This window comes from Bradyrhizobium dasycarpum (assembly GCF_042019905.1).
In the GTDB taxonomy this organism is placed as follows: Bacteria; Pseudomonadota; Alphaproteobacteria; order Rhizobiales; family Xanthobacteraceae; genus Bradyrhizobium; species Bradyrhizobium japonicum_B.
This window is the reverse complement of sequence record NZ_CP169574.1, coordinates 5,840,093-5,896,575: the sequence shown is the minus strand read 5'-3', so window position 1 is coordinate 5,896,575 and position 56,483 is coordinate 5,840,093. Positions and strand designations below refer to the sequence as shown.

Genomic DNA, 56,483 nt, shown 5'->3' with positions numbered 1-56,483 from the left:
GGGCATCTCATCCTGATCACCAGCGCCAATCTGGTCGCGATGCAGATCGTGGTGAGCCTCGCCGGATTCGCCGCAATGACCGCGGTGGCCTATTACGTCGCTTGGTCGAAGTGGCAGGATCTGCCCGAGGCGTTGCGGCAGGGGGCCTAGAGCCTGATCCGGAAAGTGAGCAGCAGCTTTCCGAAAAGATCATGCTTCAGCAACAACCCTAAAGCGCGATGATGGTTCATCCTGATCGCATCGCGCTTTGGCGCGATTTCCCTAGGCCGGCCGCCGCGGCTGCGCTATCCCGGAGCAAGAGCGGGTGTGCGAGGAGACCGGGCGTGGTGACGGCGAATGGCGGGGGTGACGGGGCCGACAGCGCCCCCGGCGCGGCCGGCCGCGGTCGATCGAGACCAGCAACGCCATTCTCGAAAGCGCCTATGCGCTGATGGCGTCCACCGGCCTTGCGGCCACCACCATCGACGCCGTCGCCCGCCACTCCGGCGTCTCCAAGATGACGATCTACAAATGGTGGCCGTCGCGCGAGGCGCTGCTGATCGACGCCTTTCTGCGACATGCGGCGCAGATGCTGCCGCTGCCCCCGGCGAGCTCCGGCAGCCCCGCCGCCCGCGCGCGCCGTCATGCCGCGGCCTATGCCGAGGCACTCCAGGGCGAGTTCGGCAAGGTGCAGCTCGCCGTCATCTCCGAATGCATTTCCAAGACCGGCTCCGCCGAACTTTTCTACGCCCGCTATCTGCAATTCCGTCGCGACGCGCTGGTGAAGATGATCGCGGCGGGCCAGCACGACGGCAGCATCCTGGCCGAAGGCCCGGCCGAGGATCTCTACGACGCGATCTACGGCAGCCTGTTCTACCGCTACGTCTTCGGCATCGCGCCGATCACGCCCAGCTACGCGCGCAATCTGGTCGATCTGATCTTGCGGCCGAAAGCTTAGCCGCGCGCAGGCCGCACTGGAGCCGAGATCTTGTCCGTGCGGTCGCGTTCGGTCATGTCGACCACCGTCTCCATCGGCGCGGTCAGCTCATAGACGTAGGAGACGTCGGTGAAATAGCGCTTGGCGGTGCCGCCGAGCGCCTCGGGGGCGACACGGTCGAGCAGGATCAGGCCGAAATCGGAATCGGGGCGGCGGGTCGCTTCGCTGGTGTTGAACTCCTCCCAGCGAAAATTGAAGATCTCCTCGCTCCCCTCGCCCGTCACCGTCCAATTCGCGGTGATGTGCGGGTGCTTTCCAACCAGCGACAGGCCTTCGTCGGAATGCGAGGCGAGCTCGAAGAACAGCAGCGACAGGCTCTGCGCCGCGCGCGCGCTGACCGCGATATCGGGACCGGTGACGGCGATGCGATCGGCATGCGGGATGGCACGCGCCTCGAACAAGCCTTTCAGCTTCACGCCCTGCCACTGGCTCTCGCTGAGCAGCGAGACCACGTTGGACATGGCGTGGATGCGCCCGATCAGGAGCTCGCGGGCGACGTCGATGTCCGCGCCATGGCGCAAGGTGCGCGTCACGATCGACTGGATCACCGCCAGGATGTTCTTGACCCGGTGGTTGAGCTCGTCGATCACCGCGGTCAGCCGGCGCTCGAAGCCGATTCTGACCTGGATTTCCCGACTGAGCCGCAGATTGTTGTAGGCAACATAGCCGAACAGACCACACACCATGGCAGTGATCGCAAAGCCGATGGCCGCCACGATGATCGCGGTCTGCTCGGCACGGCGCACCGAGTTGGTCTTGGCGTAATAGCCGAGCTGCCAATCGCGGCCACCGAAGCTCACCGTGCGCATCGCCGACGGTGCCGGTCCGTCCGCCACGCTGCGCGTCGAGACCACGCCTTGGTCGTTGGCGATCAGCTCGCCGCCTTCCTTGCGCGGATCCCTGAGCGCCACCGAGAACAACGACATGTCGTCGTTGGTCAACATCAGCGTGGCCAGCTCGTAGGAGAACGTGATGAAGCCGGCCGGCTCGGTCGCCCCTTCGGGAATGACGGGCGCAGCCACGATGACCCCCACGGGTCCGTTTGCGTACAACAGCGGAACCGGGTCCGAAGCCACCGACTTCCTCTCGGTCCTGGCGCGCGTCAGCATGGCGCTGCGAACCGGGTCCTGGTCGTAACTGCGGCCAGGCAGGGCCTTGGTCTCGTCACTGCGCGGCTCGAGATCCAGCAGCACGTCGATCGGCGCGGTGATATCGGCCGGATTGATCGGTTTGTCGTCAAAGCTGCGGATTTTCGGATTCGGGAAGCCGGCGCCCTTGATGGCATCCTGCGCCGCGGTCAGCTCGTCCGGCTTCAGCCGGGCGATCCAGCCGGCCACGACGAAATCCGTCTTGAAGGCGTAGATGGCCGAGCGCAGCGGCTCCAGCATGTTCGGATTGATCACGGACGGCCTGCGGAACAGGCCCGAGGCAACGCGCGCGAGCAGCTCGCGCTCGGTGAGCCGGTCCTGGACCAGGCTGGCATGAACGTCGATTGCGCGCGCGAGCGCGATCCGGTCCAGCGCCAATTCCTGGTCGTGGACGCGATAGGCTGCAAGCCCGGAGAGCAGGGCTCCAAGCAGTGCGATGAAACCGATGATAAAACCCAGCCGGACCACGCGACTACTCAGGCCAATGCAGGAGGTCGGCAATAAACAGGGAGCATATGAACGCCGCTCGAACGGCCGTGTGCCGAAACAGGATGGACTCCAGTGGCGCAGATAATGAAGGAGGAGACATCGGTACGCAACGTAGGTCGCCTGAAAAGCTTAATCCGTCCGGCCGATGGTCCGGCCATGACGAACTGCCCGGGCGCCGGAGGTAGTCAATCGCCGTGTCCGAAATTTGTTCCGTCGTTGCGGCTCGACGGCGAGGTTAACGGCGAAATAAGCGTGCGCCAAGTGGTCGCGCCGTCAGCCAGCCCGTTTCAAGCCGCCTTTGGCCTCGATGAAGCCGACGATGCGCCTCGAGCCCCTGGCTCTTCTTCAGGTTGGTCATGACGAAAGGACGCTCGCCGCGCATGCGCCTGGCGTCCGTGTCCATCTTCTCCAGGGAGGCGCCGACATGGGGGGCGAGGTCGATCTTGTTGATGACCAGAAGATCGGACCGGGTGATGCCGGGGCCGCCCTTGGAGGGGATCTTGTCCCCGGCGGCGACGTCGATCACGTAGATGGTGAGGTCGGCGAGCTCCGGGGAAAAGGTGGCAGCGAGATTGTCGCCGCCGGACTCGATCAGAACGAGATCGAGTCCGGGAAATTTGGCGCGCATGTCCGCGACAGCAGCCAGATTCATCGAGGCATCCTCGCGGATCGCGGTGTGCGGACAGCCGCCGGTCTCGACGCCGGCGATGCGGTCCGGCGTCAGCGAGCCCGAGCGCACCAGGAATTCCGCATCCCATTTGGTGTAGATGTCATTGGTGATGGCGGCGATGTCGTAGCGCTCGCGCATGGCCTTGCAGAGCAGGTCCATCAGCTGGGTCTTGCCCGATCCGACTGGACCGCCGACGCCGACACGCAAGGGGCCGTGAGATTTCGACATGCAACTCGCTCTCTCTCGAAGGGTTAAAGGCGCGGCGCGCTCACGACCGGAACAGCCGCGTATATTGTGTCTCGTGCCGCAAGCTGGCGAGATCCGCGCGGAAGGTCGCGCTGCCGAGGTCGTCCAAGGTCGCGTTCAGCGCGCGATTCGCAGTCGCGGCCACGGCGGCTTCCAGCCTCACCAGCACGCGCTGGCTGTCGGTCTGGCCGAGCGGAACGAGCCGGCTGGCCGCAGAAATCCAGTTCGAGACCAACGCATGCAGGAACGCATGCAGCGTCGGCGCCAGCGGCACGCCGTGCTGAGCTGCGACGACGCCGACGGCGACAGGATAGACCATCGGCGTGCGGCATGCCGCAACCATGGCATCCAGCCCGTCGGCATCCCACGCGGCGCGGGCGATGTCGATGAAGGCACGGCCTTGCGAGCTCGTCTCCAGCTGCCGCTCACGCGAGGGCACGAAGGCTGCGGCCAGCTCGGCGATGTCGTTCAAAGCGGCCTTCTCATCCGCCTCCGCGGCGCGATAGGCGTGGACCAGAAACGTCGCGTCGCAAAAGCCGGAGCCGTCACCGAGCATCGCATCGAGCCAGTCGGCCAACGTTGCCGTGTCGACGATGTCGCCCGCCTCCACCGCCCATTCGATGCCGCTGGAATAGGAGAAGCCGCCGACCGGGAATGCCGGCGACAGCCAGGTCATCAGCCGATACAGCGCCGCCGCCTCGCTCTCGTCGAGGCCACCGGCGCTGATCGGCTCATTTGTGGTCATGAGCATGCTTGTGGCCGTGGTGTTCAGGGTGGTCGCAATGCTCGTCGTGGTGATGGTGGTGGTCGTGACCGTGGTCATGTGAGGCATGACCATGGTGGTCGTGGTGATCATGGCCGTGGTGATCATGGTGATCGTGGCCATGATCATGATGATGGCCGTGATCGTGATGCGCGTGGTCGTCGCGACCATGGGCGTGACCGGCATCTGCGTAGGCGCCGCCTTCGGGGTCGAACGGCGCTTCGATCTCGATCACGCGCGCGCCGAGGCCCTTCACCATGGCCTCGATGACGTGATCCCGGCGAATGCGCAAGGCTTTCGCCATGATCTGGGTCGGCAGATGGCGGTTGCCCAGATGCCAGCCGACACGAATGAGGTGATGCGGATCGCGGCCGCGGATTTCCAGCAGCGGTTCCGGCGCCGCGACCACCTCGACCAGGCGGCCGTCCTCGAGCACCAGCGCATCGCCGCCGCGGAGCGCTGTGGCGTGCTCGAGGTCGAGCAGGAATTCGAGCCCCCGCGTGCCCGTCATCGCCATGCGGCGGCGGTGCCGATCGTCGAAATCGAGCACGACCGTGTCCGCCGGCGCTTCCGTGAAGCGGTGCTGTCCCCTAACCTGCGTCGCCCGGATCATGCTCTACCTCGTTACCGTGTCTCGACCTTCTCGGGCGTGATCACCTCGATCTTCGGCGGCGCCGTGAAGCACTTCACCGCGACGCGGCCGAACGTCTTCATATGCTCCATGCCACGATGCGGCACCAGCGCCTCGGCGTTCTCCCACTGCTCGACGAACACCATCTTGGCAGGATCGGTGACGCTCTCGTGCAGATCGTAGGCGATATTGCCGGGCTCCTTCCGCGTCTCCTTGATGCAGGCGGTGGCCGCTGCAATGAATTCGGCGCGCGTTTCGGGCTTGATGGTCAGGGTGGCGACGACGTAGATCACGAGAAATCCTCCCGGCTTTTCTTCTAGGGTTCAATACCGGGCGGACATTAGACCAGGCGGGACCGAACGCAAAACCGCAAAAAGCCCTCCCCGGACACCCGCCGGGGACATGCGTCGAGGCGCTATTTCAGTACATGAAATAACGCTGCGCCATGGGCAGCACCTCGGCGGGTGCACAGGTGAGCAGCTCGCCATCGGCGCGCACCTCGTAGGTCTCCGGATCGACCTCGATGTCGGGCGTGGCGTCGTTGTGGATCATGCTCTTTTTCGAGATCCTGCCGCGGGTGTTCTGGACGGCATAGAGCTTCTTCTCGATGCCGAGCTTTCGCGCCAGACCAACGGTGATCGCGGCTTTCGAGGTGAATACCACCGACGATGCCGTGCGCGCCTTGCCGAAGGCGCCGAACATCGGCTGGTAGTGCACCGGCTGCGGCGTCGGGATCGAGGCATTGGGATCACCCATGGGCGCCGCGACGATCGTGCCGCCCTTGACGATACAGTCCGGCTTGACGCCGAAGAAGGCCGGCGACCACAGCACGAGGTCGGCGAGCTTGCCCTTCTCCACCGAGCCGATCAGTTTCGACACGCCATGGGCGATCGCCGGATTGATCGTGTATTTGGCGATGTAGCGCTTGACGCGGAAATTGTCGTTGTCCTTGCCCTTGTCCTGCGGCAGAGAGCCACGCTGCTTCTTCATCTTGTCGGCGGTCTGCCAGGTCCGGATGATGACCTCGCCGAGGCGGCCCATCGCCTGCGAGTCCGAGGACATCATCGAGAGCGCGCCGAGATCGTGCAGGATGTCCTCCGCGGCGATGGTCTCTTTCCGGATGCGGCTTTCAGCGAAGGCCAGATCTTCCGCGATCGAAGGGTCGAGGTGGTGGCACACCATCAGCATGTCCAGATGCTCGTCGATGGTGTTGCGGGTGAAGGGCCGCGTCGGGTTGGTCGAGGACGGCAGCACATTCTTGAGGCCGGCGACCTTGATGATATCAGGCGCGTGACCGCCGCCGGCGCCTTCGGTGTGGAAGGCGTGGATGGTGCGGCCCTTGAAGGCCTTGATGGTGTCCTCGACGAAGCCGGACTCGTTCAGCGTGTCGGTGTGGATCATCACCTGGATGTCGTGCGCGTCGGCAACCGACAGGCAATTGTCGATCGCAGCCGGCGTCGTGCCCCAATCCTCGTGCAGCTTGAGCGCGCAGGCGCCGGCCTTGATCATCTCGACCAGGGCTGCGGGCCGCGAGGCGTTGCCCTTGCCGGAGATGCCGAGATTGACCGGGAAGGCGTCGAACGACTGGATCATCCGTGCGATATGCCACGGTCCCGGCGTGCAGGTGGTGGCGAAGGTGCCGTGCGAGGGACCGGTGCCGCCGCCCAGCATCGAGGTGACGCCACTCATCAGCGCGTGTTCGATCTGCTGCGGACAGATGAAATGGATGTGGCTGTCGAAGCCGCCGGCGGTGAGGATCTTTCCTTCGCCCGCGATCACGTCGGTGCCGGGACCGATGATGATGGTGACGCCGGGCTGGATGTCGGGATTGCCGGCCTTGCCGATGCCTGCGATCAGGCCGTCCTTGATGGCGACGTCGGCTTTGACGATGCCCCAATGGTCGACGATCAGCGCATTGGTGATGACGGTATCGGCCGCGCCCTGCTTGTTGGTGACCTGCGACTGCCCCATGCCGTCGCGGATCACCTTGCCGCCGCCGAATTTCACCTCCTCGCCATAGGTGGTGAAATCCTTCTCGACCTCGATGATGAGGTCGGTGTCGGCGAGCCGCACCCTGTCGCCGGTGGTCGGGCCGAACATGTCGGCATAGACGGAACGCTTCATCTTGACGGACATCACGAGCCCCGCTTGCGTTGGAATGTTTGGGTGGTCACAGCAACGCTCTTGCTGCTTTGACGGCATCATCGAATCTTTCGTCGAGCCACGCATTGCCCCCGCGGCAACCCGCCGCGACTTGCGTGGCCCATTCGATGTAGTCGGCGAGATCGTCGCGCTCCGCGGCACTCGGATCGGAATGGATCCGCGCGCCAATATTGCTGATCTTATCGGCAATCTTGATCAACTTGGCGCCGGGCGATTTCTTCGGTGCCTCGAGCACCTGAAGCCGCCGCCGCTCGGCCTTGGGCAGGTTCATGTCATCGGTGCATTCGGCGACGAGCGATGCGACACGCTCGGAGAATCGCTGCGCAAGCTCCTTGCGCGTGGTGTCGGTGTCTTCGATCGTATCATGCAGCCAGCCGGCCGCGACCAGCTCGGCATCGGCGCCGTCGGTCGCGGTCGCCAACAGGTTCGCGACCTCCGCGAGATGATTGATGTAAGGCTCGTTGCCGCGGCCCTTGCGCGCCATGCCGTTGTGGCGCTGCGCGGCCAGCTCGGCGGCTTCGGAGACGAGGCGGATCGGGGATAGCATGCTCATGCCACCGTCGAGTCATCGGAGGCACCGCTCTCTCCGTTCCCTCCCCCCTTGCGGGGGAGGGTCAGGGAGGGGGTGCTCCGGGCTCCGCTGCCTGAAGGATGGCAAGAGCCACGCCCTCCAGGTTCTTCATGACGTCGTCATTGGTGAAGCGAAGCACGCGATAGCCGCGGGATCCGAACCATTGGTCGCGCCGCTCGTCATGCTGGATACGTTCTTCGAAGTCGTGGCTTTCACCGTCGATTTCAACGATGAGTCTGCAGGAATGTGCGACGAAATCGGCGAGGTAGTTGCCCATGGGAGCTTGCCGGCGAAAGCCGAGGCGAGCCAAACGATGGGCTTTGAGATGGCGCCACAGCAGCGTCTCTGCACGCGTCATCGCGCGCCGCAATTCGCAAGCGCGGGTTCTTTGCAATTGAGAGACCTCGTCGTGTGGCATACCCCCCTCCCCGGCCCTCCCCCGCAAGGGGGAGGGAGCGAGACAGCTGTGCTCACCTCACTGCAGATCACGGCACTCATCTCAGCTTACGATCACAGCTTTTCCATGACGTCCCCGCGGAAGCCGTAGATCGTCTTCTTGCCCGCCAAGGCGACGAGTTGCACGTCGCGGGTCTGGCCGGGCTCGAAGCGGACGGCGGTGCCGGCGGCGATGTCGAGGCGCATGCCGCGGGCTTTCTTCCGGTCGAACTTCAACGCGGGATTGGTTTCGAAGAAATGGTAGTGCGAGCCGACCTGGATCGGGCGGTCGCCGGTGTTGGCCACCGTCAGCGTCACGGTCTTGCGGCCGGCATTGAGCTCGATCTCGCCGTCCTGGATGAAGAGTTCGCCGGGGATCATGTCTGTCTTCCTCTGTCATTCCGGGGCTCGCGCAGCGAGAACCCGGAATCTCGATCAACAATCTCGGGATTCCGGGCTCGCCCTGCCGGCGCCCCGGAATGACGAATTCAGATTACCGGATCGGCTCGTGCACGGTGACGAGCTTGGTGCCGTCAGGAAACGTCGCCTCGACCTGGATGTCGTGGATCATCTCGGGAATTCCCGGCATCACCTGGTCGCGGGTCAAGACCTGCGCGCCGGATTGCATCAGTTCGGCGACGGTGCGGCCGTCGCGCGCCCCTTCCAGGATGAAGTCGGAGATGATGGCGATCGCCTCGGGATGGTTGAGCTTGACGCCGCGATCCAGCCGCCGGCGGGCCACGATCGCCGCCATCGAGATCAGAAGCTTGTCCTTTTCGCGGGGAGACAGGTTCATGCAGAATCTCTTCCGTTCAACTCGTCAGTTCAGCATTCAATTCAGCCAGAGCCGCGGCAGGGCCGCGCCGGTGCGCCCCAGCACTGCCATCATGTCGGCGCGCAAGGCCACCGCATCTTGGGCACAGAACCGCGCCATTGCAAAGCCATTCCAGGCCGAGATTCCGACCTCGCCGGCGAAGGATTCCGACGCTTCGCGGATGCGCTCGACCAGGGCCTCGTCGCCGGGCACGATCAGGGCGGTGCCGATCGCGGCGCCGCCTTTGGCAATGGCCGATCGCGCGAGCTTTGCGCCGATGTTGCCGTCGAGCCGGACGGTCTCGGCGAATACCAGCCTGCCGCCATGCCTCAGCCGCCAGCGGTCGACGAACTCGCCCTGCTCCATCCGCTCGCCCATGGCGGTGCGGCCGAACACGACGATCTCGCAGAGCAGGAGCGAGGCAGCCTCGTCGAGCGCGATGTCGAAACGGCGCTGCACCCGGGCGCGGTCGAACAGGATGGTTTCCTGCGGCAGCCAGGACAGATGCGCCCCCGCGCCGATCTGCAAAGCGATATTGAGCTGCGCTGCCGGCCCCGGTGCGCGATAGACCTTTTCGGCGGCCGCCGTCGTCAGCGTCAGGCGCGAGCCTCGGCCCGCCGTGACGTCGATATCGAAACTGTCGCCGCCTGCAACGCCGCCGGCCGTGTTGACGAACACGCCGGACAGGCCCTGATCTTCCGGCGAGGGAAAGCGGACGCGGAGCGAGCCGGATTCATGCAAGGCGCCGCGCCGCGTCACGCCCTCGCGGCCGTGCACGTCGAAGCGCACGGCGCCGCGGGCGCGGTTGGCCTCGAACACAGAAGATGTCGTCAAAGTGTCGCTGCGCATCCGTCTCCCCAGCCGGTCGCGGCAGATAGTCTACAGCGCCATCTGGCGGCTGATCTCGCTCGCGTCGAGGTTGGCGCGGTCGCAGGTGAACTTCACCGCGCCGCGATCCATCACCGCGAAACTGTCGCCGAGTTCGCAGGCAAAGTCGAGATATTGTTCGACCAGCACGATGGCGATGTTGCCGAGGTTGCGCAGGTACGAGATGGCGCGGCCGATGTCCTTGATGATCGAGGGCTGGATGCCCTCGGTGGGCTCGTCCAGCAGCAGCAGCTTCGGCCGCATCACCAGCGCGCGGCCGATCGCGAGCTGCTGCTGCTGGCCGCCGGAGAGGTCGCCGCCGCGCCGGCCCAGCATGGATTGCAGCACCGGAAACAGCGAGAACACGTCGTCCGGAATGTGCTTGTCCTCGCGCTTGAGCGGGCCGAAGCCGGTCTTGAGGTTCTCCTCGACCGTCAGCAGCGGGAAGATCTCGCGGCCCTGCGGCACGAAGCCGATGCCCTTGCGGGCGCGCTCATAGGGCTTCAGGCCGGTGATGTCACTGCCGTCGAGCATGATGGCGCCCGAGGCGATCGGATATTGGCCGACCATCGCCCGCAGCAGCGAGGTCTTGCCGACGCCGTTGCGGCCGAGCACGCAGGTGACCTTGCCCGGCTCGGCCGAGATCGAGACGCCGCGCAACGCCTGGGCGGCGCCGTAGAACAGGTTGATGTTCTTGACCTCAAGCATCGCTCAGCGCCCCAGATAAACTTCGATGACCCGCTCGTTGGACGAGACCTGGTCGATGGTTCCTTCCGCCAGCACCGTGCCCTCGTGCAGGCAGGTGACCTTGACGCCAAGCTCGCGCACGAAGGTCATGTCGTGCTCGACCACCATCACGGTGTGGGTCTTGTTGATCTCCTTCAGCAGCTCGGCGGTGAGATGCGTCTCGACGTCGGTCATCCCCGCGACGGGCTCGTCGACGAGCAGCAGCTTGGGATCCTGCGCCAGCAGCATGCCGATCTCCAGCCATTGCTTCTGGCCGTGGCTGAGGCTGCCGGCAAGGCGGTTGCGGGCGTCGGTGAGGCGGATCGTCTCCAGAACCTTGTCGATGCGCTCGGACTCGGCCCTGCTGCCGCGCCAGAACAGCGTGCCCTTGACGCTGTGGTCGACGTTCAGCGCGAGCAGGAGGTTGTCCTGCACGGTCTGGCTCTCGAACACGGTCGGTTTCTGGAATTTGCGGCCGATGCCGAGCTCGGCGATGCGGGTCTCGTCGAGCCGCGTCAGATCGGTGACGCCGTCGAACAGAACCGTCCCCTCGTCAGGCTTGGTCTTGCCGGTGATGATGTCCATCATCGTGGTCTTGCCGGCGCCGTTCGGACCGATGATGGCGCGCATCTCGCCGGGCTCGAGCGTCAGCGACAGATTGTTGATGGCGTGGAAGCCGTCGAACGAGACGTGCACGCCGTCGAGATAGAGCATTGCGGACGTGGTGCGGCTGTCCATGACGTTCATGTGCGCCTACTCCGCCATCTTGGGTTCGGTGACACCGTCCTCGGCCGCGGCGCTCGCCACGGTCGCGGCGTTGCGCTTTTCCTTGGAATGATCCCACCAGGCGTTGAACGTGCCGACGATGCCCTTGGGCAGCAGCAGCGTCACCAGGATGAACAACGCGCCCAGCATGAACAGCCAATACGGCGCGAGCACGCCCGAGGTGAAGAACGTCTTGGCATAGTTGACGACGACGGCGCCGAGCGCGGCGCCGACCAGCGTGCCGCGGCCGCCGACCGCGACCCAGATCACCGCCTCGATCGAATTGCCCGGCGCGAACTCGGATGGATTGATGATACCGACCTGCGGCACGTAGAGCGCGCCGGCGACGCCGGCCATGCAGGCCGACACCGTGAACACGAACAGCTTGTAGGATTCGACCCGGTAGCCGAGGAATCGCGTGCGCGATTCCGCGTCGCGCACCGCGATCAGCACCTTGCCGAGCTTCGACGAGACGATGGCGCGGCAGATCAGGAAGCCGGCGATCAATGCCAGGCAGCTCAACGCAAACAAGGCAGCGCGCGTCCCTTCGGCCTGAACGTTGAAGCCGAGGATGTCCTTGAAGTCGGTCAGGCCGTTGTTGCCGCCGAAGCCGAAATCGTTGCGGAAGAAGGCGAGCAGCAGCGCATAGGTCATCGCCTGCGTGATGATCGACAGGTATACGCCGGTGACGCGGGAGCGGAAGGCGAGCCAGCCGAAGCAGAAGGCGAGCAGCCCCGGCACGACCAGCACCATCAGCGCCGCGAACCAGAACATGTCGAAGCCGTACCAGTACCAGGGCAGCTTCGAATAGTTCAGGAACACCATGAAATCCGGCAGGATCGGATTGCCGTAGACGCCACGGGTGCCGATCTGCCGCATCAGGTACATGCCCATCGCATAGCCGCCGAGCGCAAAGAAAGCGCCGTGGCCGAGCGATAGGATGCCGCAATAGCCCCAGATCAGGTCGATCGACAGCGCCAGGATCGCGTAGCAGACATACTTGCCCCAGAGCGCGACCAGATAGGTCGGCACCTGCAGGAACGAGCCCGCGGGCAGCAGCAGGTTGGAGAGCGGGATGAGGATGCCGCAGGCCGCGACGACGGCAAGGAAGATCGTCGCGCTGCGATCCAGCGATCGTGTCAGCATGTGAGGGGTCATGCTTCCACCGCACGGCCCTTGAGCGCGAACAGGCCGCGCGGGCGCTTTTGAATGAACAGGATGATCAGGACCAGGATGGCGATCTTGCCGAGCACGGCGCCGGCGACCGGCTCCAGGAACTTGTTGGCGATGCCGAGCGTGAAGGCGCCGACCAGCGTGCCCCAGAGATTGCCGACCCCGCCGAACACCACGACCATGAAGCTGTCGATGATGTAGCTCTGGCCGAGATTGGGGCTGACATTGTCGATCTGCGACAGCGCCACCCCGGCGATACCGGCAATGCCCGAACCGAGACCGAAGGTCAGAGCGTCGACGCGCGAGGTCGCGATGCCCATCGAGGCCGCCATGCGGCGGTTCTGCGTCACCGCGCGCATCTCGAGGCCCAGCGCGGTGTAGCGCAGCATCGCGAGCAGGATCGCGAACACGGCAAGCGTAAAGAGCAGGATCCAGAGCCGGTTATAGGTGATGGTGATCTGGCCGAGCTCGAACGCACCGCTCATCCAGGAGGGATTGCCGACCTCGCGGTTGGTCGGGCCGAACATGGTGCGCACCGCCTGCTGCAGCACCAGCGAGAGGCCCCAGGTCGCAAGCAGCGTCTCCAGCGGACGACCGTAGAGGAAGCGGATGATGCTGCGCTCGATCAAGACGCCGATCGCGCCGGCGACGAGGAAGGCGAGCGGCACGGCGATCAGCAGCGAATAGTCGAACAGGCCGGGATAGCGGGTGCGGATCACCTCCTGCACCACGAAGGTGGTGTAGGCCCCGAGCATCACCATCTCGCCATGCGCCATGTTGATCACGCCCATCACGCCGAAGGTGATCGCGAGCCCGATCGCGGCGAGCAGCAACACCGAGCCGAGCGAGAGGCCGTACCAGGCGTTCTGCACCATGGACCAGACCGCGAGCGAACTCTGGATCGAGCCGATCGCGCTCGCGGCCGCCTTGGTCACCGAGGCCGGCTGGTCGCCCATGCCGGTGAGCAGCGCCATCGCGTCCTGGTCGCCGCGCGCCTTGAGCGTGGCCACGGCCTCGAGCTTCTCGACCTCGGTCGCATCGGACTTGAACAGCAGGATGGCGGCGCGAGCCTCGCCGAGGGCCGTCTTGACCGCTCTGTTGCCTTCCTTGGCGAGCGCGGCATCGACCGCATCGAGCGCCGTCTCCTCATGCGACTTGAAGACCGATTGCGCGGCCTGCAGGCGCGTTCCGACATCCGGCGATTGCAGCGTCAGGCCGCCGAGCGCGGCATCGACGCTGCGGCGCAGACGATTGTTGAGGCGCACCGCGCTCGCGCTATCGGGAACGCTGGCCACCGCCTCGCCGGTCGCGGCGTCGATCGACTTGCCGTCGGTGCCGGTGACGTAAACCTTCTTGCTGTCCGGATCGGCCATCAACCGGCCGTCCTGGAGCGCGCTGATGATGGGGAAGGCCAGCTTGTTGCCGCTGCTCGCAACTGCGCCGATCGCCTCTTCCGTGTCGGAGAAATCGTCATTGGCGAATTTGGCGACTCCGTCCTCGAACGGACCGGCGAAGGCCGGCAGCGCAAACGCGATCAGCAACAACGAGAGCGCAAGCGAGCAGAGGCGCGCGGACAAATAGGCTGGCACTGTGAATGACCCCGGCGGAAATGGGTGGAGAAGGCGGCGGGATCGCCGCCTTCTCCGGTCGTGCAATGCAATGTCAGATCCGGATCAGGAGCCGGAACCGAGGCACTTGTTGGTCTTGGTGTTGAAGTTGCCGCACTTCTTGCCGACCCAGTCGCCGACCAGGTCCTTGGAGCCGTCGAGCTCCTTCGACCAGGCATCGCCCGCGACGAGGCCGGGAGTCTTCCAGACCACGTCGAACTGGCCGTTGCCCTTGATCTCGCCGATGAACACCGGCTTGGTGATGTGGTGGTTCGGCAGCATCTTCGACACGCCGCCGGTCAGGTTCGGCGCTTCGATGCCGGGAAGCGCGTCGATCACCTTGTCCGGATCGGTCGACTTCACCTTCTCGACCGCCTTCACCCACATGGCGAAGCCGATCACATGCGCTTCCATCGGATCGTTGGTCACGCGCTTCGGATTCTTGGTGTAGGCCTGCCAGTCCTTGATGAACTTCTCGTTCGATCCGTCCTTGGTCTTGATCGACTGGAAGTAGTTCCAGGCGGCGAGATGGCCGACCAGCGGCTTGGTGTCGATGCCGGCGAGCTCTTCCTCACCGACCGAGAACGCCACCACCGGGATGTCCTTCGCCTTGATGCCCTGGTTGCCGAGCTCCTTGTAGAAGGGAACGTTGGCATCGCCGTTGATGGTCGAGACCACCGCGGTCTTCTTGCCGGCCGAGCCGAACTTCTTGATGTCGGCCACGATCGTCTGCCAGTCGGAGTGACCGAACGGCGTGTAGTTGATCATGATGTCGTCCTGGGCGACACCCTTGGACTTGAGATAGGCTTCCAGGATCTTGTTGGTGGTGCGCGGATAGACGTAGTCGGTGCCCGCGAGCACCCAGCGCTTCACCTTCTCTTCCTTCATCAGATAGTCGACGGCGGGGATCGCCTGCTGGTTCGGCGCCGCACCCGTGTAGAACACGTTGCGCTCGCTCTCCTCACCCTCGTACTGCACGGGGTAGAACAGGATGTTGTTCAGCTCCTTGAAGACCGGGAGCACCGACTTGCGCGAGACCGAGGTCCAGCAGCCGAACACGACCGCGACCTTGTCCTTGGTGATCAACTCGCGCGCCTTCTCGGCGAACAGCGGCCAGTTCGACGCGGGGTCGACGACGACGGCTTCGAGCTTCTTGCCGAGAACGCCGCCCTTCTTGTTCTGCTCGTCGATCAGGAAGAGGATGGTGTCCTTCAGCGTGGTTTCGCTGATCGCCATGGTGCCGGACAGAGAGTGCAGCACGCCGACCTTGATGGTGTCGTCCGCGGCCTTCGCGCCAGTCAATGAAGCCAGACCGAGCATCAGTCCGGCGGTCGCGGCGAGCACGCCGCGGCGGCTAAATGATGCCGCTATATCGTGAGTAGATTTGCTAAGCATGAGTGTCTCATCTCCCTGACGCAGACGTGAAAAACGCTGCGAAACGGCCCCACGGCCGCCTGCGATTAATGGATTCGCAAGAACCATGCCATGGGCTGAACACCGACCAATTAATTGATTTTGCTATGAAAAATTCGAGAAAACGGAGTCTGACGACGAGCGAACCGCTTAAATCTTGGGCAACTGAAATGTATGCCAAAGCGGCAGGCTGGTCATTTTTTAAGCAAATTCCCCCGCCTGGCTAAATTTCCGGCATAACTATTTCTGCACTGCAATCGCCATTTCGCGCCAGCCTGCCTTGAAAGCGCCCCTTGGATGTTCCATATGAGCAGCCGAGACCTCTTGCGAATCAAGAGGTCGTTGCGAGCCGCGTGTTCTTAAGCCCCTCCGGGCGTCTGGCTTGCCCCATATCTCCCAAGCCATCCGACACCCTAAACACGCAGGTGTCTTCTCGACACCCTTTTGCGCGCGCCGCGCCGAATGCGCCGGGCGCCCGCTTTTGACATGGAAAGAACCCACCTTTTGACTTCGTTTCAGGATTTCGGCCTCGCCGAACCGATCGCGCGTGCTCTCGCCGAAGAGAACTACGTCACTCCCACCCCCATCCAGGCCCAGACCATCCCGATCGCGCTGACCGGGCGCGACGTCGTCGGCATCGCCCAGACCGGCACCGGCAAGACCGCCTCGTTCGCGCTGCCGATCCTGCACCGCCTGCTCGAGCATCGCATCAAGCCGCAGCCCAAGACCTGCCGGGTGCTGGTGCTGTCGCCCACCCGCGAACTGTCCGGCCAGATCCTCGACAGCTTCAACGCCTATGGCCGCCACCTGCGCCTCGCCTCGACGCTGGCCATCGGCGGCGTGCCGATGGGCCGCCAGGTCCGCGCCCTGATGCAGGGCGTCGATGTGCTGGTCGCCACCCCCGGGCGCCTGCTCGACCTCGTGCAGAGCAACGGATTGAAGCTTTCGAACGTCGAGTTCCTCGTGCTGGACGAGGCCGACCGCATGCTCGACATGGGCTTCATCAACGATATCCGCAAAATCGTCGCCAAGCTGCCGATCAAGCGGCAGACGCTGTTCTTCTCGGCCACCATGCCGAAGGACATCGCCGAGCTCGCCGACGCCATGCTGCGCGACCCCGCACGCGTCGCGGTGACCCCGGTGTCCTCGACCGCCGAGCGGATCAACCAGCGCATCGTCCAGGTCGACTTCTCCGCCAAACCGGCGTTCCTGACCAAGCTTCTGAAGGATGAGCCGGTCAACCGCGCACTGGTCTTCACCCGCACCAAGCACGGCGCCGACAAGGTGGTGAAGTCGCCTCGAGAAGGCCGGCATCCCTGCCAGCGCCATCCACGGCAACAAGTCGCAGAACCATCGCGAGCGCACGCTGGCCCAGTTCCGCTCGGGCGAGATCCGCACCCTGGTCGCCACCGACATCGCCGCCCGCGGCATCGACGTCGACGGCATCAGCCACGTCATCAATTTCGACCTGCCCAACGTGCCGGAAACCTATGTCCACCGCATCGGCCGCACCGCGCGCGCCGGCGCCGAGGGCACCGCGATCTCGCTGGTGGCCGGCGGCGAGGAGCTCAGCTATCTCCGCGACATCGAGCGGCTGATCCGCGTGGCGTTGCCGCGCGAAGACCACCGCACCGATGCCGGTCGCCGCGACGCCGGTCCTCCCCCGCCGCAGCAACGGCAGGGCCGACCGGGTGGCCGCCCGGGCCAGCGTCAGCAGGGCGCCCGGCACGGCGACGGACGGCGTGGCGACGAACGGCATGCTGACGGACGTCATCACAGCGCCGGCAGGCCGGCCGACGCACGGTCCGGCGAAGGACGTCATGGCGAGGGCAGACCTGTTGATGGCAGGCCGGGAGAAGGCCACAAGGCCTCCAAGGGGTCTCGCCGCGGCCGTGGTCCTGGTGGTAGGATGAACTCCTCACCCGCCGATCGGTCGGAACAGCGTCCAGCGCATAGCGCCGGCAAGCCTGATGGAATACAAGGCGTTGCCTTTTTGCGTCGCGAGAGCCGCCCCAACGGCCGACCGAACCGCAATCCTCATTCGAACTAACAGTCTACGACTGGAGACACCCACATGGCTAAGGAAGAGCTGATCCAGTTCGAAGGACTGGTCACCGAAATCCTCCCCGACGCCCGCTACCGCGTGCAGCTCGACGCCGGACACGAGATCGTTGCCTATACCGCCGGCAAGATGAAGAAGAACCGCATTAAGACCCTGGCGGGCGACCGCGTGACGGTGGAGATGTCGCCTTATGACCTCGAGAAGGGCCGGCTGATTTTCCGCCACAAGGATGAGCGTCCCAGCACGGCCGGCGGACCGCCCCGTCCCGGACAGCGCGGCGGCCAGTTCCGTCGTCGCTAGTCGAGCGGCGGCGCCCGACCACGGCACTAAAATTCCCCAGCTTCCATTGGTCCGCCGTGAACACCACGGCGGATCAAAAAATCGTGCGCGGCTGGATTGTTTTGACGCTGCAATTCCGATAAAAGGAATTTATCGATTTTCGGCCGGACGACATTAGCATCCACCGGTACAGCCGGTTCAGACACGCTGACGACCCTTCCAAAAATTCGATCTAACTGGCCTGCGCGAGCAGGCTGTCACATTGTGTTATCTGAGAAGGGACTACCCCCGTGAGCATGGGAACCGTGAAGTGGTTTAACGCGACCAAAGGCTTCGGCTTCATTCAGCCCGACGACGGCGGCCAGGACGTGTTCGTCCACATCAGCGCTGTGGAACGTGCGGGCCTCGGCACGCTGCGCGAAGGTCAGAAGATCTCCTACGAGATCGTGGCCGACCGCCGTTCCGGCAAGTCGGCAGCGGACAACCTCCGCGCCGCAGGCTGAACCCGCCGGGCCTCGCCCGATCGGCTCGCAAGAAGCAAGAAAGGCCGTGCGCAACGCACGGCCTTTTTCATTTTCAGGCCCCCTCGGGAGCGTCAGCACGAGGACGGCACGTTGTTGTATTGAACGCAAGTGGCCTGGCGCGGCCGCGTGTAGGACAGATCTTTCAGCGGTATGTTCGACTTCAACACGTAGCCCACCGACGGCGTGTAAGTGTAGCTCGCCTCGCTGAGGATGAGATAGGTCGACGGAATCAGCAGCGTCGGCGGAATCTCGTTGGTCACCTTGTCGCCGGCCTTCCGGCCCGAGGTCGCCAGCGTCGCTTGCGTCGCGCCGCTCGCGATGGTGCCGGCCTTGCTCCACTGCACCGTGGCAATCTTGTCGGCATCGATATAGATCTGGGAGATCGAGCCTTTCACGAGCGTGGCGTCGTACGGCATCACGATCGAAATGCTCGCCGTGAACGTGTTCTGCATGTCGGCGTCGGCAAGCGTCGTCGACTGCGACGTCAGATCGGACAGCGTCCGTGCGATCAACGTGACCTTGCGATCGATCGCCACCGCCGACGAGAATTCGACGGTGCCGAAGAACATCACCAGCATCAGCGGGACGATGACCGCGAATTCGGTCGCCGCGAGCGCGCGCGTGTCGGCGACGAAGTCGCGCGCCGAGCAGCGGGCATTCCCCAGGAAGTTCGCAATCGCCTGCATTGGCCCGCCCAGATCCATCTGCCTCAGAAGGGTTCGTTCTTGAAGGCTGCGGTCGCCACCAGCAGCCGCTTGTTGCTGCAGCCGATGTTGTAGCCGAGGCCGGTGACGAAGAGCGGCCATTGATAGAACAGCCGCACCACGACGACCTGGCTGGAGGTGCCGGGATTATATTGCACGCCGGCCGGATTGAAGGTGCAGGAATCGCCGTAATTGGTGAGGCTCAGCGCCGTGAAGGAACTGGTGCTGACCACGTCGACGTAAAGCTTGCTGCAATCGAACAGCGCCGGGATCTGGGTGCAGACATAGGCCTTGAACGTGGTCTGATCGCACGCCGAGACCACGTTGGGCACCGTCTGACAGGCCGCCACAGAGCCGCCCTGCGCTTGCGCCTGACCGGTCAGGATCGCGCGCGCCGAATTCTGGGTGATGGTCTCGAGCACCTGCCCTGCGAAAAACACCAACGCGGTCTCGATGATGGCGAACAGCAGCCCGAAGAAGATCGGAGCGACCAGCGCGAACTCGACCGCGGCGGAGCCGCGGCGGCTGCCACGAAACCGGCATAGCGCTTTCCGGAGCGTGAATCTCGTAGGCGCAGGCATCGCGTCAAATTCCCCAGCAGCGGGCGATCATCTGCTTCGTTCAATAGCTAAAACTGATTGTTTAAGTGTTGCAGGCGATTCACGCTGCGCGAAGCGGTCGGTTAAGGATGCGTTAACCCAGCGCGCCGGCGGCACCCAAGGATGACGCGCAGAGGGACGTCGCTGGCATGCGCAAGCGCCCGGGCGGATCAGGCGATCCACCCGGCGCGAAGCCGCCAATCGATTCGGCTAGTTGGACTTGGTGGCCGCACCGGCGTTGCCGCTGGCACTGCTGCTCAGCGAACCGGCCTGGTTCATGGTGTTGTTGAAGTAGGTGTCGCTGTCGCCGAGCGTCACCCGACGCTGGCAGAGCGGCATGCAGCTGTAGGACTCGCGCTCGATCCCGCGATAGACGGTGACGAGCCGGTCGCTCGGGCCTTCGACCTGAATCTGGCGGTCGACCAGAATCTCGCCGCCCCGGTCGAGCGCAATGAAATTGGTGGCACCGTAGCCCTTGCCGGTCACGACGATCATGCCGCCGGGCTGGAGCGTGACGTCGGCGATCAGGGGATTTCCGACCACGATGGTCGCCACCTTGCCGGGCAGCCGCACCAGCTTGGCCTGGTCGACGTTGACGGCGATGGTGTCGGCGGTCGGTTCGGCGAGGCCGGCAGCCGGCGATGCCAGCACTGCGGCAGCAACCAGAAGACAGACCCGCGCATGACGGCGCAGCAATTCCTTACGCATACTCATACTCCCGGGACGTCACAAACCGGCAGAAGCGAACAGCTAACAGCGGAGCCGGTGCCCGACCCGGCTAACCTGCCCTTAATTTGTGAACGTTCCGCAAACTCGCCGACGATTGTTTGAACGTACTCGAGATTTACCGCCGATTTTCCCACCCTAATGGCGGAACGGATAGGCCAATTGACCCCCGATCTCCTTCGGTATGGCCGCTTCGTCCTTGCCGTAATCCTGCGGCAGCCGCCCCTCCGGCATGCGGAAAGTGCCGAACAGCACGTCCCAGACCGGGAACGTCCCGGCGAAATTCGTGTTGCCGCCTTCCGTGAGCGACGTGTGGTGCCAGCGGTGGAACACCGGCGTTGCCAGCAGATATTTGAACGGTCCGAAGGTCCAGTTCAGATTGGCGTGCACGAAAGCCGAATGGAAGGTGGTGAACGGGCCGACCCAGAGCATGATGTTCGGGGAAATGCCGGCCATCAGCAACACGACGTCGACGCTGATCGTCCCGAGCAGGAGATTGATCGGATGGAAGCGGGCCGCCGAAATCCACCCGATTTCCTCGGACGAATGATGGATGGCGTGGTACTTCCAGAAACCGCCGTCATGGAAGAACCGGTGGATCCAGTACAGCATGAAATCGGACAGCACCAGGAACAGCAGCGCCTGTACCCACAGTGGCAGCTGCGCCAGCGGCCCATGGCCGTTGTCGTAGAAGGCGATGAGCTCATCGGCGTCGTGGATGTTGAAGACGACGGCGGCGCCGACGATCAGAAGTCCGATCCGCATGGTGCGGGCGAACACCGGAACGAAGAACCAATAGCAGATGTCGGTGATGATCTCCCGCTTGCGCCACCACGGGGCGCCGGGGTTGCAGGCCCACAAATGCTCGAGCACGGTGAAGACCGCTGCGAGCACGAAGGTGACGGGGAGCAACTTCGCGATGGTCTCGCCGAGCATCAGGGCGACTTGCATGGGCAGGCTCGACATCATCGCCTCTCTCCGCGAATTCCGGTCCTCTCTTACGCCTACTCCGTGAAATTTAAGGGAGGGTGAAGTGGCCGCCGTGCCGGCGACGCATCTGGAACCGAAATTGAAGCCGCGGCTTTAAGGCGAAATTCACTCTGGACGAAAGCATCGCGCCGGACGCGGGTTTACGCGATCGGATTAACTGTACCGAAAGAGCTCGGCTCACATGCTCATCGGGTCAAAGACAGCGCCGAACGAGGCGATCCCACCCGAATGGAGTTTTGTTCATGAAGAGCCTGATTGCGCGTTTCGCGAAGGATGAATCCGGCGCAACCGCCATCGAATACGGTCTGATCGCCGCCGGCATCGCGCTGGCCATCATCACCGTCGTCAACAGCCTCGGCAGCACGCTGAACACCAAGTTCACCTCGATCAGCACCGGGCTGAAGTAAGCAACAGACGGACGACGGCAAAAGCCCCGGACCTCCGGGGCCTTTGTTTTTCCAAGGACGGCGAGTTCCAGTGGCGTTGCGTGAGTCCAGAACTGGTGCCGCGGTCGCGGCAGACGAGGCAGCTGCGGCGCAGACCGGCTCGCCGGTCTATTGGGTCTGCCTTGCGCTGCTGCTTGCGACTGTCGCGCTCGCCGCGCGCATTGCCAGCCTCTGGTAAGGACGCTATCCGCAGCTTCGGCCCTGCATGCCCCTCGCGGCCGTTGTCGGTTTGTTTAGCACTGCCGGCTAGAATCCGGCGACGCCAGTTTCCGCGGCAAACCCAGGCCTCAAGACGCAGCCCATGATCCTCGACCTTGCGCGCCTTCTGCTCTTCCCTGCCCTGATGGCGTTCGCCGCCGCGAGCGATCTGTTCACGATGACGATCTCCAATCGCGTGTCGCTGGCGTTGGTCGCAGGCTTCTTCGCGCTCGCGCTTGCCGGTGGCATGGCACCTTACGAGATGCTGAGCCATGTCGGCGCCGGCGCGCTCCTGCTCGTCATAGCCTTCACCTGCTTTGCGATGGGCTGGGTCGGTGGCGGCGATGCCAAGGTCGCGGCCTCCGTCGCGCTCTGGTTCGGGTTCGCGCATCTGATGAACTTCCTGCTCTACGCCTCGCTGTTCGGCGGTGCGCTGACGCTGCTCCTGCTCCAGTTCCGGCAATGGCCGCTGCCTTACGGGCTGGCGGGTCAGGCCTGGCTCGCGCGGCTGCACGCCAAGGAGAGCGGCATCCCCTACGGCATCGCGCTCGCGCTGAGCGCGCTGATGGTCTACTCCGAGACCGAATGGGTGAAGGCGATCGACCTCGCTCACCTCGCACTGCGCTGAACGCACCGGGTAAACCCGGCGTTAAGGCGATTTAGATACGCCTCATTAACCATGCTTTGACGAATAGCTGGTCAACTGCCGATTACGGCGGCGGCAGCGTCGCGGCGTCTTGTTGGAAAGTGAAGCGTATGAATAGGGCACGCATTGTCGTCCTGGCGGTCGCCATCAGCGCCGGCGGCGTCGCCGCGTACCTGGCGAGCGGCTCGGACCAATCTGCGCCGCCTCCGGCGGCTCCGGTCGCACAGCTTCCGACCGTCGACGTCCTCGTGGCCAAGAACGACATCGGCCTCGGCCAGACCGTGAAGCCGGAAGACGTGCAATGGCAGACCTGGCCGGCCGCGACCGCCAGCGCCACCTTCATCCGCCGCAACGAGCGTCCCGAGGGCGCGACCCAGGTCACCGGTTCGATCGCGCGCGCCCCGTTCATTCAAGGTGAGCCGATCCGCGACCAGAAGCTGGTCAAGGCCGAAGGCTCCGGTTTCATGGCTGCAATCCTGCCCACCGGCATGCGGGCGATCTCGACCGAGATCTCGCCGGAGACCGGCGCAGGCGGCTTCATCCTGCCCAACGATCGGGTCGACGTCCTGCTGACCCGCCGGCTGAAAAACCCGGACCAGAACAACGGCGCCCCCGACATCGTCACCTCCGAGATCATCCTGGCCAATATCCGAGTCCTCGCCATCGACCAGGCGCCAAAGGAAAAGGACGGCCAGAACGCGGTGGTCGGCAAGACCGTCACCCTCGAGCTCAATCCGGCGCAGACCGCGACACTCTCCGCAGCCCGCCAGAGCGGCACGCTGTCACTGGCGCTGCGCAGCATCGTCGACGTCAAGATGAGCGAAATCACGCTCGATGATTCCGCGCAGAAGCGGGACGGTGTTTCGATCATTCGCTACGGCATTCCAAGTCAGACGGCGAAAGTACGATGAAGACAGTCGATATGAAGCGCAGGGCGGATTTGGCGACGATGCGACCCTCAGCGGTTCGCGCCCTGTCGTTTTCGGCCGCTCTGGCGCTGGCGCTCAACCCGGTCCTGACCCCGGCGGTCGCCGCCGATTACCGTCCCGGGGCCCTGGCCTCGGCGGATGGCCAGATGAACGCGCGCTTCCTCTCGCTCGGCGTCGGCAAATCCGTCGTGATCGACCTGCCGCGCGACATCAAGGACGTGCTGGTCGCCGATCCCAAGATCGCCAACGCGGTGGTCCGCTCGGCGCAGCGCGCCTATATCATCGGCGCCACGGTCGGCCAGACCAACATCGTGTTCTTCGATTCCGCCGGTCAGCAGATTGCGGCCTATGACATCGCGGTCAAGCGCGACCTCAACGGCGTGCGGGCCGCGCTGAAGCAGATTCTGCCCAATTCGGACATTCAGATCGACGGACTCGGCGACGGCATTGTCCTGACCGGCACGGCGGCGAATCCGATGGAGGCGCAGCAGGCCAACGAGCTCGCCGCGCGCCTGGCCGGCGGCGCCGACAAGGTGGTGAACTCGATCGTGGTGCGCGGTCGCGACCAGGTCATGCTCAAGGTGACCGTGGCGGAGGTCCAGCGCACCATCGTCAAGCAGCTCGGCATCGACCTGAGCGCCAGCCTCAACTACGGCACGTCGGTGGTGAACTTCAGCAACTCCAATCCTTTCACGGCGCTCGGCAAGAACCTCGTGGACGGCAACAATTTGACGGCGAGCTTCGGCGGTTCGTCGTCGGTGCAGGCCACCCTGCGCGCGATGGAAACCGCGGGCGTGATCCGCACGCTGGCCGAACCGAACCTGACCGCAATCTCCGGTGAATCGGCGACGTTCATCGCCGGCGGCGAATTCCCGGTCCCGGCAGGCTATGCGTGCGATCCCACCACCCACGTCTGTACCACCCAGATCAGCTTCAAGAAGTTCGGCATCTCGCTCAACTTTACCCCCGTGGTGCTGAGCGAAGGCAAGATCAGCCTGCGTGTGATGACCGAGGTCTCGGAGCTCTCGAACGAGAACGCGATCACGCTGTCGCAGGCCGTGACCTCGACCTCGGTGAACTCGCTGACGGTGCCCTCGATCAGGACCCGCCGCGCGGAGACCTCGCTGGAAATTCCCTCCGGCGGCGCCATGGCGATGGCCGGCCTGATCCAGCAGCAGACCAAGCAGGCCATCAGCGGCCTACCCGGGCTGATGCAGCTCCCGATCCTCGGCACGCTGTTTCGCAGCCGCGACTTCGTCAACAACGCCACCGAGCTGGTCGTGATCGTGACGCCCTATGTCGTTCGCGCGGTGGCGCCAAAGGACCTGTCGCGGCCGGATGACGGCTTCGCCCCGCCTGCGGATCCACAGGCCCAGCTGCTCGGCAACATCAACCGCATCTACGGCGTGCCGGGCCGGACCGAACCGGCCAAGAACTACCGCGGCACCTACGGCTTCATTACCGACTGAGGCGGAACGGGGACTTCACGATGATCATAAGACCACCCCAGCTTCGCAAGCGCGCCCTCCATCTCGGTGGCGCGCTGGTCGCAATGGCGCTCGCGCTCTGTGGCTGCCAGCACGACGAGGTCGTCACCGCCTCGATTCCCAGCGACTACAAGCAGCGCCACCCGATCGCAATCGAGGAGCAGAACCGCTCGATCGTCGTCTTCGTCGGCCATGCCCGCGGCGGATTGACCGCTGCCCAGCGCGCGGACGTGATGGGCGTCGCCTCGGCATGGCTGCACGAAGGCACCGGTGCCATCCGCATCGACGTGCCGTCCGGCACGCCCAATGCGCGACCGGTCGCGGACACGATGCGCGAAATCCAGGCGATGCTGGCCGCGGCAGGCGTTCCGCCGCGGGGCGTCAACATTCGCCCCTACCAGCCAGAGGACAAGCGCTTCCTGCCGCCGATCCGTCTCACCTATTCCAAGATCGCGGCGATCGCAGGCCCCTGCGGCCTGTGGCCGGACGACATCGGCCCTTCGATCAAGAACAAGAGCTGGTTCGAGAACAAGGAATACTACAATTACGGCTGCGCCTATCAGCGCAACCTCGCGGCGATGGTCGACAATCCGTCGGACCTCGAGCAGCCGCGGCCTGAGACGCCGTCCTACACCCCCGGCGCATCACCGGTCTCGAGAAGTATCGCAAGGGACTCACGAGCGCGACCACCTATCCCGAAGCCGACAAGGCCAAACTCAGCGATACCGGCAAATGATCAGTTACGCTCGCCAGACACACGAAGAGCAGCCGGAAGCACCGCCTCCGCCGGTCGAGGAGCATATCGCGCCCGCGCCGCGCGTCTCCGTCCAGGCTTTCTGCGAGACGGTCGAGACCGCGGCCGCGGTGCAGTCGGCCGGCGAGGATCGCCGCCTCGGCAAGGCCCATCTGAAGATCCAGATGGGCGGCATGGCGGCCGCGATCGAAGCCTACCGCTCGGCTCCGACGCCGAACGTGATCGTGCTCGAGAGCGACGGCCGTAATGACCTCCTGGGCGGGCTCGACCAGCTCGCCACCGTCTGCGACGCCGGCACCCGCGTGGTCGTGATCGGCCGCATCAACGACGTCACGCTCTACCGCGAGCTGGTGCGCCGCGGCGTCAGCGACTATGTGCTCGCGCCGGTCGGCGCGATCGACGTCGTACGATCGATCTGCAACCTGTTCTCGGCGCCGGAAGCCAAGGCGGTCGGCCGCATCATCGCCGTGGTCGGCGCCAAGGGGGGCGTCGGGGCTTCCACCATCTCGCACAACGTCGCCTGGGCGATCGCGCGCGACCTTGCAATGGATGCCGTCGTCGCCGATCTCGACCTGGCCTTCGGGACCGCCGGGCTCGACTACAACCAGGATCCGCCGCAGGGCATTGCCGACGCCGTGTTCTCACCCGATCGCGTCGACACCGCCTTTATCGACCGCCTGCTGTCGAAATGTACTGACCATCTCAGCCTGCTGGCGGCGCCGGCGACGCTCGACCGGGTCTATGATTTCGGCACCGATGCCTTCGACTCCGTGTTCGACACGCTGCGCTCTACCATGCCGTGCATCGTGCTCGACATTCCGCACCAATGGTCGGGCTGGACCAAGCGCGCCTTGATCGGAGCGGACGACATTCTGATCGTGGCCGCCCCTGACCTTGCCAATCTGCGCAATACCAAGAACCTGTTCGACCTGTTGAAGGCCGCGCGCCCCAACGACCGGCCGCCGCTCTACTGCCTGAATCAGGTCGGCGTGCCGAAAAGGCCCGAAATCGCCGCCGCGGAGTTCGCCAAGGCGATCGAGAGCCAGCCGATCGTCTCGATCCCGTTCGAGCCGCAGATCTTCGGCTCGGCGGCCAACAACGGCCAGATGATCGCGGAGATCTCCGCCAACCACAAATCGATCGAGATGTTCCTTCAGATCGCCCAGCGCCTGACCGGCCGCAGCGAAACCAAGAAGCAAAAAGTCGTCCCTGTTTTCACCCCTGATTGACAAGTTGCGGGGAAAATAGCCGCCGCATGGAGTTGTTAAGTGTTCGGTAAGCGTAGCGGAACAGACACCGATCTTCGGGCGCCCAAGCCCGGCGCCGTGTCGCTCGAGCCTGTCCAGGCTCCGGCGCCGACGGTGTCGCGCGCCCCGCCGCCGCCGGCCGTCGCCTCGCCGCCGCTTGCTCCCGCCAAGGCCCCGCCGCCCCCGCCCATGGAGAGCCGGCGTTCCGACAATTATTACGAGGTCAAGGCGACCATCTTCGGCGCGCTGATCGAGGCGATCGACCTCGCCCAGCTGGCCAAGCTGGATTCGGAATCCGCCCGCGAGGAAATCCGCGACATCGTCAACGAGATCATCGCGATCAAGAACATCGTGATGTCGATCGCCGAGCAGGAGGAACTGCTCGACGACATCTGCAACGACGTTCTCGGCTACGGCCCGCTCGAGCCGCTGTTGTCGCGCGACGATATCGCCGACATCATGGTCAACGGCGCCAACACCGTCTACATCGAAGTCGCCGGCAAGATCCAGCGCACCGGCATCCGCTTTCGCGACAACCAGCAGCTCCTCAACATCTGCCAACGCATCGTCAGCCAGGTCGGCCGGCGCGTCGACGAATCCTCGCCGATCTGCGACGCACGCCTCGCCGACGGCTCCCGCGTCAACGCCATCGTGCCGCCGTTGTCGATCGACGGCCCGACGCTCACCATCCGCAAGTTCAAGAAGGACAAGCTGACGCTGGATCAGCTCGTCAAGTTCGGCGCGATCTCGCCGGAGGGTGCCGAGATCCTCCAGATCATCGGCCGCGTCCGCTGCAACGTGCTGATCTCCGGCGGTACGGGCTCCGGCAAGACGACGCTGCTCAACTGCCTGACCAATTACATCGAGCACGACGAGCGCGTCATCACCTGCGAGGACGCCGCCGAGCTTCAGCTCCAGCAGCCCCATGTGGTGCGGCTGGAAACCCGTCCGCCCAACATCGAGGGCGAGGGCCAGGTCACCATGCGCGAATTGGTGCGCAACTGCCTGCGTATGCGACCCGAACGCATCATCGTCGGCGAAGTCCGCGGACCCGAGGCGTTCGACCTGCTCCAGGCCATGAACACCGGCCATGACGGGTCGATGGGCACGCTGCATGCCAACAATCCGCGCGAAGCGCTGTCGCGCTGCGAATCCATGATCACGATGGGCGGCTTTTCGCTGCCCTCGCGAACGATCCGCGAGATGATCTGCGCCTCGATCGACGTCATCGTCCAGGCCGCGCGCCTGCGCGACGGCTCGCGCCGCATCACCCACATCACCGAGGTGATGGGCATGGAAGGCGACACGATCATCACCCAGGACATCTTCCTCTACGACATGATCGGCGAGGACGCCAACGGCAAGATCATCGGCCGCCACCGCTCGACCGGCATCGGCCGTCCGAAGTTCTGGGAACGCGCCCGCTATTACGGCGAGGAGAAGCGCCTTGCCGCGGCTCTCGACGCCGCGGAAGTGGCGCCGACGACGTGAGCAGGTCAGCGACGCCATGAACATACAAGTCCTCGCCCTCGCATTTCTGGCCACCGCCGCGGTCGGCGGCATCGCCTGGGTCTTCCTCTATCCGCTGCTCTCCGGGGAGCGGAAGGCGGAAAGCCGGCGCGCCTCCATCTCGCGTGCCGACGCGCCGATGGCCAAGCAGAGCGAAAAGAGCCAGCGATCGCGCCGCGAGCAGGTCGAAACGTCGCTGAAGGATCTCGAGGCACGACGTCAGCAGGAGAAGAGCGTTCCGCTCAATATCCGCATTTCCCAGGCCGGCCTGGACTGGACGCCGCAGAAATTCTGGATCGTGTCCGCCGTCGTGGCGGGCGTCTTGTTCGCGGCGGCCCTGTTCGTCGGCGGCGGCCTGCTCGGCGCCGCCGGTCTCGCCTTTGCCGGAGGTTTTGGCCTGCCGCGCAGGGCCCTCGGCTTCCTGAAGAAGCGCCGCGAAGACAAGTTCCTGAAGGCACTGCCCGACGCGGTCGACGTCATCGTCCGCGGCATCAAGGCCGGCCTGCCGCTGTTCGAATCGATCAAGGTCGTCGCGGCCGATTCGCCCGAGCCGCTGCGCAGCGAATTCCTCGCCATCATCGAGACGCAGGCGATCGGCATGCCGCTGGGCGAGGCTTGCTCCCGGCTCTATGAGCGCATGCCGCTGCCCGAAGCCAACTTTTTCGGCATCGTCATCTCGATCCAGCAAAAGTCGGGCGGCAACCTCTCCGAGGCGTTGGGCAACCTCTCAAAGGTGCTGCGCGACCGCAAGAAGATGAAAGAGAAGATCCAGGCGATGTCGATGGAAGCCAAGGCCTCCGCCGGCATCATCGGCTCGCTGCCGCCGATCGTGATGTTCCTCGTCTATCTCACGACGCCGCACTACATCTCGCTGCTTTGGACTCATCCCACCGGCCAGCTGATGCTGGTCGGCTGCGTCGTCTGGATGTCGATCGGCATCATGGTGATGAAGAAGATGATCAATTTCGACTTCTGACGGTGCCGCATGGTCGAGTTCCTCGTTTCGAAACTGCACGACGTCCGCTTCATGACGATGCTGCTGGCGGCCATCGCCGCCAGCGCCACCGTCTACACGCTGGTGATGCCGCTGTTCGCGGGCGAGGGACTCTCCAAGCGCATGAAGGCGGTCGCGAGCGAGCGCGAGCGCATTCGGCAGCGCGAGCGTGAGCGCCTTCACAAGAACGAAAAGGTCTCGCTGCGCCAAACGCCGAAGCAGCTCGTCTCCAAGGTCGTGGAGGACTTCAACCTCACCAAATGGCTCGCGCAAGAGGCGGCGCGGGACAAGCTCGTCATGGCCGGTTACCGCGGCCAGGCGCCCTACATCACCTTTCTGTTTGCCCGCCTGGTCACCCCGATCGTGCTCTTCGTCGGCTCGCTCATCTACGTCTTCGTGATCGCGCACATGGACAAGCCGGTGCCGATCAAGATCGGCATCTGCATCGGCGCGGCCTATCTCGGCCTCCAGGCGCCGATGCTGTTCCTCAAGAATGCGATCTCCAAGCGCCAGCTCTCGATCAAGCGCGCCTTTCCCGATGCGCTCGACCTGCTCCTGATCTGCATCGAATCCGGCATGTCGGTCGAAATGGCGTTCCGGAAGGTCGCCACCGAAATCGTGGGACAGTCGATTGCGCTGTCGGAGGAGTTCACGCTGACCACGGCCGAGTTGTCCTACCTGCAGGACCGCAAGGTCGCCTATGAGAATTTGGCGCGACGCACCGGGCTCGACGGCGTCAAGTCGGTCTGTCTCGCGCTTCAGCAGGCGGAACGCTACGGCACCCCGCTCGGTCAGTCCTTGCGCGTCATGGCACAGGAAAACCGCGACATGCGGATGACCGAGGCCGAGAAGAAGGCCGCCGCGTTGCCGCCGAAGCTGACGGTGCCGATGATCCTGTTCTTCCTGCCGGTGCTGTTCGTCGTCATTCTCGGACCGACCGGCATCAAGATCACCGAGATGCAGTGACACGAGCCGTCGACGGCGCGGTCCGTGGGACGGCTTGGAATGCTGAGGATCAGATCCTGATCAGTCGGGCTGGTTGAGCGCGGCGACCGGGGTCCGCTTCGGCCCGCCACGATGATTGTCGCTGCGGCTCAGCATGTCCTTGAGATAGGTGACATTGGCCGCGGCCTGATCCGGCGGCAGATCCGCTTTCACGATGGTCTCGGCCTCGGCGAAGCGGCCCTGGAGACCGACGACGAGGCCGAGATTTTGCCGCACCCGGCTGCTGGCGCGCGGCGAGGCGTAGGCTTGCCGCAACGCCTCTTCGGCCTTGGGCAGATCCTTCGACAGCATGTAGGACAGGCCGAGATTGGAAAGCACGCCGGGATCACCCGGCGCGATCTTGAGCGCGCTCGCATAATAGGAGCGCGCCTCTCCGTGACGGCCCATCTGGTCCAGCGCGGTGCCCTGCACCGAGAGCAGGCGCCAATCAGGATTATCAGGCGAATGCGCTTTCGACAGGACGTCGTAGGCCTGCTGGAAATTGCCGTTGTCGGCGAGCGCGCGGCCATACTGCGCGAGCAGCGCCTTGTTGCCGGGATTGGCGATGGTCGCCTGCTCCAGCACGGCGGCGGCCTGGGCGCGTTGGCCGTTGGCGCGCAAGGCCTGGCCATAGGCCAGCGCCGCCTCGGCGTCCCTGGGGTTGGCACGGTAGCGCTCGCCATAGACCTCGACGGCGCGCGCGGGATCGGTGGGCGCCGCCTCTGCCCGTGGTCCGCCGAGCGAGCCCGTCACGTCGGAGAGCTTCGACATGCCCGTGCAGCCGCCGAGGCCCATGGCGACCACCGCGACCAGCGAGGTGGACGCAAGAAGCCGGGCGAGACTGAACCGTTGACGCATGACGCCTTGACTCTCGAGCCGATTGATCGAGCCGAACGCGCCAGCAATAGGCTGTTAACCCTAACGGCGGGTTAACGCCGCTTCCCAGGCCGCACCTCACCCAGGCGTGCGGCAGCCCTGGGCCAAGGTCGAGATCGAGGCCGAGCGCCCTCACCTGCCGGTCCGGATCCCGCATCGATCGCCGCCCTCAATATTCGATCGCAAGCCGCTTGCGGATTTCGTCGACGCGCTTGTCGAGCGCATCGAACCGCGCGTGGACCGAGCGGTCGTGGAGATAGAACACATAACCGCCGGCAAGGAGCGCGAAGATCCAATGGTGGTGCTCGACATAGCCAAAGATCGCCTCGACGGCATGGCCGATGAACGTGACCACGCTCCACACAAATTCCATTGCATGTCCTCCCGGCGCGTTTGTCGTCGCCCGATCTCCAGCCCTGGCGACCCTTGCCGGAACCTAGCATGGCCCCCTTGCCGCGAGTAGCGCCTCGCCGAAACGGTGTCAGCAAAGCCGATTGCAGCCGCGGCGAAACTCTGCGAAGTCTCGTCCGTTCGCATCACCCGTTTGATCCGACGATCCGGACCCGCCAATGCCTTTCTTCGAGACGTCATCCACCGCCATCCCGATCACGTTCGTCACGAAATCGAGCTGGGATCAGGTCGCCGAGGCGCTGCCGCCGCCGCAACGCCAGTTCGCCGCCTCATGCGCCTTTGCTGCCAAGCCCGGCGGTTATCTCGCCCTGCCCGCGCCCGATGGCACGATCGCACAGGTGCTGTTCGGCCTCGAGGATGAGGGTGCAAGATCGCGCGACCTGTTCCGGCCCGGCGCCCTGCCCCGGCTGCTGCCGCCGGGCACTTATCGCTTTGCCAATGCGCCGCACGATACACGGCTGGCGGCGCTCGCCTTTGCGCTCGGCACCTACCGCTTCGCGCGCTACCGCAAGGCTGACAGGCCCGAGGTCCGGCTGGTGCCGCCTGATGGCGTCGACCCCGCCGAGATCGAGCGGATCGCCGGTGCGGCGATGCTGGCCCGCGACCTCATCAACACGCCCTCCAACGACATGGGGCCGGACGAACTCGCCGCCGCCGCGCAAGCCCTCGCCGCCGAGTTCGGCGCGAGCTTCGCCTGCACCATCGGCGAGGAGTTGGAGAAGCACTTCCCGCTGATTCACGCCGTCGGCATGGCCTCGAGCCGCGCGCCGCGGCTGATCGACATCAGTTGGGGCGATCCCGATCATCCCAAGGTGACGCTGGTCGGCAAGGGCGTCTGCTTCGACACCGGCGGGCTCGACCTCAAGCCGTCGAGCGGCATGCTGATCATGAAGAAGGACATGGGCGGCGCCGCCAACGTGCTGGCGCTGGCGCGCATGGTGATGGATGCGAAGCTGAAGGTGCGCCTTCGCGTGCTGATTCCCGCGGTGGAGAACGCGGTCGGCGGCAATGCCTTCCGCCCGCTCGATATCTTCACCTCGCGCAAGGGCATCACGGTCGAGATCGGCAACACCGACGCGGAGGGACGCCTGGTGCTCGCCGACGCGCTGGCGCTGGCCGACGAGGAGAAGCCCGACCTGCTGATCGACCTGGGCACGCTGACCGGCGCGGCGCGTGTCGCGCTCGGGCCGGATCTGCCGCCCTTCTACACCAATGACGAGACCCTCGCCGCCGACCTTGCGCGCTGCGCGGTGAAGGAGAACGATCCGTTGTGGCGCATGCCGCTGTGGCCGCCTTACGATCAGTGGCTGGACTCCAAGACGGCAACGATCACCAATGCGCCATCGGGCGGCTTTGCCGGCTCGATCACCTGCGCGCTGTTCCTGCAACGCTTCGTCGAGCACGCCGGCAGCTGGCTGCACGTCGACATCTACGGCTGGACGCCGTCGGCCAAGCCGGCACGCCCCGAAGGCGGCGAGTGCCAGGCCGCGCGCGCCATCTACACCTTGCTGAGCGAGCGCTATGCATGATCTTCGAATAACACCGGCGCGGGGCGACCTCGCCGCGAAATATCTCGAAGGCCAGGTGCAGGCGGAACGCTTCGTCGCGGGCCAGGAATTCGAGGTGATCGAGCCGGTCGCGCCGGTGCGCGAGCAGCCGTCCTCGAGCGCGATGCTGATGACGGAGGCCCTGCGCGGCGAGCGTGTCACGGTCTACGACCGCAACGGCGAGGGTTGGGCGTGGGGCCAGCTCAATGGCGATGGCTATGTCGGCTGGCTGCCGGATGCGGCGCTCGTGAAGCCGTCGGCCGCCCCGACCCACGTGGTCAGCGCATTGCGGACATTTGCCTTCCCCGGCCCGTCGATCAAGCTGCCGCCGGCCGAGACGCTCGTGATGGGATCCAGGCTCGCCGTGGCGCGCGAGGACGGCAGCTTTGCCGTGACGCACGACGGCAGATATCTGCCGAAAACACATATTGCCCCGCTCGATCATCGCGAGCCGGATTTCGTCGCAATCGCCGAGCGCTTCGTCGGCACGCCCTATCTTTGGGGCGGCAAGAGCAGTCTCGGCATCGACTGCTCCGGCCTCGTCCAGGTCTCGCTGACCGCAGCGGGGATCGGCTGCCCGCGCGACAGCGACATGCAGCTCGCCGGTCTCGGCCGCGCACTGGAGCCGCATGAGCGAAGCCGCTTGCGGCGCGGCGATCTGATCTTCTGGAAGGGCCATGTCGCGATCGCCCGCGACGGCAGCACCATGGTTCACGCCAATGCGCATCACATGGCAACCGTGATCGAGCCGATCGAGCCGGCGATTGCGCGAATCAGGCAGGCCGGCAGCGAGGTCGTTGCGATCAAGCGGCTCTAGTTGCGCCGTCCTTCCGGGGCACGCGCATCGCGCGTGAACCCGGAAATCCAGAAAGCTATGGCGCGAGATTTCCGGGTTCGCGCTGCTCCGGAATGACACTTCTTACGTCGCCACCGAGCCGTTCCCCGCCGTCTCCAGCCGGAACGCGGCGGCGAACAGCGCGCGCGTGTAATCGGTTTTCGGGTTCTTGAACAGCTCGGCGGCCTGTCCCTCTTCGACGACTTTGCCGCCGCGCATCACGATCAAATGGCTCGCAAGCGAGGCGACGACGCGCAGATCGTGCGAGATGAACATGTAGGTGAGCTCGCGCTTGCGCTGCAGCTCCCGCAACAGATCGACCATCTGGGCCTGGAACAGCATGTCGAGCGCGCTGGTCGGCTCGTCGAGCACGACGAAATCCGGCTCCAGTACCACCGCGCGTGCGATCGAGATGCGCTGGCGCTGGCCGCCGGAGAATTCGTGGGGATAGCGGAAGCGCGTATCGGGCTTCAGCCCGACGTCTTCCAGCGCCTTGACGACGCGCGCCTCACGCTCCTCACGCGACAGCTTCGGCTGATGCACGGAGAGGCCTTCGGCAATGATGTCGGCGATCGACATGCGCGGCGAGAGCGAGCCGAACGGGTCCTGAAACACGATCTGCATGTCGCGCCGGAACGGACGCATCTCCTTGAAGCGCAGCCCCTGGATATCCTTGCCCAGGAACACGATGCGCCCGCTCGAGGAGATCAGCCGCAGCAGCGCCAGCCCCAGCGTGGTCTTGCCCGAACCGGATTCGCCGACGACACCGAGCGTCTCGCCCTTGCGCACGGCGACGCTGACACCGTCGACCGCCTTGATGTGACCGACCGTCTTGCGCATCAGGCCGCGCTTGATCGGAAACCACACTTTCAGATCGTTGACCGACATCACCACCGCTGCGTCCGGCTGCGGCGGCGCAGGATCCGGCTTCGGCTCCGCCGCGAGCAGGTCGCGCGTATAGGGATGCTTCGGCGTCCTGAAGACCTGCTCGACCGGCCCCTGCTCGACGATCTCGCCGTTCTTCATGACACAGACCGTGTCGGCGATGCGGCGCACGATGCCGAGATCGTGGGTGATGAACAGCAGGCTCATGCCGAGCCGCGAGCGGATGTCGGCGAGCAGCGCCAGGATCTGCGCCTGCACGGTGACGTCGAGCGCCGTCGTCGGCTCGTCCGCGATCAACAGATCCGGTTCGTTGGCGAGCGCCATCGCGATCATCACCGCTGGCGCTGGCCGCCGGAAAGCTGATGCGGATAGCTGTTCAGCCGCGTCTCGGGCTCGGGAATGCCGACCTGCGTCAGCAGCTCCAGCGTCCGCCTGCGGGCCTCCGCGTTGCTGGTCGGATTGTGCAACTGGATGATCTCGCCGATCTGCGCCTCGATTGTGTGCAGCGGATTGAGCGAGGTCATCGGCTCCTGGAAGATGATGGAGATATCGCTGCCGCGAATCTCCCGCATCTCTTGCTCCGAGCGGTCGATCAGCTCCTGCCCCTTGAAGCGGATGCTGCCCGAGGGATGCGAGGCGTTCGGATAGGGCAGCAGCTTCAGGATCGAGAGCGCGCTGACCGACTTGCCGGAGCCGGATTCGCCGACCAGCGCCAGGCATTCGCCGCGCTTGATCTGGAACGAGACCTTGTCGACCGCGAGCGTGGTGGCGCCGCCCTGGTGGAAAGCCACCGAGAGGTCGCGAACGGCAAGCAGGGGCTGATTGATCGCGTCCATGACCTTACCTGAACGTCTTGCGCGGATCGAAGGCGTCGCGCACCGCTTCGCCGATGAAGATCAGGAGCGACAGCATGATCGCGACCGAGAAGAAGCCGGAGAAGCCGAGCCAGGGCGCCTGCACGTTGGACTTGGCCTGCGACAGCAATTCGCCCAGCGAAGGCGAGCCCGGCGGCAGGCCGAAGCCCAGAAAATCGAGCGCCGTTAGCGTCATCACCGAGCTCGACACGATGAAGGGCAGGAACGTCATGGTCGCAACCATCGCATTCGGCAGCAGGTGGCGGAACATGATGACCGGGTTGGACACGCCGAGGGCCCGCGCCGCCTGGATGTATTCGAAGTTGCGCCCGCGCAGGAATTCGGCCCGCACCAGACCGACCAGCGAGACCCAGGAGAACAGCAGGAGGATGCCAAGCAGCACGAAGAAGCCGGGCACGAGCACCGAGGACAGGATCAGCAGAAGATAAAGCGAGGGAATCGCCGTCCAGATCTCGATGAAGCGCTGGAAGATCAGATCGACCCGACCGCCGAAATACCCCTGCACCGCGCCGGCGGCGATGCCGATGACGGACGAGATGATGGTGAGGCAAAGGCCGAACAGCACCGAGATGCGGAAGCCATAGATCAGCCGCGCGACGACGTCGCGGCCCTGGTCGTCGGTGCCGAGCCAGTTGTATTCGAGGTCGCGGCAGCTCTTCAGCCCCTTCTTCTCCACCACCGGCTGGCACTGCTTCTCGGTCAGCATCCAGGTCGGCGGCGACGGCGCCGGCGTCGGCAGGTCGAGATTGTGGGTGTCGTAGGAATAGCGGATCAGCGGCCAGACGATGCTGCCGTTCTTGTCCTTGATCAGCTTCTGCAAATACGGATCGCGATAGTCGGCCGCCGTCTCGAAATCGCCGCCGAAGGTGGTTTCCGAATAGGTCACGAAAGCGGGCCAATAGAGACGGCCGTCGAACTTGATCAGGAAGGGACGATCGTTGGCGATCAGCTCGGCGAACAGCGAGACAACGAACAGGGCGATGAAGATCCAGAACGACCAGTAGCCGCGGCGGTTGGCCTTGAAGTTCTGCCAGCGCCGCCTGTTGAGCGGCGAAGGCGCAAACGGCTTGCGCGTGATCGGAACGGCGTCGCCAAGGGGCGACTTCGCTGTGGTTTCGATCGGCGTCGGCGCGGTCAGCGTCATCAGACCTCCCGCGCCTCGAAATCGATCCGGGGGTCGATCCACATGTAGGTCAGGTCGGAGACCAGGTTGATCACGAGGCCGACCAGCGAAAAGATGTAGAGCGTGCCGAACACCACGGGATAGTCGCGGTTGAGCACGCTCTCGAAGCTGAGCAGCCCCAGCCCGTCCAGCGAGAAGATGGTCTCGATCAGAAGCGAGCCCGAAAAGAAGGCGTGGATGAAGGTGCCGGGGAAGCCCGCGATCACGATCAGCATCGCGTTGCGGAAGACATGACCGTAAAGCACCCGGCCCTCGCTGCAGCCCTTGGCGCGCGCGGTCATGACGTACTGCTTGCGAATCTCGTCCAGGAACGAGTTCTTGGTCAGGAACGTCATGGTGGTGAACGCACCCAATCCCATCGCGATCAGCGGCAGCGTCAGGTGCCAGAAATAATCGATGATCTTCCAGTACCAGGGAAACTGCGACCAGCCGTCCGAGGTCAGTCCGCGCAGCGGGAACCAGTTGAAGAAAGAACCGCCGGCAAACAGGATGATGAGAAGGATCGCGAACAGAAAGCCCGGAATGGCATAGCCCAGCACGAGTATGGTCGACGTCCAGGTGTCGAAGCGCGTGCCGTCCTTGACCGCCTTGCGGATGCCGAGCGGGATCGAGATCAGATAGGTGATCAGCGTCAGCCAGATCCCGAGCGAGATCGAGACCGGCAGCTTTTCCTTGATGAGCTGGAGCACGCTGACGTCGCGGAAATAGCTCTTGCCGAAATCAAAGCGGGCGAAATTCCACACCATCAGCGCGAAACGCTCGGGGGCCGGCTTGTCGAAGCCGAACTGTGCCTCGAGCTTCTTGATGAAATCGGGATCCAGGCCCTGCGCGCCGCGATATTTCGAGTTGATGGCATCGCCGCCGGCGCCGACTTGTCCCGGCGCGCGCTGTGCAAAGTCACTGCCGCCCGAAATGCGCGAGGTGCCGCCGGTATCGGCCCCCGAAAGTTGCGCGATCACGCGCTCGACCGGGCCGCCCGGCGCGAACTGCACCACGACGAAGGAGACGAAGAGGATGCCGAGCAGGGTCGGAATCATCAGGAGAAGACGGCGGGCAATATAGGCGCTCATGATTATTTCGCCTGCTCCAGCTTGGCGGCCTTGGCCGGTTCATGCCACCAGATATCGGGCGCGCCCACGCCGTTGGCATAACGCGGCAGCTTCGGCGGATGACCGAACTGGTCCCAGTAAGCCAGCCGGTGCGTCTTGTTGTACCATTGCGGCACCCAATAGCGGCCGGCGCGGAACAGACGATCGAACGCGCGGCAAGCGACGGTCAGCTCCTCGCGGCTGTCGGCCGCCATGATCTTCTCGATCATGGCGTCGATGGCCGGGCTAGCGACGCCCGCAAGATTGTACGAGCCCTTGGTGTTCGCCACCTGCGAGGAGAAGAACGCGCGCATGGCATCGCCAGGCGTCGCCGACATGCTGAAGCGCTGGATCGTCATGTCGAAGTCGAAATCCTCCACGCGCGCGCGATATTGCACGGCATCGACGAGGCGGAGGCTTGCTTCGATGCCGAGCGTTGCCAAATTCTTGATATACGGCGCGTGATGCGGCTGAAGCGAGGGCTCCTCCGCCAGGAATTCAATCTTGAATACCTCTCCGCTCGGCAGCATCCGCTTGCCATCCTTGATCGGATAGCCGGCTTCGTTGAGCAGCTGCTGCGACCTGCGCAAGAGAGCGCGGTCCTGCCCCGAGCCGTCGGAAACCGGCGGCGCGAAGGGCGCAGCGAACACTTCGTCAGGAACCTGGCCGCGGAACGGCTCCAGCAGCTTCAGCTCGTCCGGCGAAGGCGGCCCGTTGCTCGCCATGAGATCGGAGTTCTGGAACGGCGACACCGTACGGGCATAGGCGCCGTACATGATGGTCTTGTTGGTCCATTCGAAGTCGAAAGCATCGATCAGGGCCTCGCGCACGCGCGGGTCCTTGAACTTGTCGCGCCGTGTATTGATGAACCAGCCCTGCGCGCCGGACGGCGTGTCATCGGGCACGACCTCGAGCTTGACGCGGCCCTCCTTGACCGCGGCGAAATCATAGCGCGTCGCCCAGATGCGCGAGGTGAATTCCTCGCGGTAGAGATAGTTCTTGCCGGTGAACCCCTCGAAGGCGACATCGCGGTCGCGATAGAACTCATAGCGCACGACATCGAAATTATAGGTGCCGCGGCAGGGCGGCAGATCGGCAGCCCACCAGTCCTTCACCCGCTCGTACTCGATGTAGCGATTGACTTCGAACTTGCTCACCTTGTACGGACCCGATCCCAGCGGGATCTCCAGAGACGATTCATCGAACGGGCGAGAGGCGTAATAGGCCTTCGAGAAGATCGGCAGGCTGGCGGCATAGAGTGGCACGTCGCGCGCCCGCCCCTTGGCAAAGGTGACGACGAGCGTTGCATCGTCGACCGCTTCCGCGCCGACCATGTCGCGGAGCTGCACGAGGATCAGGGGATGCCCCTTGGTCTTCAGCGCCATCAGCGAAAACGCCGCATCGTGCGCGGTGAGCTTGGTGCCGTCGTGGAATTTCGCCTCCGGCCGCATCGTGAAGCGGTAGACCAGCCTGTCCGGCGAGATCTGCACGGACTTGGCGGCGAGCCCGTACATCGCATCAGGCTCGTCGCTCGCGCGCACCATCAGCGGCGCGAATGTCATGTCCATGCCTTGCGCGCCATCGCCCTTCAGGATGAAGGCGTTGAGCGAGTTGAAGGTCTGGTAGGACTGGTTATAGGCCCGCACCGACGGAATCAGGGAGAACGTGCCGCCCTTCGGCGCATCGACGTTGACGTACTCGAAATGGCGGAAATCGGCGGGATATTTGAGATCGCCGAACGCCGAGATGCCGTGCGCCTCGGTCCCGGCTTCCGTTGCACCCGCACGGCGCAACGGCGCCCCGATGGAAGCCCCGAGGGCGCCGCCAACACCCAAGGCCAGCACGTGGCGGCGTGACATCTGCGTCATGCGGGGGATATCCTTCACGACTTCTTTGCGATCCGCGCCGCCTTGTCCGCGTCGTACCACCAGATGAACGGGAAGCCGGACTGACCATATCTCGGCAATTCCGCCGGCCGGCCGAAGCGGTCCCAGCGCGCCGTGCGGATCTTGTTGTAGGTCCATTGCGGCACGACGTAGTGATTCCACAGCAGCACGCGGTCGAGAGCCTTGGTGGCTGCGACGAGATCATCGCGATCGGTGGCGTAGATCAAGCGCTCGATCAGCTTGTCGATGGCCGGATTCTTGATGCCCGCGATATTGCGCGACCCCGCAATGTCGGCCGACTTGGATGACCAGAACTCGCGCTGCTCGTTGCCCGGCGACTGCGACTCGCCCCACGAGTTGGTGACGATGTCGAAATCCCACTCGCGCGTCCTGTTCTCGTACTGGGTCGGATCGACTGTCCGCACGCTGACGGCAATGCCGAGCCGCTCCAATGACGGCTTGTAGAACAGGGTGATCCGCTCGAAGCTCGGATCCGAGTTCAGCAGTTCCAGGGTGAACTGGGCGCCGGTCTTGACGTCGACCAGCTTGCGATCGCGTACCTCGTAGCCGGCTTCCTTGAACAGGCGCAGCGCCTCACGCAGATTCTCGCGCACAGCCTCCGGACTGCCCCCCACCGGATTGCTGTAGGCCGTCGTGAAGACTTCGGGTGGGACCTGGGCGCGCACGGTCTCGAGATCTCGAGCTCCTTGCCCTGCGGCAAGCCGGTCGCCATGAGCTCCTCGATGCCATCGAAATAGCTGCTGATGCGCTTGTACTGGCCGTAGAAGATCTGCTTGTTCATCTCCTCGAAGTCGAACGCAAAGTTGAGCGCACGGCGCACGCGGGGATCGCTGAACTTGCCGCGGCGCAGGTTCGGCACGAAGGCCTGCATTACGCCTGAGCTGCGATTGACGAACTCCTCGAGGATCACACGCTTGTCGGTCACGGCCGGGAAGTCGTAGGCGGTCGCCCAATTCTTCGCGCTGTTCTCGGTGCGCCAATCGACCTGGTCGGCCTTGAAGGCCTCGATCGCCACGGTGGCGTCGCGGAAATATTCGTAGCGCAGCTCGTCGAAATTGTTGCGGCCGACATTGGCAGGCAGGTCGCGGCCCCAATAATCCTTGACCCGTTCAAGCGCGATCGACCGTCCTGCAACGAAGTCCTTGACCCGGTAGGGACCGGAGCCGAGCGGCACTTCGAGCGTGGTCGCCGAAACGTCCCGCTTGCGGCCCTGCGCGTCGGTCCCCTCCCACCAATGCTTCGGCAGGACCGTGAGCTGACCGACGATCTGCGGCAGCTCGCGGTTGCCCGGCGCGTCGAACACGAATTTCACCTCGCGCTCGCCCACCTTCTCAGCCCGGACCACATGGCTGTAATAGGCCGAGTACATCGGGTGGTGCTTCTTGAAGGAATCGAGCGAGAAGATCACGTCGTCCGCAGTCACCGGCTTGCCGTCGTGCCATTTGGCCTGCGGCCGCAAGCGGTAGGTGACGAAGGAGAAATCGTCGGGATGGCTGACGGCCTCGGCCAGCGCGCCGTACTCGGTCGAGACCTCGTCGAGCGAGGCCGTCATCAGGGATTCGTAGATGAACGCGACGGCACCTGCGACCTGCCCCTTCACGCCCGACACGACGATGTTGAAATTGTCGAAGGTGCCGACGGCGATCTGGCGGGCGGCGCCGCCCTTGGGCGCTTCCGGATTGACGTAGTCGAAGCGCTTGAAGTCAGCGGGATATTTGACCTTTCCGAACAGCGAGAGCGCGTGGCGCCAAGGCAGCTCAGTTGCTGATTGCGCCTGCGCTGAGCCGATGGCGGGAACGCCGGCCGCGGAACCGAGGATAGGAAGCGCTGCGGCCGCAGTGCCTGTGAGCAGGAGATCGCGTCGGGTAATGGCCAAATCAACATCCCTGTCTTGAAGGAGGTTACTCCTTTAAGTTCCCAATATAGGCGAGGTTTCGACCGAATATGTTGCTTTTTCCCCATCTTGAAAGGCCGGACGGCCCGTCAGATGCGGCCAAACGCCTCGATAAATTCACCGGGAGGCCCGGATACGAAAACGGCCAGGCTTCTCAGCCTGGCCGCCTCTTCCAAGACAGGTTGTTGAGGCCTTACTTCGAGGCCGTCGGCAGCGGCTGCGGATGCTCCGACAGCGAATTCAGATAGGCGATGACGTCGGCGCGCTCGGAATCCTTGGCAATACCGGCGAAGCCCATCGCGGTGCCCGGGATGAAGCCTTTCGGATTGGCGATGAACTTGTTGAGGTCGTCGAACGTCCAGTTGCCGCCCTTGGCCTTGATGGCGGCCGAGAAGTTGAAGCCGCCACGACCCTGGCCCTTCGGCTCGCCGACGACGCCATAGAGGTTCGGACCGACGCGATTCGGGCCGCCCTTCTCGAAGGTGTGGCAGGCGCCGCACTTCTTGGCGGCCGCGGCGCCCTTCTCGATGGAAGCGGTCTGGAGCAGCTTTTCGATCGGCTCGGACGGTGCGGCCGCAGCACCGCCTTCCTTGCCGTGGCCGGCATCTTCTTTCACCGCGATCTCGAAGCCCGGCTTTTCCGGCACCTTGGGCGAGAACAGCGCATTCGCGGTGAAGCTCGTCACCAGCAAGAAGAGACAGGTGCCGAGCACGGCACCGAGAATTTTATTGAGTTCGAAAGAGTCCATTTCCGGCCAGGCCCCACACCGCAAGAAGGATCGAGCGGCCGGGCGGCCGCCAGGACGAGCCTCGGGAGAATCAACCGTTCGCTATCGTTTCCCCGAGTTTTGCCATTGAGATATCGGTTTGCCCGGGGTCTGGCAACCCGTATAAGCGAGCCGGCTTCAGGCTCGTCCCCACCCCTTTCTCGGCGCGAAAAACGCCCCGTTTCCAGACCCTTGCCCCAAGACCTTGACCCCAAGACCTTGACCCCATGATCGATCCTCGCATCCTGGTGCTGATCCCGGCCCGCATGGCCGCCACCCGCCTGCCCGGCAAGCCGCTCGCCGATATCGCCGGCCTGCCGATGATCGTGCACGTGCTGCGCCGCGCCGAGGCTGCTGCCATCGGCCGGGTCGCGGTCGCAACCGACACGCCGGAGATCGCCTCCGTCGTCGCCGCCCATGGCGGCGAGGCGGTGATGACCCGCCCCGATCACCCCTCAGGCTCCGACCGCATCCATGAGGCCATGCAGAAGCTCGATCCGGAAGGCAGGGCCGAGATCGTGGTCAATCTGCAGGGGGATTTCCCAACCATCACGATCGACAACATCCGCGAGGTGCTGCCTCCCCTGCAAGACCCGGCCGTGGACATCGCGACCCTGGCCTCGCAGATCCATACCGAGGAAGAGGACCTTGCGCCCAGCGTGGTGAAGGCGATCGGAACCTCGCTTGGCGGCAGGCGGATGCGCGCGCTTTATTTTACCCGCGCGACCGCCCCGTACGGCGACGGACCGCGTTACCACCATATCGGGCTCTATGCCTACCGCCGCGCCGCGCTGGAGCGCTACGTCTCGCTTCCGCCGTCTCCGCTGGAATTGCAGGAAAAGCTCGAGCAGCTCCGCGCACTGGAGGCCGGAATGCGCATCGACTTCACCATCGTGGATACAGTGCCCCGCGGGGTCGATACGCCGGCGGACCTGGAAACTGCGCGCAGCATCCTTTCCAAATCCTGAGCCGCTGTTACAAGGCCGATCATGAGCAAGATGAAGATCGCATTCCAGGGCGAACCCGGAGCCAATTCGCACATCGCCATCGTCGAGGCCTATCCCGACGCCGAGCCGATGCCCTGCGCCACCTTCGAGGACGCGCTGTCGGCGATCTCGTCGGGCGAGGCCGATCTCGGCATGATCCCGATCGAGAATTCGGTGGCGGGCCGCGTCGCCGACATCCATCATCTCCTGCCGGCCTCCGGTCTCTTCATCATCGGCGAGTGGTTTCTCCCCGTTCGGCATCAGCTGATGGCGGTGAAGGGGACCAGGCTCGAGGACATCAGGAGCGTCGAGAGCCATGTGCATGCGCTCGGCCAGTGCCGCCGCATCATCCGCAAGCTCGGCATCAAGCCGATCGTGCACGCCGATACCGCCGGCAGCGCCCGCGACATTTCCGAGCGCAAGGACAAGACCGTGGCGGCGATCGCCTCGCGCCTCGCCGCAAAGATCTATGGCCTCGACATCCTCGCCGAGGACATCGAGGACGAAGCCCACAACACCACGCGCTTCGTGGTGCTGGCGCGCGAGCCGAAATGGGCCGCGCAGGGCTCCGGCCCGCTGGTCACGACGTTCGTTTTCCGGGTGCGCAATTTGCCGGCCGCGCTCTACAAGGCGCTCGGCGGCTTTGCCACCAACGGCGTCAACATGACCAAGCTAGAAAGCTACATGGTCGATGGCAATTTCTTCGCCACGCAGTTCTACGCCGACGTCGACGGCCATCCCGAGGACAAGGGCCTCGCCTTCGCCATCGAGGAGCTGAAATTCTTCTCGCGCGAATTCCGCATCGTCGGCGTCTATCCCGGCCATCCGTTCCGCGCGACGTTCAGCGAATCGCAGCAGAGTTGATGGCGTCGTTCCGGGGCACGTGAAAGCGTGAACCCGGAACCTCGAGATTCCGGGGTCGATGCTTTGCATCGCCCCGGAATGACGCTTAAGCCGCCGGCTTCGCCAGCTCGAACGCCTCCGCCAGCAGCGAATACGACCTTTTCCGCGCCGCGTGATCGTACACGGCGGTGATGACCATCAGTTCGTCCGGCTTGCTCGCCTCGATCAGCGGCTGCAGCTTCCTCTGCACGGTCGCGGGGCTGCCGACGAACAGGCGGGAACGGTTGCGCAGGATCGAGGTGCGCTCGGCGTCGGAGTAGGGATAGGCCAGCGCCTCCTCGACGCTCGGCAGCGGTAAATACTGACCGCGGTCGCGGCGCAGCCGGTTGAGGTCGAACGAAGCGGCAAGCCGTTCGGCCTCCGCATCGGTATCGGCCGCGATGGCGGCGACCGCGAGGATCGCGTGCGGGCTAGTGCGCCAGGCCGAGGGCTGGAAGCGATTGCGGTAATGCACCATCGCATCGACCGCATCGTGGGAGGCGAAGTGATGGGCGAAGGCGAAGCCCATGCCGATCTGCGCGGCCAACTCCGAGGAATAATCGCTGGAGCCGAGCAGCCAGATCGGCGGCAGGGCGGTATCGTCGGGCATGGCGACGACGTTGTTGTAGGGGTGCCCGGCGGGGAATTCGCGGGTCTGCCACAGGATCAGTTCATGCAGCCGCTCCAGAAAATCGTCGCCCTCGCGGCGATCCAGCCGGCTGCGCAGCGCGTAAGCCGTCGCACCGTCGGTCCCGGGCGCGCGGCCGAGGCCAAGGTCGATCCGCCCGGGAAACAGCGCCTCCAGCATCTTGAAGCGCTCGGCCACCACCAACGGGGCGTGGTTGGGCAGCATCACCCCGCCGGAGCCGACGCGGATATGCTTTGTCACCGCCGCGATTTGGCCGATCATGACGTCGGGCGCAGGGCTCGCGACGGAGGCGAGGTTGTGGTGCTCGGCGAGCCAGTAGCGGACATAGCCGAGGCCGTCGACATGGCGCGCCAGATCGATGCTGTTGCGCAGCGCCGCGGCAGGCTTGGTGCCGGTGGTGACAACGGAGAGGTCGAGAACGGAGAGCGGGATCATGGCGGCCTAACGTAGTGGACGGCCGCGCGGCGACAATGGGCGGCTGCGCAGGTCTGACGTGTGCCGGCCGAGAGCAGATGCGGTAGTTCGGCGATGCGATGGGCCAATTGACATCTAGATAACGATTACTTCGACCTGCCCATCGACCTGAATTCCTGGATTTGACCCCCACTTCCTGCATATGATATTGATATATATATTCTATTTTTATGAGCCGAATATCCCACTACAATCCACCCAAAGCGTAAAATTCCAGAAATATTGACAGAAGTGGGCTACTTCCCATCTCCGATGGGCTGTCGATCAAGTCGTCTTTGGCTTATCCTGCGCGCCAGTTGAGCTGACGGTCGGCCGCCGAATCTGGCGCCGAGACGTGGCGACGAATCTCTTGGCGGCAAATCTGGAGTGAGTGGTGCCATGACCGATCTGACGATTCCTGCCCGGGCCGACGGGCAAGACGGGCACCTGAAGCGGCCTGCGATCTCCTTCGAGTTCTTTCCACCCAAGACCGAGGAGATGGAGCGCAGTCTCTGGGAGACCATCAACCGGCTCGCCCTGCTCGACCCGAAATTCGTCTCGGTAACCTACGGCGCCGGCGGCTCGACCCGCGAGCGCACCCATGCGACCATCGCCCGGATCCTGAAGGAAACCGCGCTGCTGCCGGCCGCACACCTGACCTGCGTCGGCGCCTCGCGCGGTGAGATCGACGAGATCGTCGACCGCTATCACGAGGTCGGCGTCCGCCACATCGTCGGCCTGCGCGGCGATCCCGCCGGCGGCATCGGCACGCCCTATACCAGCCATCCCGACGGCTATCAAAGCTCGGCCGAGCTCGTCGCCGGGATCAAGAAGCGGCACGCCGATATCGAAGTGTCCGTCTCGGCCTATCCCGAGAAGCATCCCGAGGCGCGCGACTTCGACGCCGACATCGACACGCTGAAGGCCAAGGTGGATGCCGGCGCGACGCGTGCGATCACCCAGGTGTTCTTCGACAACGACCTCTACTTCCGCTATCTCGACCGCGTCCGCGCCCGCGGCATCGATATTCCGATCGTGCCGGGCATCATGCCCATGCACAATTTCAAGCAGGCCCGGAATTTCGTCACCCGCGCCGGCACCACGGTGCCGGACTGGTTCGCCGCGAAATTCGAGGGCCTCGACGACGACGCCGAGACCCGCAAGCTGGTGGCCGCGACGGTGGCCGCCGGCCAGGTGCAGAAGCTCGCCAAGCACGGCGTCGACACCTTCCATTTCTACACCATGAACCGCGCCGATCTCGTGTTCGCGATCTGCCATTTGCTCGGCATTCGCGCCAAGAGCGTGCAGAAGGCTGCGTAAGAGAAAATGACCGTCCCCGTTTCCGCCAAGCGAACTGCCCTGCTCAACGCCGCGCGCGAGCGCATCCTGGTGCTCGACGGCGCCATGGGCACGATGATCCAGAATCTGCAGCTCGATGAGCAAGCGTTCCGCGGCGAGCGCTTCAAGGACTTCCATCGCGACCTGCGCGGCAACAACGACCTCTTGATCCTGACCCAGCCGCAGGCGATCGAGGATATCCACGCCGCCTATTTGCGCGCCGGCGCCGACATCGTCGCGACCAACACGTTCTCCACCACGTCGATCGCGCAGGCCGACTACGACCTCGCCGACATCGTCTACGAGATGGCGCGCGAAGGCGCCCGCCTCGCCGGCAATGCCGCGCGGCGCGTCGAGGCCGAAGACGGCAAGCCGCGCTTCGTCGCGGGCGCCATCGGCCCGACCAACCGCACCGCCTCGATCTCGCCCGATGTCTCCAATCCCGGCTACCGCGCCGTCACCTTCGACGATTTGCGCAAATCCTATGGCGAGCAGATCCGCGGCATGCTCGATGGCGGCGTCGACCTCCTGCTGGTCGAGACCATCTTCGACACGCTGAACGCCAAGGCGGCGCTCTATGCGATCGCCGAGATCACCGAAGAGCGCGGCATCGACATGCCCGTGATGGTGTCGGGCACCATCACCGACAAGTCCGGCCGCCTGCTCTCGGGCCAGATGCCGGAGGCGTTCTGGAATTCGGTGCGGCACGCCAGGCCCGTCACCATCGGCTTCAATTGCGCGCTCGGCGCCGAGGATTTGCGGGCGCATATCGCGGATATCGGCCGCGTCGCCGATACGCTGGTCTGTGCTTATCCCAACGCCGGCCTGCCCAACGAGTTCGGCCAATATGACGAGAGCCCGGAGTACATGGCGCGGCTGATCGGCGAATTCGCCCGCGACGGCCTCGTCAACATCGTCGGCGGCTGCTGCGGCACCACGCCGGACCATATCGCGGCGATTGCAGCGGCCGTCGCCCCGCACAGGCCGCGCATCGTGCCCGCGATCGAACCGCGCCTGCGGCTGTCCGGCCTCGAGCCGTTCGTGCTGACGGACGCGATTCCCTTCGTCAACGTCGGCGAGCGCACCAACGTCACGGGCTCCGCCCGCTTCCGCAAGCTGATCACCGCCGGCGACTACACCGCCGCCCTGCAGGTCGCGCGCGACCAGGTCGAGAACGGCGCGCAGATCATCGACGTCAACATGGACGAGGGGCTTCTGGACTCGGAAGCCGCGATGGTGACCTTCCTCAACCTCGTCGCCGCCGAACCCGACATCGCCCGCGTCCCCGTGATGGTCGATTCCTCGAAATTCTCGGTGATCGAGGCCGGCCTGAAATGCGTGCAGGGCAAGCCGGTGGTCAACTCGATCTCGATGAAGGAGGGCGAGGAGAAGTTCATTCACGAAGCCAAGATCGCCCGTCGCCACGGCGCGGCCGTCGTGGTGATGGCGTTCGACGAGATCGGCCAGGCCGACACGTTCGCGCGCAAGACCGAGATCTGCAAGCGCGCCTACGACATCCTGGTGAACAAGGTCGGCTTCCCGCCCGAGGACATCATCTTCGATCCGAACGTGTTCGCGATCGCGACCGGCATCGAGGAGCACAACAATTACGGCGTCGACTTCATCGAGGCGACGCGCTGGATCCGGCAGAACCTGCCGGGCGCGCACATCTCGGGCGGCGTCTCCAACCTCTCCTTCTCGTTCCGCGGCAACGAGCCGGTGCGCGAGGCCATGCACTCGGTGTTCCTGTATCACGCCATCAAGGCCGGCATGGACATGGGCATCGTCAACGCCGGGCAGATGATCGTCTATGACGACATCGATCCGGAGCTGCGCCAGACCTGCGAGGACGTCGTCCTCAACCGCGATCCGGGCGCGAGCGAGCGGCTCTTGGCACTCGCCGAGAAATTCCGCGGCAAGAAGACGGAAAGCAGGGAAGCCGATCTCGCCTGGCGCGAATGGCCGGTGGAGAAGCGGCTGTCGCATTCGCTGGTGCACGGCATCACCGAATTCATCGAGCAGGACACCGAGGAAGCCCGCAAGCAGTCCTCGCGTCCGCTCGACGTGATCGAGGGCCCGCTGATGGCCGGCATGAACGTGGTCGGCGACCTCTTCGGCGACGGCAAGATGTTCCTGCCGCAAGTCGTCAAGTCCGCGCGCGTGATGAAGCAGGCGGTGGCCTGGCTGATGCCGTTCATGGAGGAGGAGAAGGCGCGCAACCTCGCCAACGGCATCGGCACCGAAGGCTCCTCGTCCGCGGGCAAGATCGTGCTCGCGACCGTCAAGGGCGACGTCCACGACATCGGCAAGAACATCGTCGGCATCGTGCTCCAGTGCAACAATTTCGAGGTCATCGACCTCGGCGTGATGGTGCCCGCGGCCAAGATCGTCGAGGCCGTGAAGGCGGAGAAGGCCGACATCGTCGGACTCTCGGGCCTGATCACGCCCTCGCTCGACGAGATGGCGTTCTTCGCCGGTGAATTGCAGCGCGAAGGCCTCAAGCTGCCGCTGCTGATCGGCGGCGCCACCACCAGCCGCGTGCATACCGCCGTCAAGATCGACCCGAGCTATCGCGCCGGCCCCGTCGTGCATGTCAACGACGCCAGCCGCGCCGTCGGCGTTGCGTCCTCGCTGCTCTCGCCCGAGAAGCGCGAGGCCTATGCCGCCGAGGTACGCGCCGAATACGCCAAGATCTCGGAAGCGCATCTGCGCGCGCAGGCCGACAAGAAGCGGCTGAAGCTGGCTGATGCCCGCGCCAACCGCGTGCCGGTCGATTTCGCCGCCAATAAGCCGGTGAAGCCGACCTTCCTCGGCATCCGCAGCTTCGACGACTACGACCTCGCCGAGCTGGTCGACTGCATCGACTGGACGCCGTTCTTCCAGACCTGGGAGCTCGCCGGACGCTTCCCCGCCATTCTCGACGATGCCAAGGTCGGCGAGGTCGCGCGCTCGCTCTATGACGACGCGCGCAAGATGCTCGACATCATCGTCAAGGAGAAATGGTTCCGGGCCCGCGCAACGATCGGCTTCTGGCCGGCGAATGCCGAAGGCGACGACATCGCGCTCTATGCCGACGAGAGCCGGACCAAGAAGATCGCGACGCTGCACACGCTGCGCCAGCAGCTGGAGAAGCGCGAAGGCCGCTTCAACGCCGCGCTCGCCGACTTCATCGCGCCCGCGGGCTTGCCGGACTATATCGGCGGCTTCGTCGTCACCGCCGGTATCGGCGAGGACGCGGTCGCCGACCGCTTCAAGATGGCGAACGACGATTACTCCTCGATCCTGTGCAAGGCGCTGGCCGACCGCCTCGCCGAGGCCTTTGCCGAGCGCATGCATGCCCGCGTGCGCCGCGAGTTCTGGGCCTATGCGCCGGACGAGACGCTTTCCAGCGAGGATCTGATCCTGGAGAAGTACCAAGGCATCCGCCCCGCGCCCGGCTATCCCGCCCAGCCCGACCACACCGAGAAGGCGACGCTGTTCGAGCTGCTCGATGCGGAGGCGACAGCCGGCGTGAAGCTGACCGAGAGCTTTGCGATGTGGCCGGGCTCCTCGGTCTCGGGCCTCTACTTCGCGAATCCCGAGAGCTATTATTTCGGCGTCGGCAAGATCGAGCGCGACCAGGTCGAGGACTACGCCGCGCGCAAGGGTATGAGCGTCGCGGAGACCGAGCGCTGGCTCGCGCCGGTGCTGAACTACATCCCGTCGCAACAGGACAAGGCTTTCGCAGCAAAGCCTGCGAACGACGAGCCGTCGAACGACCTCGCCTCGCATCCGCCGGGCTGCACCTGCGCGGTGCATCTGGTCTGGCAGAAGAAGCGCGCGGGGGCGGGGTAGAGACCCGCCTGCCAAACAAAAAATGCGAAAACAACCCCATGCACAGTAGAATGGGGTTGAAAAGATTGAAGAATTTCGGTTCTCCCGAAGCCGCTTTGCGGCGTCGGGCAAAACAGGGCTAGTATTCCATTATCGGCTGGCGTGCGCGGTGGCGCAAAGCCGGCGGTGCTGTCTTGTAACTCTCGCACACGCACGGTGCCCATCCTCCCCTGGAGGGTTCGGGACGAGCGCAGCTCACCCGTGGATCGGTTCGCATGCAGCGAAGCGGCATGCGAACCGAGGTGGGGTGATAGTCTTTCCGCGGAAGCGCTGCCCGTGCGGAGAGATCACCCCACCCCGGTCGCGCTGCGCGCGATCGACCACGGGCGAGCTACGCTCGTCCCGGACCCTCCAGGGGAGGGTGACAGCCTCACCCCTTCGGCGGCGCCAGCGGCTGCACGATCTCGCTAAACGGCGGCAAGGCCTCGCAACGGTCCGCATGTGCGGTTAGCGCCGGATAGCGCGAGGCGTCAAACAGCTGCGGATGCGCCTCGCGGGTGAAGCGGACCACACAGGCGACCGCGACGTCGGCGTGGCCGATGCGATCGCCCAGCCAGTACGGCGTCGTCACCTTCGCGCGCTCGGCTTCCAGCACCTTCAGCACGTCGCCGATCTGCGCCTGGCAGCGCTCGACCCAGAGCGCGAGCTGCTCCTTTCGCAGCACGCGCTCGTAGAGCAGGCTCACCGCCTTGTCGCCGAGACCGGACGCGAGCGCGCAGATGCGCAGATGCCTGCGCCGCTCGGCACCGCCGCGGGGCAGCATCGCCTTGTCGGGGCCGACGAGGTCGTCGAGATAATCGAGAATGATCATGCTCTCGATCAGCGCCTCGCCATCGTCGAGCACCAGCGTCGGCACCCGGCGCAGCGGATTGTACGGCGCGATCTTGTCGGCATCGCCGAAGGTCGACCATGGTTTGTGCTCGAAAGCGAGCCCGTAAAGCCTCAGCGCAATCGCCACGCGGCGGACGAAGGGGGAATCATATTGGCCGATCAGGAACATGGTTCTCGCTCTTCTCGATCGTTGAAACAGGCAGGGCCGATCAGTCTCCCCGACCAGCACGATGCGACGCAACAAAAATCTCGGAAAGGGAGCATTGCGCCGGCTGCAACGACGTCCGCGACGGCCCTCACCGCGCACCACGCTCAAAGGCCGTCATGGATCGCGCGCTTGAGCGCCGCGATGGCGGTCTCGTTGCGCTTGTACATCGTCCACTGCTTGATGCGCTTGGCGCGCACCAGCTTGGCTGATGTCAGCACCCGCATGTGCTCGCTCACAGTCGGGGCGCTGACGCCGAGCTTCTCGGCGATCAGCAAGCCGCAGACGCCGTCCTCGACCAGGTCGCCATCTTCCTGCTCGCGAAAATGCCGCCGCGGATCCCGCAGCCATTCCAGGATCTGCAGGCGGCGGTCGCTGGCAAGCGCGCGCAGGGCGACGGCAAACTTCATTTAGCTATTTTGCTAATTACCTAATTGATGTCAACGCTCCCTTGCGCTATCCTGAACGGCATCATGACAGCGGCAATGGACATCACGCGGGAGCAGATTGCGGCGACCGAAGCCGTCATCCGTCCGCATATCAGGCGCACGCCGCTGCTTCAGGTCGATCTCGCCGATTTCGGCCTGCCCGCCGCGCCGGTCACCTTCAAGCTCGAGATGCTGCAGCATTCCGGATCGTTCAAGGCGCGGGGCGCCTTCGCCAATCTGCTGTTGCGGCAGGTGCCGCAGGCCGGCGTCGTCGCCGCATCCGGCGGCAATCACGGCGCGGCCGTCGCCTATGCGGCGCAGCGGCTCGGCATTCCCGCCACGATCTTCGTGCCCAACATCACCTCGCCGGCCAAGGCCGAGCGGATCAGGACTTACGGCGCCAAGCTCGTAATCGCGGGCAGCCGCTACGCCGATGCGCTCGCTGCGAGCGAGGCGCATGTCGCGCAGACCGGCGCGCTGGCGATCCACGCCTACGATCAGGCCGAAACTCTGCTCGGCCAGGGCAGCGTCGGCTTGGCGCTGGAGCAGGATGCGCCCGGCATCGACACGCTGCTGGTGGCGGTCGGCGGCGGCGGACTGATCGGCGGCATTGCGGCATGGTACGGCGGCAGGACGCGCATCGTCGCGGTGGAGCCGGAGCAATCGCCAACCCTGCATGCCGCGTTCGAGGCGGGCGCCCCGGTCGATGCGCCGGCCGGCGGCATCGCCGCCGACAGTCTTGCGCCGCGGCGCGTCGGCGAATTGATGTTTCCGCTCGCGCGCTCCCATGTCGAGCGCGTCGTCCTGGTCAGCGACGATGCGATCCGGCAGGCCCAGGCCGCCCTGTGGTCGCACCTGCGCCTCGTCGCTGAGCCCGGCGGCGCCGCCGCCTTTGCCGCGGTGCTCTCCGGCCGCTATCGTCCCTCGGCCGGCGAACGCGTCGCGGTCCTGGTCTGCGGCGCCAACACAACGGCGGTGAATTTCGACAGCTGAGCGGGAATGACATGGCGGGGCCACGCGGACTGATCCTGATAGCGATCCTGTTGCCGATGATCGGCGCTGCCCACGCGCAGGACCGCCCGACCGGCTTCCTGACGCCGTCGAAGAACATCGCCTGCCAGTTCTTCACCGATAACGGCCAAGCCAACGATAAAGGCGTGCTCCGCTGCGACATCATGAACATGGACGCGCGCCCGCGCCGGCCCGCCGATTGTGAGCTCGACTGGGGCCACGCCTTCGAGATGAGCGCGAAGGGCGCCGCAAGCCGCATCTGCGCCGGCGACACCGTGATGGATCAATCACTGCCGGTGCTGGCCTATGGCGAGGTGTGGCAGCGCGGGGGATTCACGTGCCGGTCGGAGCAGACGGGGCTGACGTGCTTCAACGCCATGCAGCGTGGGTTTTCGCTGGCGCGGGGGAAGCAGGAGGTGTTTTGAGAGGTAGCCCGCACGAGCGGAGCGACATGCAGGGATCTTTTTGAGCGCATTCCCGGATTGCGCTTCGCTCCATCCGGGCTACGGCCGCGCACTATTCGATAATCGGCACATGCTTCGCGGCCGTTCGCGGCGCGGTGCCATCAAGCCGCGGGTCGTCGGCGATCTCGATCTGGCGGCGGAAGGGGCGGAAGCCGGAGCGCTGGTAGAACGCGACGGCGGAGGGATGGTCGAAGGTGCAGGTGTGGACCCAGACGCGGCGGACATCGTGTGACCAGGCGCGCTCCAGCGCACGGTTCATCAGGAAGCGGGCGGCGCCGGTGCCGATGAGGGGCGCGGTGACGCCGAAATAGGCCAGCTCGCACTGGCCGGGGTCGCGGAAGTCGAGCTCGAGCAGGCCTTCGTCGCGGCCGCCTGCGACCAGCGCGTAGATTTCAACATCAGGCGCTTGGATGATTGCGGCGAGGTCGGCGTCGGTCATGCGGGCGCGCGAGAACCAAAGCCAGTCCTCGCCGACGCGGCGGAAGATGTCGCGGTACCAATGAAGCGCGGGGGCATCGACCTTGCGCAGGGTCCACTTGCCGGGCGGATCGTCGCGGCGCGCGGGAGGTGCGGTCATCTCCAGATGCGTGACGATTGCGGCGATCTTGCCGTTGGGGACGTCGGAATAGCCGTCGGGGAGGATCATTGTTCTCGCAACCGTGTAGCCCGGATGGAGCGCAGCGTAATCCGGGATTCTTGGCAGAGCCGGCAGCGGTCCCGGATTGCGCTGCGCTCCATCCGGGCTACGAAGTTTACCGCTCCACCTCCCCCTCGTCGCTCGCGAGCACGCCTTTCACCGCCCTCGCCCAGCCGGCGAGCTTCCGCTCGCGCGTGGCCTGGCTCATGTTCGGCTTGAAGCGGTGCTCCAATCGCCAATTGTCGGCGAATTTGGTCGGCTCGGGATAGACGCCGGCGTTGAGGCCGGCGAGGTAGGCGGCGCCGAGTGCCGTGGTCTCCTGGATTACGGGGCGATCGACCGGTGCGTCGAGGAGATCGGCGAGGCGCTGCATGGTCCAGTCAGAGGCGGTCATGCCGCCGTCGACGCGGAGCACGACGCTGGCGGTTTCCGAGCTCGGCCAGTCCGCGCGCATCGCGGCCCAGAGATCGAAGGTCTGGTAGCAGACGCTCTCCAGCGCGGCGTGGGCGAGCTCGGCGGGGCCGGTATTGCGGGTGAGGCCGAACAGCGCGCCGCGCACGCGCGGATTCCAGTAGGGCGCGCCCATGCCGACGAAGGCCGGCACGAGATAGACGCTCTGCATCGAGTCGGACTGGTCGGCAAGAGGACCGGTCTCGGCGGCATGCTTGATGATGCCGAGGCCGTCGCGCAGCCATTGCACCGCTGAGCCCGCAACGAAGATCGAGCCTTCGAGCGCGTAGGTGCGTTTGCCGTCGAGCTGATAGGCGACGGTGGTGAGCAGCTTGTTCTTCGACACGACCGGGGTGGTGCCGGTGTTGAGCAGCGCGAAGCAGCCGGTGCCGTAGGTGGACTTCATCATGCCCGGGCGGAAGCAGGCCTGGCCGATGGTGGCGGCCTGCTGGTCGCCGGCGATGCCGGAGATGGCGATCGCGCCGCCGAACAGATCTGGCGTGCTCTCGCCGAAGCGGGCGGAGGAATCCTTCACCTCGGGCAGCATCGAGCGCGGCACGCCGATGATCTCCAGGAGCTCGTCGTCCCACTGGCCGGTGTGGATGTTGAACAGCAGCGTGCGCGAGGCGTTGGTGGCGTCGGTGGCGTGCACCTTGCCGCCGGTGAGGCGCCACAGCAGGTAGCAATCGACGGTGCCGAACATCAATTCGCCGCGCGCCGCGCGGGCGCGGGCGCCGGGGACGTGGTCGAGAATCCAGGCGACCTTGGTGCCGGAGAAATAGGGATCGATGATCAAGCCGGTCTTCTGCGAGATCACGCCCTCGCGGCCGTCGGCCTTGAGTTTCGCGCAGATGTCGGCGGTGCGGCGGTCCTGCCAGACGATGGCGCGGTGCACGGCCTGCCCCGTCGCGCGGTCCCACACCACGGTGGTCTCGCGCTGGTTGGTGATGCCGATCGCGGCGATGTCCTTTGCGCTGATGCCGGCCTGCTCGATGGCCTCGCGGCACACCATCACGGTCGAGGTCCAGATGTCCTCCGGCTCGTGCTCGACCCAGCCCGAGGCCGGAAAGTGCTGCGGGAACTCGGCTTGCGCCTTCGCCGCGATGGAGATGTCGCCGCGAAACACGATCGCGCGCGAGGAGGTGGTGCCCTGGTCGATGGCGAGGACGAAAGACATGGCGGCTTACCTTGGCGTTTTCCCTGCGGGTCGGTGTGTCGGGCCAAAGAAACGGGATTGCCAGCAAGAGGTCAAGGCGTCCGCGGCAGGCGCCTTCTTACCCTCCTTGGAGGGGGAGGGTCGGATCACATGCAGCAAAGCGGAATGTGATCCGGCGTGGGGTGACGGTCTCTCCACAGCCAACAGTGCCCGTGGGGAGAGATCACCCCACCCCGCTCGCGCTACGCGCGATCGACCCACGGGCGAGCTACGCTCGTCCCGGACCCCTCCAGGGGAGGGTAAGAGGGCGCTTCGATT

At 64.9% G+C, this 56,483-nt stretch carries 50 protein-coding genes and 7 pseudogenes (2 of these 57 running past the window's edge); 23 read left to right on the top strand and 34 right to left on the bottom strand.

Annotated features, from left to right (window positions below; translation table 11 throughout):
- On the top strand, positions 1–150 hold the 3' end of the coding sequence (locus ACETMP_RS28130) for an OpgC domain-containing protein (protein WP_375158686.1). 993 nt of this gene lie to the left of the window's left edge; only the last 150 of its 1,143 coding nucleotides appear in the window; its start codon lies beyond the left edge, outside the window; the stop codon is at positions 148–150.
- A gap of 173 nt (positions 151–323) precedes the next feature.
- Positions 324–937: pseudogene (locus ACETMP_RS28125) on the top strand (TetR/AcrR family transcriptional regulator).
- Here the strand turns inward: ACETMP_RS28125 and ACETMP_RS28120 are convergent.
- From ACETMP_RS28120 to urtA, 16 genes and pseudogenes are all read right to left on the bottom strand, one after another.
- The gene (locus ACETMP_RS28120; RefSeq protein ID WP_375158685.1) at positions 934–2,592 is read right to left on the bottom strand and encodes an HWE histidine kinase domain-containing protein; all 1,659 of its coding nucleotides are present in this window, start codon (positions 2,590–2,592) and stop codon (positions 934–936) included. The pseudogene ACETMP_RS28125 and the gene ACETMP_RS28120 sit on opposite strands and share 4 nt — an antisense overlap.
- 294 nt (positions 2,593–2,886) lie before the next feature.
- Positions 2,887–3,511, bottom strand: a pseudogene (gene ureG, locus ACETMP_RS28115) (urease accessory protein UreG).
- Between the two features lie 40 nt (positions 3,512–3,551).
- Positions 3,552–4,280 carry an urease accessory protein UreF gene (locus tag ACETMP_RS28110; protein ID WP_375162010.1) on the bottom strand — a complete coding sequence of 243 codons (729 nt, stop codon included), beginning with the start codon at positions 4,278–4,280 and terminating at the stop codon, positions 3,552–3,554.
- Complete coding sequence (locus tag ACETMP_RS28105) at positions 4,261–4,905, bottom strand: urease accessory protein UreE (RefSeq protein ID WP_375158684.1); 645 nt, start codon at positions 4,903–4,905, stop codon at positions 4,261–4,263. The genes ACETMP_RS28110 and ACETMP_RS28105 overlap by 20 nt, the downstream gene beginning before the upstream one ends.
- Positions 4,906–4,916: 11 nt before the next feature.
- Positions 4,917–5,216, bottom strand: coding sequence for a putative quinol monooxygenase (locus ACETMP_RS28100; protein ID WP_018318764.1), 300 nt, complete (start codon positions 5,214–5,216; stop codon positions 4,917–4,919).
- A gap of 127 nt (positions 5,217–5,343) precedes the next feature.
- Positions 5,344–7,059 carry an urease subunit alpha gene (gene ureC, locus ACETMP_RS28095; protein WP_375158683.1) on the bottom strand — a complete coding sequence of 572 codons (1,716 nt, stop codon included), beginning with the start codon at positions 7,057–7,059 and terminating at the stop codon, positions 5,344–5,346.
- 34 nt (positions 7,060–7,093) lie between these two features.
- Positions 7,094–7,633: an HD domain-containing protein gene (locus tag ACETMP_RS28090; RefSeq protein ID WP_375162009.1), complete on the bottom strand. Its 540-nt coding sequence runs from the start codon at positions 7,631–7,633 to the stop codon at positions 7,094–7,096.
- 67 nt (positions 7,634–7,700) lie between these two features.
- Positions 7,701–8,075: an endonuclease domain-containing protein gene (locus tag ACETMP_RS28085; protein WP_375158682.1), complete on the bottom strand. Its 375-nt coding sequence runs from the start codon at positions 8,073–8,075 to the stop codon at positions 7,701–7,703.
- 92 nt (positions 8,076–8,167) lie between these two features.
- Positions 8,168–8,473, bottom strand: a complete 306-nt coding sequence (locus ACETMP_RS28080; RefSeq protein WP_375158681.1) for an urease subunit beta — start codon at positions 8,471–8,473, stop codon at positions 8,168–8,170.
- A gap of 112 nt (positions 8,474–8,585) precedes the next feature.
- Positions 8,586–8,888, bottom strand: a complete 303-nt coding sequence (locus ACETMP_RS28075; protein ID WP_007605424.1) for an urease subunit gamma — start codon at positions 8,886–8,888, stop codon at positions 8,586–8,588.
- A gap of 36 nt (positions 8,889–8,924) precedes the next feature.
- Entirely contained in the window at positions 8,925–9,755 is an 831-nt protein-coding gene (locus ACETMP_RS28070) for an urease accessory protein UreD (RefSeq protein WP_375158680.1), read from the bottom strand.
- A 30-nt stretch (positions 9,756–9,785) separates the two neighbouring features.
- Positions 9,786–10,481 carry an urea ABC transporter ATP-binding subunit UrtE gene (gene urtE / locus ACETMP_RS28065; protein ID WP_028138521.1) on the bottom strand — a complete coding sequence of 232 codons (696 nt, stop codon included), beginning with the start codon at positions 10,479–10,481 and terminating at the stop codon, positions 9,786–9,788.
- A 3-nt stretch (positions 10,482–10,484) separates the two neighbouring features.
- Complete coding sequence (gene urtD, locus ACETMP_RS28060; RefSeq protein ID WP_375158679.1) at positions 10,485–11,246, bottom strand: urea ABC transporter ATP-binding protein UrtD; 762 nt, start codon at positions 11,244–11,246, stop codon at positions 10,485–10,487.
- Positions 11,247–11,252: 6 nt separating this feature from the next.
- Positions 11,253–12,422, bottom strand: a complete 1,170-nt coding sequence (gene urtC, locus ACETMP_RS28055; protein WP_375158678.1) for an urea ABC transporter permease subunit UrtC — start codon at positions 12,420–12,422, stop codon at positions 11,253–11,255.
- Positions 12,419–14,026, bottom strand: a complete 1,608-nt coding sequence (gene urtB, locus ACETMP_RS28050; RefSeq protein WP_375158677.1) for an urea ABC transporter permease subunit UrtB — start codon at positions 14,024–14,026, stop codon at positions 12,419–12,421. Before urtB ends, urtC begins: the two co-directional genes overlap by 4 nt.
- An 84-nt stretch (positions 14,027–14,110) precedes the next feature.
- Positions 14,111–15,439 carry an urea ABC transporter substrate-binding protein gene (gene urtA / locus ACETMP_RS28045; RefSeq protein ID WP_375158676.1) on the bottom strand — a complete coding sequence of 443 codons (1,329 nt, stop codon included), beginning with the start codon at positions 15,437–15,439 and terminating at the stop codon, positions 14,111–14,113.
- Positions 15,440–15,919: 480 nt separating this feature from the next.
- Between urtA and ACETMP_RS28040 the strand changes: the two are divergent.
- The 3 genes and pseudogenes from ACETMP_RS28040 (at position 15,920) to ACETMP_RS28030 (ending at position 18,301) form a co-directional block, all read left to right on the top strand.
- Positions 15,920–17,507: pseudogene (locus tag ACETMP_RS28040) on the top strand (DEAD/DEAH box helicase).
- A 24-nt stretch (positions 17,508–17,531) separates the two neighbouring features.
- The gene (gene infA / locus ACETMP_RS28035; RefSeq protein ID WP_024340539.1) at positions 17,532–17,819 is read left to right on the top strand and encodes a translation initiation factor IF-1; all 288 of its coding nucleotides are present in this window, start codon (positions 17,532–17,534) and stop codon (positions 17,817–17,819) included.
- Between the two features lie 269 nt (positions 17,820–18,088).
- Positions 18,089–18,301 carry a cold-shock protein gene (locus ACETMP_RS28030; protein WP_028138527.1) on the top strand — a complete coding sequence of 71 codons (213 nt, stop codon included), beginning with the start codon at positions 18,089–18,091 and terminating at the stop codon, positions 18,299–18,301.
- A gap of 92 nt (positions 18,302–18,393) precedes the next feature.
- On the opposite strand, the gene ACETMP_RS28025 is transcribed toward ACETMP_RS28030, so the two are convergent.
- The 4 genes from ACETMP_RS28025 to ACETMP_RS28010 form a co-directional block, all read right to left on the bottom strand.
- Entirely contained in the window at positions 18,394–19,008 is a 615-nt protein-coding gene (locus ACETMP_RS28025) for a TadE/TadG family type IV pilus assembly protein (protein WP_375158675.1), read from the bottom strand.
- A gap of 23 nt (positions 19,009–19,031) precedes the next feature.
- Positions 19,032–19,607, bottom strand: a complete 576-nt coding sequence (locus tag ACETMP_RS28020; protein WP_375158674.1) for a TadE/TadG family type IV pilus assembly protein — start codon at positions 19,605–19,607, stop codon at positions 19,032–19,034.
- 228 nt (positions 19,608–19,835) lie between these two features.
- On the bottom strand, positions 19,836–20,333 hold the full coding sequence (locus tag ACETMP_RS28015; protein ID WP_028138530.1) for a pilus assembly protein N-terminal domain-containing protein: 498 nt from the start codon (positions 20,331–20,333) through the stop codon (positions 19,836–19,838).
- A gap of 156 nt (positions 20,334–20,489) precedes the next feature.
- Complete coding sequence (locus tag ACETMP_RS28010) at positions 20,490–21,317, bottom strand: sterol desaturase family protein (RefSeq protein WP_375162008.1); 828 nt, start codon at positions 21,315–21,317, stop codon at positions 20,490–20,492.
- 266 nt (positions 21,318–21,583) lie between these two features.
- On the opposite strand from ACETMP_RS28010, the gene ACETMP_RS28005 reads away from it, so the two are divergent.
- The 10 genes and pseudogenes from ACETMP_RS28005 (at position 21,584) to ACETMP_RS27960 (ending at position 30,517) form a co-directional block, all read left to right on the top strand.
- Positions 21,584–21,748, top strand: a complete 165-nt coding sequence (locus ACETMP_RS28005) for a Flp family type IVb pilin (protein ID WP_028138532.1) — start codon at positions 21,584–21,586, stop codon at positions 21,746–21,748.
- Positions 21,749–21,818: 70 nt separating this feature from the next.
- Entirely contained in the window at positions 21,819–21,965 is a 147-nt protein-coding gene (locus tag ACETMP_RS28000) for a hypothetical protein (RefSeq protein ID WP_375158673.1), read from the top strand.
- Positions 21,966–22,088: 123 nt separating this feature from the next.
- The gene (locus ACETMP_RS27995; RefSeq protein ID WP_375158672.1) at positions 22,089–22,613 is read left to right on the top strand and encodes a prepilin peptidase; all 525 of its coding nucleotides are present in this window, start codon (positions 22,089–22,091) and stop codon (positions 22,611–22,613) included.
- A 128-nt stretch (positions 22,614–22,741) separates the two neighbouring features.
- Complete coding sequence (gene cpaB, locus ACETMP_RS27990; RefSeq protein WP_028138534.1) at positions 22,742–23,542, top strand: Flp pilus assembly protein CpaB; 801 nt, start codon at positions 22,742–22,744, stop codon at positions 23,540–23,542.
- 11 nt (positions 23,543–23,553) lie between these two features.
- On the top strand, positions 23,554–25,029 hold the full coding sequence (locus ACETMP_RS27985; RefSeq protein WP_375162007.1) for a type II and III secretion system protein family protein: 1,476 nt from the start codon (positions 23,554–23,556) through the stop codon (positions 25,027–25,029).
- 20 nt (positions 25,030–25,049) lie between these two features.
- Positions 25,050–25,783 (top strand): annotated as a pseudogene (locus ACETMP_RS27980) (CpaD family pilus assembly protein).
- A pseudogene (locus ACETMP_RS27975) lies at positions 25,780–27,049 on the top strand (CpaE family protein). The pseudogenes ACETMP_RS27980 and ACETMP_RS27975 overlap by 4 nt, the downstream one beginning before the upstream one ends.
- Before the next feature lie 20 nt (positions 27,050–27,069).
- A complete protein-coding gene (locus ACETMP_RS27970) occupies positions 27,070–28,539 on the top strand; it encodes a CpaF family protein (protein WP_375158671.1) in 1,470 nt (489 codons plus the stop codon).
- A 16-nt stretch (positions 28,540–28,555) separates the two neighbouring features.
- Positions 28,556–29,533: a type II secretion system F family protein gene (locus ACETMP_RS27965; RefSeq protein WP_375158670.1), complete on the top strand. Its 978-nt coding sequence runs from the start codon at positions 28,556–28,558 to the stop codon at positions 29,531–29,533.
- Positions 29,534–29,542: 9 nt separating this feature from the next.
- Positions 29,543–30,517: a type II secretion system F family protein gene (locus ACETMP_RS27960; protein ID WP_375158669.1), complete on the top strand. Its 975-nt coding sequence runs from the start codon at positions 29,543–29,545 to the stop codon at positions 30,515–30,517.
- Between the two features lie 60 nt (positions 30,518–30,577).
- On the opposite strand, the gene ACETMP_RS27955 is transcribed toward ACETMP_RS27960, so the two are convergent.
- Both ACETMP_RS27955 and ACETMP_RS27950 read right to left on the bottom strand, forming a co-directional pair.
- Complete coding sequence (locus tag ACETMP_RS27955) at positions 30,578–31,393, bottom strand: tetratricopeptide repeat protein (RefSeq protein ID WP_375158668.1); 816 nt, start codon at positions 31,391–31,393, stop codon at positions 30,578–30,580.
- A gap of 187 nt (positions 31,394–31,580) precedes the next feature.
- Positions 31,581–31,784 carry a hypothetical protein gene (locus ACETMP_RS27950; protein ID WP_126259720.1) on the bottom strand — a complete coding sequence of 68 codons (204 nt, stop codon included), beginning with the start codon at positions 31,782–31,784 and terminating at the stop codon, positions 31,581–31,583.
- A 196-nt stretch (positions 31,785–31,980) separates the two neighbouring features.
- Here ACETMP_RS27950 and ACETMP_RS27945 point away from each other — a divergent pair, with 196 nt between their 5' ends.
- Both ACETMP_RS27945 and ACETMP_RS27940 read left to right on the top strand, forming a co-directional pair.
- Positions 31,981–33,351 carry a M17 family metallopeptidase gene (locus ACETMP_RS27945; protein WP_375158667.1) on the top strand — a complete coding sequence of 457 codons (1,371 nt, stop codon included), beginning with the start codon at positions 31,981–31,983 and terminating at the stop codon, positions 33,349–33,351.
- On the top strand, positions 33,344–34,186 hold the full coding sequence (locus tag ACETMP_RS27940) for an NlpC/P60 family protein (protein ID WP_375158666.1): 843 nt from the start codon (positions 33,344–33,346) through the stop codon (positions 34,184–34,186). The genes ACETMP_RS27945 and ACETMP_RS27940 overlap by 8 nt, the downstream gene beginning before the upstream one ends.
- A 102-nt stretch (positions 34,187–34,288) precedes the next feature.
- On the opposite strand, the pseudogene ACETMP_RS27935 reads toward ACETMP_RS27940, so the two are convergent.
- From ACETMP_RS27935 to ACETMP_RS27910, 6 genes and pseudogenes are all read right to left on the bottom strand, one after another.
- A pseudogene (locus ACETMP_RS27935) lies at positions 34,289–35,925 on the bottom strand (ABC transporter ATP-binding protein).
- 4 nt (positions 35,926–35,929) lie between these two features.
- Positions 35,930–37,108, bottom strand: coding sequence for an ABC transporter permease (locus tag ACETMP_RS27930; RefSeq protein ID WP_028138546.1), 1,179 nt, complete (start codon positions 37,106–37,108; stop codon positions 35,930–35,932).
- Positions 37,108–38,217: a microcin C ABC transporter permease YejB gene (locus tag ACETMP_RS27925; RefSeq protein WP_028138547.1), complete on the bottom strand. Its 1,110-nt coding sequence runs from the start codon at positions 38,215–38,217 to the stop codon at positions 37,108–37,110. Before ACETMP_RS27925 ends, ACETMP_RS27930 begins: the two co-directional genes overlap by 1 nt.
- 2 nt (positions 38,218–38,219) lie before the next feature.
- Positions 38,220–40,103: an extracellular solute-binding protein gene (locus tag ACETMP_RS27920; RefSeq protein ID WP_375158665.1), complete on the bottom strand. Its 1,884-nt coding sequence runs from the start codon at positions 40,101–40,103 to the stop codon at positions 38,220–38,222.
- Between the two features lie 14 nt (positions 40,104–40,117).
- Positions 40,118–42,018: pseudogene (locus tag ACETMP_RS27915) on the bottom strand (extracellular solute-binding protein).
- A 211-nt stretch (positions 42,019–42,229) separates the two neighbouring features.
- On the bottom strand, positions 42,230–42,784 hold the full coding sequence (locus ACETMP_RS27910) for a c-type cytochrome (protein ID WP_375158664.1): 555 nt from the start codon (positions 42,782–42,784) through the stop codon (positions 42,230–42,232).
- 245 nt (positions 42,785–43,029) lie between these two features.
- Here ACETMP_RS27910 and ACETMP_RS27905 point away from each other — a divergent pair, with 245 nt between their 5' ends.
- Complete coding sequence (locus tag ACETMP_RS27905) at positions 43,030–43,770, top strand: 3-deoxy-manno-octulosonate cytidylyltransferase (RefSeq protein ID WP_375158663.1); 741 nt, start codon at positions 43,030–43,032, stop codon at positions 43,768–43,770.
- A gap of 21 nt (positions 43,771–43,791) precedes the next feature.
- Positions 43,792–44,652, top strand: a complete 861-nt coding sequence (locus tag ACETMP_RS27900; protein WP_028138552.1) for a prephenate dehydratase — start codon at positions 43,792–43,794, stop codon at positions 44,650–44,652.
- Between the two features lie 85 nt (positions 44,653–44,737).
- Here the strand turns inward: ACETMP_RS27900 and ACETMP_RS27895 are convergent, their stop codons facing one another.
- Positions 44,738–45,754 (bottom strand): LLM class flavin-dependent oxidoreductase, encoded by a 1,017-nt coding sequence (locus ACETMP_RS27895; protein WP_375158662.1) that lies wholly within the window; start codon positions 45,752–45,754, stop codon positions 44,738–44,740.
- 417 nt (positions 45,755–46,171) lie between these two features.
- Here ACETMP_RS27895 and metF point away from each other — a divergent pair, with 417 nt between their 5' ends.
- Together metF and metH are read left to right on the top strand one after the other, a co-directional pair.
- On the top strand, positions 46,172–47,092 hold the full coding sequence (gene metF / locus ACETMP_RS27890) for a methylenetetrahydrofolate reductase [NAD(P)H] (protein ID WP_375158661.1): 921 nt from the start codon (positions 46,172–46,174) through the stop codon (positions 47,090–47,092).
- Between the two features lie 6 nt (positions 47,093–47,098).
- Positions 47,099–50,944: a methionine synthase gene (gene metH / locus ACETMP_RS27885; RefSeq protein ID WP_375158660.1), complete on the top strand. Its 3,846-nt coding sequence runs from the start codon at positions 47,099–47,101 to the stop codon at positions 50,942–50,944.
- A gap of 409 nt (positions 50,945–51,353) precedes the next feature.
- Here metH and ACETMP_RS27880 read toward each other — a convergent pair whose 3' ends face one another.
- Positions 51,354–51,983, bottom strand: a complete 630-nt coding sequence (locus ACETMP_RS27880; protein WP_375158659.1) for a glutathione S-transferase family protein — start codon at positions 51,981–51,983, stop codon at positions 51,354–51,356.
- Positions 51,984–52,126: 143 nt separating this feature from the next.
- Positions 52,127–52,429 carry an ArsR/SmtB family transcription factor gene (locus ACETMP_RS27875; protein ID WP_375158658.1) on the bottom strand — a complete coding sequence of 101 codons (303 nt, stop codon included), beginning with the start codon at positions 52,427–52,429 and terminating at the stop codon, positions 52,127–52,129.
- Between the two features lie 27 nt (positions 52,430–52,456).
- On the opposite strand from ACETMP_RS27875, the gene ACETMP_RS27870 reads away from it, so the two are divergent.
- Both ACETMP_RS27870 and ACETMP_RS27865 read left to right on the top strand, forming a co-directional pair.
- The gene (locus ACETMP_RS27870; RefSeq protein WP_375158657.1) at positions 52,457–53,440 is read left to right on the top strand and encodes a threonine/serine dehydratase; all 984 of its coding nucleotides are present in this window, start codon (positions 52,457–52,459) and stop codon (positions 53,438–53,440) included.
- Positions 53,441–53,451: 11 nt separating this feature from the next.
- Positions 53,452–53,883 (top strand): DUF6636 domain-containing protein, encoded by a 432-nt coding sequence (locus ACETMP_RS27865; RefSeq protein WP_375158656.1) that lies wholly within the window; start codon positions 53,452–53,454, stop codon positions 53,881–53,883.
- 91 nt (positions 53,884–53,974) lie between these two features.
- Here ACETMP_RS27865 and ACETMP_RS27860 read toward each other — a convergent pair whose 3' ends face one another.
- The 3 genes from ACETMP_RS27860 to ACETMP_RS27850 form a co-directional block, all read right to left on the bottom strand.
- The gene (locus ACETMP_RS27860; RefSeq protein WP_375158655.1) at positions 53,975–54,568 is read right to left on the bottom strand and encodes a GNAT family N-acetyltransferase; all 594 of its coding nucleotides are present in this window, start codon (positions 54,566–54,568) and stop codon (positions 53,975–53,977) included.
- 106 nt (positions 54,569–54,674) lie between these two features.
- The gene (gene glpK / locus ACETMP_RS27855) at positions 54,675–56,186 is read right to left on the bottom strand and encodes a glycerol kinase GlpK (RefSeq protein WP_375158654.1); all 1,512 of its coding nucleotides are present in this window, start codon (positions 56,184–56,186) and stop codon (positions 54,675–54,677) included.
- A gap of 295 nt (positions 56,187–56,481) precedes the next feature.
- A protein-coding gene (locus ACETMP_RS27850) for an endonuclease domain-containing protein (RefSeq protein ID WP_375158653.1) crosses the window boundary here: on the bottom strand, positions 56,482–56,483 show a 2-nt sliver of it. It continues 406 nt past the right edge of the window; a 2-nt sliver of its 408-nt coding sequence is all that appears in the window; its start codon lies beyond the right edge, outside the window; the stop codon is cut by the window's right edge — 2 of its three bases fall inside, at positions 56,482–56,483.

Excerpts from the sequence above, each read along its gene's own strand:
- ACETMP_RS27995 (WP_375158672.1), top strand. The coding sequence starts at position 22,089 with ATGATCCTCGACCTTGCGCGCCTTCTGCTCTTCCCTGCCCTGATGGCG.
- metH (WP_375158660.1), top strand. The coding sequence starts at position 47,099 with ATGACCGTCCCCGTTTCCGCCAAGCGAACTGCCCTGCTCAACGCCGCG.
- ACETMP_RS27895 (WP_375158662.1), bottom strand. The coding sequence starts at position 45,754 with ATGATCCCGCTCTCCGTTCTCGACCTCTCCGTTGTCACCACCGGCACC.
- ACETMP_RS27985 (WP_375162007.1), top strand. The coding sequence starts at position 23,554 with ATGAAGCGCAGGGCGGATTTGGCGACGATGCGACCCTCAGCGGTTCGC.
- ACETMP_RS28090 (WP_375162009.1), bottom strand. The coding sequence starts at position 7,633 with ATGCTATCCCCGATCCGCCTCGTCTCCGAAGCCGCCGAGCTGGCCGCG.
- ACETMP_RS27860 (WP_375158655.1), bottom strand. The coding sequence starts at position 54,568 with ATGATCCTCCCCGACGGCTATTCCGACGTCCCCAACGGCAAGATCGCC.
- ACETMP_RS28110 (WP_375162010.1), bottom strand. The coding sequence starts at position 4,280 with ATGCTCATGACCACAAATGAGCCGATCAGCGCCGGTGGCCTCGACGAG.
- ACETMP_RS27875 (WP_375158658.1), bottom strand. The coding sequence starts at position 52,429 with ATGAAGTTTGCCGTCGCCCTGCGCGCGCTTGCCAGCGACCGCCGCCTG.
- ureC (WP_375158683.1), bottom strand. The coding sequence starts at position 7,059 with ATGTCCGTCAAGATGAAGCGTTCCGTCTATGCCGACATGTTCGGCCCG.
- ACETMP_RS27940 (WP_375158666.1), top strand. The coding sequence starts at position 33,344 with ATGCATGATCTTCGAATAACACCGGCGCGGGGCGACCTCGCCGCGAAA.
- ACETMP_RS27945 (WP_375158667.1), top strand. The coding sequence starts at position 31,981 with ATGCCTTTCTTCGAGACGTCATCCACCGCCATCCCGATCACGTTCGTC.
- glpK (WP_375158654.1), bottom strand. The coding sequence starts at position 56,186 with ATGTCTTTCGTCCTCGCCATCGACCAGGGCACCACCTCCTCGCGCGCG.
- urtD (WP_375158679.1), bottom strand. The coding sequence starts at position 11,246 with ATGAACGTCATGGACAGCCGCACCACGTCCGCAATGCTCTATCTCGAC.
- ACETMP_RS28015 (WP_028138530.1), bottom strand. The coding sequence starts at position 20,333 with ATGCGTAAGGAATTGCTGCGCCGTCATGCGCGGGTCTGTCTTCTGGTT.
- ACETMP_RS27930 (WP_028138546.1), bottom strand. The coding sequence starts at position 37,108 with ATGACGCTGACCGCGCCGACGCCGATCGAAACCACAGCGAAGTCGCCC.
- ACETMP_RS28025 (WP_375158675.1), bottom strand. The coding sequence starts at position 19,008 with ATGCAGGCGATTGCGAACTTCCTGGGGAATGCCCGCTGCTCGGCGCGC.
- ACETMP_RS27925 (WP_028138547.1), bottom strand. The coding sequence starts at position 38,217 with ATGAGCGCCTATATTGCCCGCCGTCTTCTCCTGATGATTCCGACCCTG.
- ACETMP_RS28020 (WP_375158674.1), bottom strand. The coding sequence starts at position 19,607 with ATGCCTGCGCCTACGAGATTCACGCTCCGGAAAGCGCTATGCCGGTTT.
- ACETMP_RS28070 (WP_375158680.1), bottom strand. The coding sequence starts at position 9,755 with ATGCGCAGCGACACTTTGACGACATCTTCTGTGTTCGAGGCCAACCGC.
- ACETMP_RS27955 (WP_375158668.1), bottom strand. The coding sequence starts at position 31,393 with ATGCGTCAACGGTTCAGTCTCGCCCGGCTTCTTGCGTCCACCTCGCTG.
- ACETMP_RS28080 (WP_375158681.1), bottom strand. The coding sequence starts at position 8,473 with ATGATCCCCGGCGAACTCTTCATCCAGGACGGCGAGATCGAGCTCAAT.
- ACETMP_RS27965 (WP_375158670.1), top strand. The coding sequence starts at position 28,556 with ATGAACATACAAGTCCTCGCCCTCGCATTTCTGGCCACCGCCGCGGTC.
- infA (WP_024340539.1), top strand. The coding sequence starts at position 17,532 with ATGGCTAAGGAAGAGCTGATCCAGTTCGAAGGACTGGTCACCGAAATC.
- ACETMP_RS27910 (WP_375158664.1), bottom strand. The coding sequence starts at position 42,784 with ATGGACTCTTTCGAACTCAATAAAATTCTCGGTGCCGTGCTCGGCACC.
- ACETMP_RS27950 (WP_126259720.1), bottom strand. The coding sequence starts at position 31,784 with ATGGAATTTGTGTGGAGCGTGGTCACGTTCATCGGCCATGCCGTCGAG.
- metF (WP_375158661.1), top strand. The coding sequence starts at position 46,172 with ATGACCGATCTGACGATTCCTGCCCGGGCCGACGGGCAAGACGGGCAC.
- urtA (WP_375158676.1), bottom strand. The coding sequence starts at position 15,439 with ATGCTTAGCAAATCTACTCACGATATAGCGGCATCATTTAGCCGCCGC.
- ACETMP_RS27920 (WP_375158665.1), bottom strand. The coding sequence starts at position 40,103 with ATGACGCAGATGTCACGCCGCCACGTGCTGGCCTTGGGTGTTGGCGGC.
- ACETMP_RS28010 (WP_375162008.1), bottom strand. The coding sequence starts at position 21,317 with ATGTCGAGCCTGCCCATGCAAGTCGCCCTGATGCTCGGCGAGACCATC.
- cpaB (WP_028138534.1), top strand. The coding sequence starts at position 22,742 with ATGAATAGGGCACGCATTGTCGTCCTGGCGGTCGCCATCAGCGCCGGC.
- ACETMP_RS27900 (WP_028138552.1), top strand. The coding sequence starts at position 43,792 with ATGAGCAAGATGAAGATCGCATTCCAGGGCGAACCCGGAGCCAATTCG.
- ACETMP_RS28085 (WP_375158682.1), bottom strand. The coding sequence starts at position 8,075 with ATGCCACACGACGAGGTCTCTCAATTGCAAAGAACCCGCGCTTGCGAA.
- ACETMP_RS28075 (WP_007605424.1), bottom strand. The coding sequence starts at position 8,888 with ATGAACCTGTCTCCCCGCGAAAAGGACAAGCTTCTGATCTCGATGGCG.
- ACETMP_RS27865 (WP_375158656.1), top strand. The coding sequence starts at position 53,452 with ATGGCGGGGCCACGCGGACTGATCCTGATAGCGATCCTGTTGCCGATG.
- ACETMP_RS28105 (WP_375158684.1), bottom strand. The coding sequence starts at position 4,905 with ATGATCCGGGCGACGCAGGTTAGGGGACAGCACCGCTTCACGGAAGCG.
- ACETMP_RS27905 (WP_375158663.1), top strand. The coding sequence starts at position 43,030 with ATGATCGATCCTCGCATCCTGGTGCTGATCCCGGCCCGCATGGCCGCC.
- ACETMP_RS27870 (WP_375158657.1), top strand. The coding sequence starts at position 52,457 with ATGTCAACGCTCCCTTGCGCTATCCTGAACGGCATCATGACAGCGGCA.
- ACETMP_RS28005 (WP_028138532.1), top strand. The coding sequence starts at position 21,584 with ATGAAGAGCCTGATTGCGCGTTTCGCGAAGGATGAATCCGGCGCAACC.
- urtC (WP_375158678.1), bottom strand. The coding sequence starts at position 12,422 with ATGACCCCTCACATGCTGACACGATCGCTGGATCGCAGCGCGACGATC.
- urtE (WP_028138521.1), bottom strand. The coding sequence starts at position 10,481 with ATGCTTGAGGTCAAGAACATCAACCTGTTCTACGGCGCCGCCCAGGCG.
- ACETMP_RS27960 (WP_375158669.1), top strand. The coding sequence starts at position 29,543 with ATGGTCGAGTTCCTCGTTTCGAAACTGCACGACGTCCGCTTCATGACG.
- ACETMP_RS27880 (WP_375158659.1), bottom strand. The coding sequence starts at position 51,983 with ATGTTCCTGATCGGCCAATATGATTCCCCCTTCGTCCGCCGCGTGGCG.